The organism is Martinezella lusitana (assembly GCF_010668395.1).
Lineage (GTDB): Bacteria > Pseudomonadota > Alphaproteobacteria > Rhizobiales > Rhizobiaceae > Rhizobium > Rhizobium lusitanum_A.
The window spans coordinates 1-57671 of the sequence record NZ_WUEY01000027.1 but is presented as its reverse complement, the minus strand read 5'-3'; the positions used below and the strand labels follow the sequence as shown (position 1 = coordinate 57671).

Below are 57671 nucleotides of genomic sequence, written 5' to 3'. Positions count from 1 at the left end.
CTGAAGGGCCTTGATGCCGTGCGCAAGCGCCCCGGCATGTATATCGGTGATACGGATGACGGCTCGGGCCTGCATCACATGGTCTATGAAGTCGTCGACAACGCCATTGACGAAGCCTTGGCCGGCCATGCCGACATCGTGACGGTGACGCTCAATCCCGACGGTTCCGTCACGGTCACGGACAATGGTCGCGGCATTCCGACGGACATTCACAGCGGCGAGGGCATTTCGGCGGCCGAGGTTATCATGACCCAGCTGCATGCCGGTGGTAAGTTCGACCAGAATTCCTACAAGGTTTCGGGCGGATTGCACGGCGTCGGCGTCTCGGTGGTCAATGCGCTCTCCGTTTGGCTGCGCCTGAAGATCCGCCGCCAGGGCAAGATCCATGAGATGAGCTTCACCCATGGCGTGGCCGATGCGCCGTTGAAGCAAACGGGTGACGCGGGCGATGCGACCGGCACCGAGGTCAGCTTCATGCCGAGCTCCGACACCTTCACCATGATTGAGTTCGATTACGGCACGCTGGAACATCGCCTGCGCGAACTCGCTTTCCTGAATTCCGGCGTTCGCATCCTCTTGACCGACAAGCGCCATTCCGACGTCAGGCAGGAAGAGCTGCTGTACGACGGCGGCTTGGAGGCCTTCGTTTCCTATCTCGATCGCGCCAAGAAGCCACTCGTCCAGAAGCCGGTGTCGATTCGCAGCGAGAAGGATGGAATTACGGTCGAAGTGGCGATGTGGTGGAACGACAGCTACCACGAGAACGTGCTCTGCTTCACCAACAACATCCCGCAGCGCGACGGCGGCACGCATATGGCCGGTTTCCGTGCGGCTCTGACGCGCCAGATCACCTCCTATGCCGATACCTCCGGGATCACCAAGAGGGAAAAGGTGACGCTGACCGGCGACGACTGCCGCGAAGGCCTGACGGCCGTGCTGTCGGTCAAGGTGCCCGATCCGAAATTCTCGTCGCAGACCAAGGACAAGCTGGTTTCCTCCGAAGTTCGCCCGGTCGTTGAAAGCCTTGTCAACGAGGCGCTCGGTACATGGCTCGAAGAGCATCCGTCCGATGCCAAGGTGCTGGTCGGCAAGGTGGTCGAGGCCGCCGCTGCCCGCGAGGCTGCCCGCAAGGCGCGCGAACTGACCCGCCGCAAGGGCGCGCTCGACATCGCATCGCTACCCGGCAAGCTCGCCGATTGCTCCGAACGCGATCCCGCCAAGTCGGAAGTCTTCCTCGTCGAGGGTGACTCGGCAGGCGGTTCGGCCAAGCAGGGGCGTTCGCGCGAAAACCAGGCCATCCTGCCGCTGCGCGGCAAGATCCTGAACGTCGAGCGTGCGCGCTTCGACAAGATGCTGTCGAGCCAGGAAATCGGCACGCTGATCACCGCGCTCGGCACCGGTATCGGCAAGGACGAGTTCAACGCCGAAAAGCTGCGGTATCACAAGATCATCATCATGACGGACGCAGACGTCGACGGCGCGCATATTCGCACGCTGCTTCTGACCTTCTTCTTCCGGCAGATGCCTGATCTCATCGAGCGCGGTCATCTCTATATCGCCCAGCCGCCGCTCTATAAGGTGACGCGCGGCAAGTCGGTGCAATACGTCAAGGACGAGAAGGCACTGGAGGAATATCTGATCGGCCAGGGCACCGACGATGCAAGCCTGCGTCTCGGCAACGGCGAAGTGCGCGTCGGCCAGGATCTGCGCGAGGCGATCTACGACGCGCTCCGCCTGCGCACGCTGATCGACAATCTGCATTCCCGCTACAATCGCTCCGTCGTCGAGCAGGCGGCCATCGCCGGTGCTCTCAACGCCGAAATGGTCAGCGATCCCGCACGCGCGGAAACGCTGGTGAACGATGTCGCCAAGCGGCTCGATATCATCGCCGAGGAAACCGAACGCGGTTGGACCGGTGCCGTGACCGGCGAGGGCGGCCTGCGCTTCGAGCGCACGGTGCGCGGCGTCAAGGAAGTCGTCTTCCTCGACATGGCGCTCATCGGCTCGCAGGATGCCCGCCTCATCGACCAGCTTGGCGCACGGCTGAAGGAAGTTTACGTCACGCCGCCGAAGCTTACCCGCCGCGATGGCGAGACGGAAATTTCCGGTCCTCGCCAGTTGCTGGACACGATCTTTGCCGGCGGCCGCAAGGGCCTGACGCTGCAGCGCTATAAAGGTCTTGGCGAGATGAATGCCGAGCAGCTCTGGGAAACGACGCTCGATCCGAACGTCCGCACCCTGCTGCAGGTGAGGGTGACGGACGCGACCGATGCCGACGGCCTGTTTGCCCGGCTCATGGGCGACGAAGTCGAGCCGCGGCGCGAGTTCATTCAGGACAACGCATTGAACGTCGCCAATCTCGATATCTGAGGCTGGTTCGATAAGCAAAAAGGCCCGCGGAGAATATCCGGCGGGCCTTATACATTGCGAGGCCGGAGCATTTGTTATGATGCTCCGGCCTTTTCTTTTTTATCGATTACTTGGCGATGAAGGTGCCGTTGAAGGCGAGTTCCGAAAGCGCCACACGCTGGCTCGGGACTTCACGCTCGCGCAGCTTTTCCGGAAGCTGGCTCTTGTCGCCTACTTTGCCGATCGCGACGGCGGCCTCGACGCGGAAGCCGTCGGGAATGCCGAGAACTTCATAGGATTTTTCGACATGGAACCCGGTCATGCCGTGCGCTTCATAGCCGGCTAGATGTGCCTGGACCGCCAGGAAGCCCCAGGCCGCGCCCGCGTCGAAGGAATGGCTGTAGCTGGGCTTCTGTTCGGCCGAGCCAAGCTCGCCATTATGGGTGCGCGAGATGACGAAGAGCAGCGCGGAGGCGGATTTCACCCAGCCCTGGTTGAATTCCACCAGAACGCTCAGGAACTTTTCCCAGTGTTCCGAGCCGCGGAGGGCATAGAGGAACCGCCACGGCTGCAGGTTGGAGGCCGAGGGTGCCCAGTGCGCTGCTTCCAGAATGGTCAGCAGGTCCGCTTCCGGAATGCTCTCGTTGGAATAGGCGCGCGGCGACCAGCGGTCGAGAAAGAGCTTGTCGATCGGATATTGGGATTCGCGGCTGTTGCTTGATGTCATTGCGGCTTCTTTCGTTGGAGGGACCAGCCGTGGATCGCAGGAAAATAGACCGTTGGCTGGCTATGAACACAGGATGGGAGCTTACGCTTTGCTTGCGTGGGCGCTCCAGGATACGTCGAGTTCTTCGCGGAAAGCGAAGCGCTTGAGGTGATCGGCGACCACATTCTGCATGCGCTCGAGATCTTCGGGATTTCCGACAGTCAGGGTCATGACCAGGCCGCCGGGCTCGGCCGCGAGATCGAGAGAGTTTTCCGGGCTGAAGGGCACCTTGCCGGCGGCCGGGTCGAACTCCACGCTGAATCGATGGCTCCAGTGCTTGCAGAGCTGCTGGAGATAGCGGCTGGCGTGGTCGGTTTTGACGGTGGAAACGGATGTCGCCATGAGATGCTCCAATAAACCTGAGCGCAAAACGCTTTTTTCCATACATAGAAGTATCCGCATTCGCGAGGTAGACAGTCTGTTTCAAGTTTACGTTATTCCCGTGAAATTCTGTTCCGCTATGCTGGACTCTCGGAAAAACGCGCGCGAGTGGAGACATAGCCTTGCTGGTAGACGGGAAATGGACTGAAGATTGGCAGCCGGTCCAGGCCAAGGATGAAAAAGGCGGCTTCGTTCGCCAGACGTCGAGCTTCCGTAACTGGGTAACGCCGGATGGCCGCGCAGGACCGACAGGGAATGCCGGCTTCAAGGCGGATGCCGGCCGCTACCATCTTTACGTCGCACTGATCTGCCCCTGGGCATCGCGCACCCTGATCGGTCGCAAGCTGAAGGGCCTGGAAGACGTCATATCCGTTTCTGTCGTCGAACCGGTGCTGTCCAGGCAGGGCTGGCGGTTTGGTGACTATCCGGGCGCCACGAACGACCCGGTCAACGGCGCAATCTACATGCATGAGATCTATACGAAGGCCGATCCTCATATCACCGGCCGCGCCACCGTTCCGGTTCTATGGGATAAGCAGACCGGCACGATCGTCAACAACGAGTCGGCCGATATCCTGCGCATGCTGAATGATGGCTTTGGCGACTTCGCCCGCAACGATATCGACCTTTACCCTGCCGGCAAGCGGGAAGAGATCGACAGTTTCAATGCCCGGATCTATCCCGCTCTCAACAACGGCGTCTATCGCGCCGGCTTTGCCACGACGCAGATCGCCTATGAAGAAGCTTTCAACGATGTGTTCGATTGCCTCGATCGGGTCGAGACGGAGCTGGAGGGCAGGAACTTTCTCTTCGCCGATCATCCGACCGAAAGCGATATCAGGCTGTTCGTTACCCTCGTCCGCTTCGACGTCGCCTACCATGGCCTGTTCAAGTGCAATCTCCGCCGGCTGTCCGACTATGCCAATCTCCAGTCCTTCTGCCGTCGCATGCTCGATTGGCCAGGGATTGCGGAGACGGTCAACTTCGATCATATCAAGCGCGGCTACTACTCGATAGCGACGCTTAATCCGAACGGCATCGTGCCGCTTGGGCCGGCGCTGGACGAGCTGTTCTGATACTCGACCACATACCAAAACCGGTCTAAGGTCCGCCTCGTTCGATAGAGCAGGGAGGATCGTCATGAATTGGGAAGAGTTCCGGCAGTGGTCGGAGAAAGCGGCAAATTGGGGCGCGGACTATCGCGCGTCGCTTCGCGACAGGCCGGTACGGGCGAAGATGGCGCCGGGCGAGATATCGGCGCATATCGCTGATTCCCCGCCGGTAACAGGCGAAGCGATGGAGGATATCTTCAAGGATTTTGAGGATATCCTCGTGCCCGGCATGACGCATTGGCAACATCCACGCTTCTTCGCCTATTTTCCCGCCAATGCTGCTCCCGTCTCGGTGATTGCCGAATATCTGGTCAGCGCCATCGCCGCCCAATGCATGCTCTGGCAGACATCGCCGTCCGCGACCGAGCTTGAAACCAAGGTGGTCGATTGGCTGCGTCAGGCTCTCGGCTTGCCCGAAACCTTCACCGGCGTCATCCAGGATTCAGCCTCGACCGCAACTCTTGCAGCCGTCCTGGTGATGCGCGAGAGAGCGCTGGAGTGGCAGGGCAACAGCCGAGGGCTGGCAGCCAACAAGGCGGTGCGCATCTATTCCACCGACCAGGTTCACACCTCCATCGACCGCGCCATCTGGATTGCCGGTGTCGGCGATGAAAATCTGGTGCGCATTCCCTCGGGCGGTCCCAGCAAGGCCATGGACCCGAAAACGCTCGCCGCAGCCATCGAGCGTGACCGGGCGGCCGGATTGCTGCCGGCCGGCGTCATCGCTTGCGTCGGCGGCACCAGCGTCGGCGCCTGCGACGATATCGCCGCCGTTGTGGAGGTTGCCCACGCACACGGCCTCTATGTGCATGTCGATGCCGCCTGGGCGGGTTCGGCGATGATCTGCCCGGAATTCCGCCCGCTTTGGCAAGGCGTCGAGCAGGCCGATTCCATCGTCTTCAACCCGCATAAATGGCTTGGCGCGCAGTTCGATTGCTCCGTCCAGTTCGTTCGCGAGCCGGAGACCCTGGTGCGCACGCTGGCGATCCAGCCCGAATATCTGCGCACCCACGGCCATGACGGCATCATCAACTATTCGGAATGGTCCGTGCCGCTCGGCCGCCGCTTCCGTGCGCTGAAGCTCTGGTTCCTGTTGCGTTATCACGGCTTGGAAGGGTTGCGGACGATGATCCGCAACCATGTGTCCTGGTCGCAGAATCTGGCTAAGCGGCTTGCCGCCGAGCCTGATTTCGAAATCGTCACCGAGCCGTTCCTGTCGCTGTTCTCCTTCGATCACAAGGCGCCCGCCGGCATTGACCAGGAAGGCCATACCCAGCGCCTGCTGACCGCCATCAACAATGACGGCCGCATCTACCTGACGCAGACCCGCGTCGGCGGGCGGCTGGTCATTCGCTTCCAGGCCGGCCAGTTCGAGTCGACCGCGGAGGATATCGATACGGCTTTCGACGTCATTGTCGAAATCGCCAGATCGTTGCCCGCGAGCTGAACGGGCTGTTTTTTCGGCGTGCGCAGCCAAGCCATGCTAGGCTCCGCGAAATCGATTGATGACACTGGTGAATAATTCGTTCATATATGGTGTCATCAATCTTGTCGTATAGGCAATCTCGTCTTTGAAAATGCAGGGAAGGAAAATCCATGAAACTGTTGCGCGTTGGCGAAGTCGGCAAGGAAAAGCCGGCACTTCTGGATAGCGACGGCAAGATCCGCGATCTCTCCGCTCACGTCGCCGACATCGGCGGCGAGGCCATCTCGCCGGCAGGTCTTGCAAAGATCGCCGCCCTCGATCCCAAAAGTCTGCCCGAACTGGCGGAAGGCCGTCTCGGCGCCTGCGTTGCCGGTACGGGCAAGTTCATCTGCATCGGTCTCAACTTCTCCGACCACGCCGCCGAAACCGGCGCCACCGTGCCGCCCGAGCCGATCATCTTCATGAAGGCCAGCTCCGCGATCGTCGGCCCGAACGACAACGTGCTGATCCCGCGCGGCTCTGAAAAGACCGACTGGGAAGTCGAGCTCGGCGTCGTCATCGGCAAAACGGCCAAGTATGTCAGCGAAGCCGATGCGCTGGATTACGTTGCCGGTTACTGCGTCTCGCACGACGTCTCCGAACGCGCCTTTCAGACGGAGCGCTCGGGACAGTGGACCAAGGGCAAGTCCTGCGACACCTTCGGCCCGATCGGCCCCTGGCTCGTCACCAGGGATGAGATCGCCGATCCGCAGAATCTCGGCATGTGGCTCAAGGTCAACGGCAAGATGATGCAGAATGGCTCGACCAAGACCATGGTCTACGGCGTTGCCTTCCTCGTCTCCTATCTCAGCCAGTTCATGTCGCTGCACCCGGGCGACGTCATCTCCACCGGCACGCCTCCCGGCGTCGGCATGGGCATGAAGCCGCCGCAGTACCTGAAGCCGGGCGATGTCGTCGAGCTTGGCATGGAAGGCCTCGGCACGCAGCGCCAGACCTTCCTGGCGGACGCCTGAGACGCTTCAGCTCAGGAACTTTAACTTTTTGAGATCATTGTTGATGCCGGAGAAGCGATTCTCCGGCGTTTTTTATAGAAAGAGCCGTTGTACTTATGTTGCTCTGCAGCAAAAGCTGCTAGCTTCGATAGTAAGAGCTTAAAGGATGAGGATCGCGCCCGCGGAGCCGTGATCATCCTGCTGCACAGCGCGACCGGAGGAGCGCCGCAGTGAAAGCAGCGACACGCAAGGCGCGTGCGTTTCCATGATCCAGGTGATGTGCGGGTTTGCAACCCGCGTCACGAAAGGCAAAGCCCCCATGTTTTATCAGTTTTACGAACTCAACCACGCCGCTCTCGCTCCCTTCCGCGCAGCGGCCGACATGATGCGCCTGGCCTATGCCAACCCGCTCAATCCGCTGTCCCATACGGTGTTCGGCCGCACGTTGACGGCCAGCCTCGAGGTCTTCGAGCGCACGACCAGACGCTACGGCAAGCCGGAATTCGGGTTGCACGAGACGCAGATCGAAGGCAAGCCGGTCTCTGTTCATGAAAAGATCGTCTGGAAGAAGCCCTTCTGCAATCTTATCCATTTCGAGCGTAGCCTGCCCGCAGGCCACGGCACCGATCCGCGCATCCTCATCGTCGCGCCGATGTCGGGCCACTATGCGACGCTGTTGCGTGGCACCGTCGAAGCCCTGCTGCCGGGCGCCGACGTCTATATCACCGACTGGATCGATGCCCGCATGGTGCCGATGACCGAAGGCACCTTCGATCTGGAGGACTATATCGATTACGTCATCGAGATGCTGCACCACCTCGGGCCGGACACCCATGTCGTCGCAGTCTGTCAGCCGTCGGTGCCGGTTCTCGCCGCCGCCGCGGTGATGGAAGCGGCCGGCGATCGCCTGGCGCCCTCGTCGATGACGCTGATGGGCGGCCCGATCGACACCCGCATCAATCCGACGGCGGTCAACCAGCTCGCCAAGGAAAAGCCGCTGGAATGGTTTGCCGACAACGTCGTCATGAACGTGCCCTGGCCGCAGCCGGGCTTCATGCGGCCTGTCTATCCCGGTTTCCTGCAGCTTTCCGGCTTCATGTCGATGAACCTCGACCGCCATATGATCGCCCACAAGGATTTCTTCGTCCATCTCGTCAAGAATGACGGCGAGCCTGCCGAAAAGCACCGTGATTTCTATGACGAATATCTTGCCGTCATGGATCTGACGGCGGAATTCTACCTGCAGACCGTCGATCAGGTGTTCATCAAGCATGCGCTTCCCAAGGGCGAGCTCATGCATCGCGGCCAGCGCGTCGATCCCTCGGCCATCCGCAACGTCGCGCTGCTGACCGTCGAAGGCGAGAACGACGATATTTCAGGCGTCGGCCAGACGCATGCGGCGCAGACCATCTGCACCAGCATTCCCGAGCACATGCGGATGCACTATCTGCAGCCGGATGTCGGCCACTACGGCGTCTTCAACGGCTCGCGCTTCCGCCGCGAGATTGCACCGCGCATTCTGGCCTTCACGCGCCAGCACGCGCGCGCCGGCCGATCGGTCGTCAAGCGGGTCATCAAGGGCGGCAAATCCGCCTGAGCGCGTGTTTGCACCCAAAATCACCGCTCCTTTTTGGGAGCACGCAAAATAAAACGGCGAGGCGCGCCGATGTTCGAAGAATATCGTCGCGCTCCGCCGGTGCAAAATATTAGCTTTTGTTGAATTATAGGCGCGAATTCAAGCACTTGTCCGATTCCGTCCGGCGATACTATTGAAGGCTCACGAAGAGGTTACCATCTCGATTCCAGCGGTACCGCAGATGATCGGGCCGTTTGCCGCGCCGCGCGTCCTTGGAACGCGCTGAGATGCAGTAGAGCTTTAAAAACCGCGCAGAAGCCTTACCATTGATCAATATCGGTCGAGGGGCGATGCGCCGTGCGAGGATACCTCACGATGAACCAATCTGCATTGCTTCGCCCGGATTGGACTCCGGCTACTATTGCCCTGATGGTACTTGGCTTCGTGGTCTTTTGGCCGCTGGGCTTTGCCATGCTTGCCTACATTCTCTTCGGGGAACGTTTGCGGGATTTCAAACGGGATGTGAATGAAAGGGCCGATGGCGTGTTTGCCGGCTGTGGCCGTCATCGCGGTCGTCACCGTCACTCCTTCTCCACCGGCAACGTCGCTTTTGACGACTGGCGCAAGGCTGAGCTTGAGCGTCTCGAGCAGGAGCGCCGCAAGCTGGACGAGATGCGTGCCGAATTCGACAGCTACGTCCGCGAGCTGCGTCGCGCCAAGGACCAGGACGAGTTCGACCGCTTCATGCGCGAGCGCAACAACGTCAAGCGCAGCGACAACAATGGCGGCCCGGTGACGGAGTTCCAGACGCCGTGATCGCGGTCACGCCGCACAATCGAAACCGGCATCCTGTGATGCCGGTTTTTCTTTGCCAGATATCAGCCCGAATCGTATAAAACTGCCTCTATGTTTCCGCTTCTGTCCAGATCCCGAAGATCTCCCCCCAAGCCGCCTGCGCCGGAAACGCGCACCCTCGATGTCGCCGGCCGGCTGATGCCGCTGACGATCCGCCAGCACGAGCGGGCGACCCGCATCACGCTCCGGATCGAGCCCGGCGGACGGGCGCTGAAGATGACCATACCGCGCGGCCTGGCCGCCCGCGAGGTCAATGCCTTTCTCGACCGGCATCAGGGCTGGCTGCTGACGAAGCTCGCGAAATTCTCGGTCGACACCAGCCTGCGCAGCGGCAGCGAAATCCTCCTGCGCGGCGTGCGTCATCGGATCGAGCACACCGGCAGCCTGCGCGGCCTCACCGAGGCCATTACCGTGGACGGCCTGCCGGTGCTGCGCGTCAGCGGCCTGCCGGAACATGCCGGCCGCCGCATCGCCACCTTCCTGAAGAAGGAAGCCCGCGCCGATCTGGAAAGGCTTGTCGCAGTGCACGCGGGCGCCATCCGCGCCACGGTCACCTCCATCACCATGAAGGATACCCGCAGCCGCTGGGGCTCCTGCTCCTCGCAGGGGAACCTCAGCTTCTCCTGGCGCATCGTCATGGCGCCGCCGCTGGTCATCGATTACCTCGCGGCCCACGAGGTCGCGCATCTGAAGGAAATGAACCACGGCCCGCGCTTCTGGGCGCTCTGCCGCAAGCTTTGCCCCGACATGGACGAGGCCAAGGCCTGGCTGAAGCGCCACGGCAGCCAGCTGCACGCGATCGATTTTGATTGATCGCATATGCCGATGGAGGAAGTGGAAAGATGTGTTCGGGGCAATTGCATATGGATAGGCGAACCCCTCATCCGTCCTCTCACAGTTTCGCTTCGCTCAACTGTTCGCGTCCACCTTCTCCCCGCACGCGGGGCGAAGGAGTTTGGCGCTGTCGCTCCCTCTCCCCGTCGAAACGGGGAGAGGGCTGGGGTGAGGGGCACTTTTATTTCATGCGCGATGGTCCTGGAACCACGCAAAAATCCCGCCAACGTCGCCTTTAGGCTCGACTCTTTTGAAATTTCGTGTCACTCCGCTGCCATGAGCCCCGATATCAAAATTTGTGGTCTGAAGACGCCGGAAGCGGTGGATCGTGCGCTTGAGCGCGGCGCTACCCACATCGGTTTCATCTTCTTTGAAAAGAGCCCGCGCTATATCGAGCCGGATCTCGCCGGCCAGCTGGCGGAGCGCGCGCGCGGCAAGGCGAAGATCGTTGCTGTCACGGTCAATCCCAGCAACGACGATCTCGATGAGATCATGGCGCTGGTGAAGCCGGATATGCTGCAGCTCCATGGCAACGAAAGCCCGGAGCGCGTGCTGACCATCAAAGCCGTCCATAATGTGCCCGTCATGAAGGCCATGTCGGTGCGCGAGGCCGACGATCTGAAGCGGGTGGAATCCTATATCGGCATTGCCGACCGCTTCCTGTTCGATGCCAAGCCGCCTGTCGGCTCGGAGCTGCCGGGCGGAAACGGCATATCCTTCGATTGGAGCCTGATGAGCTGGGTCGACGATCGCGTGGACTACATGCTGTCGGGCGGCGTCAACAAGGACAATGTCGCCGAGGCGCTGGCTTCCACCAAGGCCACCGGCATCGATCTTTCCTCGGCGCTGGAAAGTGCGCCGGGCGTGAAGGATCTAGGCAAGATCGACCAGTTTTTCGACGCTTTTGCAGAAGCATGTCTGCCGGAACCGGCAGCAGGGAGTAGAGAGTGAACCAGACGCCCAAACCCAATTCCTTCCGCGCCGGTCCTGATGAGGACGGTCGTTTCGGCATTTACGGCGGTCGTTTCGTAGCCGAAACACTGATGCCGCTGATCCTGGATCTGCAGGAGGAATGGAACAAGGCAAAGGACGATCCGGCCTTCCAGGCGGAACTGAAGTCTCTCGGCACGCACTATATCGGCCGCCCGAGCCCGCTTTATTTCGCCGAGCGCCTGACGGCCGAGCTTGGCGGCGCGAAGATCTATTTCAAGCGCGAGGAGCTGAACCACACCGGCTCGCACAAGATCAACAATTGCATCGGCCAGATCCTGCTCGCCAAGCGCATGGGCAAGACCCGCATCATCGCCGAAACCGGCGCCGGCCAGCATGGCGTGGCATCGGCGACGGTTGCCGCCCGCTTCGGCCTGCCCTGCGTCGTCTACATGGGCGCGACCGATGTCGAGCGCCAGGCGCCGAACGTCTTCCGCATGAAGCTGCTGGGCGCCGAGGTCATTCCGGTGACGGCCGGCAGCGGCACGCTGAAGGACGCCATGAACGAGGCCCTTCGCGACTGGGTCACCAATGTCGACGATACCTATTATCTGATCGGTACGGCAGCCGGCCCGCATCCCTATCCGGAAATGGTCCGCGATTTCCAGGCCGTGATCGGCACTGAAGCCCGTGCGCAGATCCTGGAGGCCGAAGGCCGCCTGCCGGATCTCGTCATCGCTGCCGTCGGCGGTGGTTCGAACGCCATCGGCATCTTCCATCCCTTCCTCGATGACGAAGGCGTCAAGATCGTCGGCGTCGAAGCCGGCGGCAAGGGGCTGCAGGGCGACGAGCATTGCGCCTCGATCACCGCCGGTTCGCCCGGCGTGCTGCACGGCAACCGTACCTACCTGCTGCAGGATGGCGACGGCCAGATCAAGGAAGGCCATTCGATCTCGGCCGGCCTCGACTATCCCGGCATCGGTCCGGAACATTCCTGGCTGAACGATATGGGCCGCGCCGAATACGTGCCGATCATGGATCATGAGGCGCTGGAAGCCTTCCAGACGCTGACGCGCCTCGAAGGCATCATTCCGGCGCTGGAGCCGAGTCATGCGCTGGCCGAAGTCATCAAGCGCGCCCCGAAGATGGGCAAGGACGAGATCATCCTGATGAACCTCTCCGGCCGCGGCGACAAGGACATCTTCACCGTCGGCAAGATTCTGGGAATGTGAGTTAGACGCCATGACCGCACGTATGGACAAACGCTTCGCCGCTCTGAAGGCTGAAGGCCGCCCGGCACTCGTCACCTATTTCATGGGCGGCGATCCCGATTACGAGACCTCGCTCGGCATCATGAAGGCGCTGCCGGAAGCCGGTGCCGACGTCATCGAACTCGGCATGCCCTTTTCCGATCCCATGGCCGATGGCCCGGCGATCCAGCTTGCCGGCCAGCGCGCCTTGAAGGCCGGCCAGACGCTGAAGAAGACGCTGCAGCTCGCAGCCGATTTCCGTAAAGTCGATGCCGACACGCCGATCGTGATGATGGGCTACTACAATCCGATCTATATCTACGGCGTCGAAAAGTTCCTCGATGACGCGCTTGCCGCCGGCATCGACGGCCTGATCGTCGTCGATCTGCCGCCGGAAATGGATGACGAGCTTTGCATTCCCGCCATCCGCAAGGGCATCAACTTCATCCGCCTGGCAACGCCGACCACCGATGACAAGCGCTTGCCGACGGTTCTGCAAAACACGTCGGGCTTCGTCTATTACGTCTCGATGAACGGCATCACCGGTTCGGCGCTGCCGGATCCGTCGCTGGTCTCTGGCGCCGTCAAGCGCATCAAGCAGCATACGGAACTGCCGGTTTGCGTCGGCTTCGGCGTCAAGACGGCCGAGCACGCCAAGCTGATCGGCGCGTCTGCCGATGGCGTCGTCGTCGGCACGGCGATCGTCAACCAGATCGCCACCAGCCTCACCAAGGATGGTAAGGCGACGGCCGACACCATCCAGGCTGTTGCGACCCTGGTGCGCGGTCTGTCGACAGGCACCCGTTCCGCCCGCCTTGTTGCCGCCGAATAGTTTCCCCATATAGGCCTCTCATCAATCCCCTGCGGATTGAGGAAAAGGCCTATGGGCATTTGGTGACGACTGGGATATCGATTAATTCGGTCGATTAGGAGTTTCGAATTGAACTGGATCACGAACTACGTCCGCCCGCGGATCAATTCCATGCTGGGCCGTCGCGAGGTTCCGGAGAATCTCTGGATCAAGTGCCCGGAAACGGGCGAAATGGTCTTTCACAAGGATCTGGAAGAGAACAAGTGGGTCATCCCCGCTTCCGGTTTCCACATGAAGATGCCGGCCAAGGCCCGCCTTGCCGATCTCTTCGACAACGGCGAATACGAAGCCCTGCCGCAGCCCAAGGTCGCGCAGGACCCGTTGAAGTTCCGCGACTCGAAGAAATATACCGATCGCCTGAAGGACAGCCGCATCAAGACCGAGCAGGAAGATACGATCCTCGCCGGCGTCGGTAAGGTCCGTGGCCTGAAGCTGGTGGCCGTCGTGCATGAATTCAACTTCATCGGCGGTTCGCTCGGCATGGCTGCCGGCGAAGCCATCGTGAAGGCTTTCGAGCGCGCCATTGCCGAAAAATGCCCGCTGGTCATGTTCCCGGCTTCGGGCGGCGCACGCATGCAGGAAGGTATCCTGTCGCTGATGCAGCTGCCGCGCACGACCGTTGCCGTCGACATGCTGAAGGAAGCGGGCCAGCCCTACGTCGTGGTTCTGACCAACCCGACGACCGGCGGCGTTACGGCTTCCTACGCCATGCTGGGCGATATCCATCTTGCCGAACCCGGCGCCGAAATCGGCTTTGCCGGCAAGCGTGTGATCGAGCAGACGCTGCGCGAAAAGCTTCCCGAAGGCTTCCAGACGTCGGAATACCTGCTGGAGCATGGCATGGTGGACATGGTCGTCAAGCGTCACGACATTCCGGACACCCTGGCGACTCTCCTGAAGATCCTGACCAAGGCGCCCGCAAACGACGTGTCGGCCAAGAGCAAGAACGGCGCTGCTCTGCCGGTAGCAGCGAGCGCCTGACATCATCGATTGCCGACAGGCGGAGGTGCGGGATGACGGCGATGGATCAATCCGCAATGAGCGAGGCAGCACGGGAGATCGAGAAGCTCATGGGGTTGCACCCCAAGGGCTTCGATCTTTCTCTTGAGCGAATAACCCGGCTGCTCGACGCCCTCGGCAACCCCCACAGGAAATTGCCGCCCGTGATCCATGTCGCCGGCACCAACGGCAAGGGATCGGTGACGGCGTTCTGCCGCGCCCTGCTTGAGGCCGGCGGCTACAGCGTTCACGTCCATACCTCGCCGCATCTCGTCAACTGGCACGAGCGCTATCGCATCGGCGTCAAGGGAGATCACGGCAAGCTCGTCGACGATGCCGTGTTCGCCGATGCGCTCCGCCGCATCGCCAAGGCCAATGACGGACAGAAGATCACCGTCTTCGAAATTCTGACGGCCACGACGTTCCTCCTTTTCGCGGAGCATCCGGCCGATGTTGCGGTCATCGAGGTCGGCCTTGGCGGCCGCTTCGATGCCACCAATGTCATTTCCGATCCGGCCGTTTCCGTCATCATGCCGATTTCGCTCGATCATCAGCCCTATCTCGGCGATCAGGTCGAGCTGATTGCGGCCGAGAAGGCCGGTATCATGAAATCGGGCCATCCGGTCGTCATCGGTCATCAGGAATACGATGCCGCGCTCGACGTGCTGATCTCGACGGCCGAGCGGCTTCGTTGCCCGACCGCCGTTTTCGGCCAGGATTTTTCCGCCCACGAGGAATACGGCAAGCTGGTTTATCAGGACGAGTTCGGCCTGGCCGACCTGCCTCTGCCCCGCCTGCCGGGCCGCCACCAATATGGCAATGCCGCCGCCGCCATACGCGCCGTCAAGGCCGCCGGCTTCGCCGTCACCGAGGCGATGATGGAAAAGGCGATGACGTCGGTCGAATGGCCGGGCCGCCTGCAGCGGCTGACGGAAGGCAACCTGATGCCGCACGCGCCGGCACATGCGGAGATCTGGGTCGACGGCGGCCACAATCCCGGCGCCGGCGAAGTCATCGCCGAGGCCATGGCGAATTTCGAGGAGCGCCGGCCGCGACCGTTGTTTCTGATCATCGGCATGATCAACACCAAGGATCCGGTCGGCTATTTCAAGGCCTTTGCCGGTCTGGCCGAGAAGGTCTACTGCGTGCCGATCCGCGGCAGCGACGCGATGATCGACCCGGTCATCCTGGCGAACGCCGCCTATGATGCCGGGCTCATCGCCGAGCCCATGTCGAGCGTCATCGAGGCGTTGGACGCGATCACGGCCGTCGAGGCGACGGATTTGGCCGCCCCGCGCATTCTGATCGGCGGCTCGCTCTATCTGGTCGGCGATGTCCTTGCCGAAAACGGCACGCCGCCGCGGTAAATCCGGCGGAGTTGTTATTCACCACCCGCCCTCGTGGTTCGAGACGGCCCGCGTTCTCCGACCAACAAAAAAGCCCCGCCGAAGCGGGGCTTTTCAGTTCATGCGATCGATACCGATCAGGATGCGCTGGAGATCCAGTTCTGCAGGGCCGTCTTGGGAGCGGCGCCGACCTTGATGTCAGCGACTTCGCCGGCCTTGAACATGGCAAGCGTCGGGATCGAGCGAACGCCGAACTGGGCGGCCAGTTCCGGGTTTTCGTCGATGTTGAGCTTGGCAACCTTGACCTTGCCTTCGAACTGTACGGCGAGCTCTTCGAGAGCCGGAGCGATCATCTTGCACGGACCGCACCATTCGGCCCAGAAATCAACGACGACAGGCTCTGCGGACTGCAGCACTTCGGTGGCGAAGTTGGAGGTATCGACTTTAACGGTAGCCATAGGCTGCTCCTTACCAGGATTTGCGGTTGCTAGATATGTGATGGTGCGGTGCCCAGATTTCAATATTTGGTATTTCACTTTGTCTTGAGCTCCGCAAGCGCCAATGCAAGTGCCTTGTCGGACAGCGTGTAGATCGCGGCGTTTTCGGTGTAGACCAGCATGCAGTCGATGCGTTTTCCCGGGTAGAGCGGCGCAAGGATTTCGCGGTAGATCGCGAGCTGGGCCCTGTGCGCGAAGGGAATGGTGCTTTCCTCGCCGGGGGGCACGCGGTTCGTCTTGTAGTCGAGAATGACGACACGATCGTCGAGCACGGCCAGGCGGTCGATACGGCCCGACACGGCGTAGGACCGGTTGTCGAGCGCCAGCGTGCCCATGATCGAGACTTCCGCCTGCGCATGGGCGCTGAGGGTGCCCTGCAGATCTGGATGCGCCAGCAGCGCCATGACGGAATTGACCAGCGCGTCCCGCTCGGCCTGCGGCCAGAAGCGCGCGGCCCGTTCGGCATAGCGCCGGGCGGCATCGGCGCGGTCGTCAGGCGCGATTTCAGGCAATATCTGCAGCATGCGGTGAATGAAGCGGCCCTTCTGCAGGGCGCGGTCGGACTTGGTCTTTTCGCCGAAGAGCGCCGAGGTCACGAGCAGGTCGTCGGCTTCCTCGTCGATGACGATGCCGATACCGGAGGGGCTCAGCGGCCGCGGCAGGCTTCTTTGTGGTGGCAATGGCCGGCTGAGACCCGCCGGCAACTCCAGCCGTTCCGCATGCCTTTCGTGCTCTCTGGCGGTCTCGAAATCGAGCTGGACCTGGGCGACCCGCCAGCTCAAGCCTTCCCAGTCGCCATCGGGTCCGGAAAATGTCTTCTGCGTGCAGTGCTTCTCGTCCTGCCGCAACGCTGCGGAAATCATGGCGTGCCAGGTATCGGCATTTTCCCGGATGCCGCGATAGCCGCAGATGATCAGCCGGTCGGCGGCGCGCGTCATGCCGACATAGAGCAGGCGGCGATACTCCTCCTCGGCCAATGCCTGCAGCCGCGCGGTATCGGCCAGCGTCAGCGAATTGGCGAGCGCCGAGACCGGAACCCAGACCGGCAGCGGAATCTCGTCCCTGCCGGTTTCGATCAGCCGCATTTTCGGCAGATGGGTATGGGTAAAGGCCTTGCCGCCACCATCGACGAGGAACACGATCGGCGCTTCCAGCCCCTTCGAGGCGTGCACCGTCATGATCCGCACCTCGTTGCGGCCCTTGTCCTGCTCGCGCTTGACGGTCGGCGCTTCCAGCTCCAGCGTCGAGATGAAGGATTGCAGGCCGGGCAGGCCGCTCGTCTCGTGGTCGAGCGTGAAGGTCAGGAATTCGTCGAGAATGTCGCTGACCTCGGTGCCGAGGCGCGCCAGGAACTTCCGCCGGCCGCCGAAGCTGCCGAGCACGCGCGCATAGAAATCATGCACGGCCAGGCTTTTCGACAGGGCAAGGAAGGTTCTCAAGTGTTCGACCGCTTGCACGAAGCGCTCGTGGCCGTCGCCGGCAAATCTCTGCAAGTGGCTCCAGACGCTCTCCTCGTCATCGCGATAGGCCGCGATTGCGAAGACATCCTCTTCGCTGAGGTCGAACAGCGGGCTCTTGAGCAGGGCGCAAAGCGAGAGATCGTCTTCCGGCAGCAGCAGGAAGCGGCCGAGTGCGAGGAGATCCTGAATGGCGATATGGCTTGTCAGCACCAGCCGGTCGGCACCCGCGACGGGGATATTGCCGCGTCGTTTCAGGGCGCGGGTCAGCGCGTTGACGAAGCTGTCGCGCTTGCGCACCAGCACGAGAATGTCGCCGGCCTCGATAAAGCGGGCCTTGCCCTTCTCGATGATCTTTTCCCGACCGACAAGATTGCCGATCGCCTGCGCCATCCGCCGGGCCAGGATGGCGGCAGGCGCGCTTTCGGGAGTCGAATCGAAAGGCGCCGTCCAGTCTTCTTCCTTGGCGGCCGGTTCGGGTGCGATGATTTCCCAGAGATCGACCGCGCCGGGATGGCCGATGCGGCTGGAACGATGCACCACGGGCTCGTTGACGGCGCTCAGTCCCCGGGCATTGTCCGGGCTGGTGAAGACGTGGTCGACGGCGCCGAGCACGTCCGCCGTCGAGCGGAAGGAGAGGGGCAGGCGGATCGATGAAAATTTCCGGCCGCTGACATCCACCCGCCGCCGGGTGCGGTCGCTCTCCTCGGAAAAGCGTTCCGGCCGGGCGCCCTGGAACGAGTAGATGGATTGCTTCTCGTCACCGACGGCGAAGATCGTCCGCAGCGTCGGGCGGGCGCTGTCGCCGGAGAAGAAATCCTCCGCCAGCGACTGGATGACGCTCCACTGGATCGGGCTGGTATCCTGCGCCTCGTCCACCAGAATGTGATCGATGCCCTGATCCAGCTTGTAGTGGATCCAGGGCCCGACATCCTTCTTGGTCAGAAGATCGGCCGTGCGGGTAATGAGGTCTTCGAAATCGAGCTGGCTCCGCCGCTTCTTCAGCTCCTCGTAGTCGCGGTTCAGCCGGTCGGCGAGAACGAGGGCGGCGCTGGTGGCCCGATACATCCGCATCAGCTTCAGCCGGTCACGGCAGGCAACGACATGGGCGCGTGCTTCAGCCACCGCCTCGGCCAGCGCCGGAGCGTCGGCCAGCATGGCCTTGACGAAGAACTGGCTGTCCGACTTCGGCTCGCCCTTGGCGGTGAGCACGGCCTTTTCGAGGATATCGGCGCGGGCGAGCGGGTCTGCCTCGCGCTTGGCGAGGCGCAGCGCATAAGCGGCCTCCTGCGCCTTGGCGCCGCCCTTCTGGTCGGCGAGCGTGAGATAAAGCTCCAGCGTCGCGCCCGAGAGGCCGGGGAGCGGCCAATATTGCTCCGCAATGCTCGTTTCCGTCTCGCCGGGCGAAAGGCCGAGCCGGGCAAGCAGAGCATTGTCGAGACCGCCCCGGCGTTCGGCCGCCTCGGTGAAGCGGCGGATGGCATTGCGATTGGCGACGATATCGCCGAGCAGCGTCTCGAGCCCCGATTCGTCGCCGAGATCGAGCACATAGTCGAAGGCCCGCGCCAGTCCGGCATCGCCCTGCGGCGTCGTCGAGGTCAGCAGCGCACGGCGCGCGTCTTCAAGCAGCGTCTCTGCCGCCCGGTCGTCAAGAACGGAGAAATGCCCGGCGACGTTTGCCTCGAGCGGGAATTGATGCAGCAGGGCTTCGCAAAAGGCATGGATGGTCTGGATCTTCAGGCCGCCCGGCGTTTCGAGCGCCTTGGCAAATAGCCGGCGCGCCTCGGCAAGCTTGAAGAGATCGGGCTCCCTGCCTTCGATATCGGCGATGCGTGTCTTCAACTCTTCGTCGGGCATCGTCGCCCAGGCCGCCAGCCGGTCGAAGACGCGGTTCGACATTTCGGATGCTGCCGCCTTCGTATAGGTCAGGCAGAGAATGGCCGAGGGGCGGGCGCCGGCCAGAAGCAGGCGAATGACACGCTGCGTCAGCACATGCGTCTTGCCGGAGCCGGCATTGGCCGAGACCCAGGCCGAGCGTTCGGGATCGGAGGCGATGGATTGCTGGATCGTCGTCCAGCTGATCCAGACGCCGGGATCGTCGCTTTCCGGCAGGGAGGCGATATCGTCGGCGGGAAACTCACTCATCGCCGCCGCCTTCCTGCTCGGTCTCGGCCGTAGACCATTCCGACACGCGGGCGAGGTGGTCGTAATCGCCGCCATATTCGAACTGCTGGGCCGGAATCAGCCGCGAGGAAAAGCCCTTTTCGCCAGATTGCAGCAGCGAGACGAATCTGACGAGCTGGTCCATCGACTCCTGCGCCAGATCCATAGCCGACTTCGTTTCCGTCTTGCCGCCGCGGGTGGAGTGCTCGTTGTTGACCTGATCGACCTTGAAGCGATCGCCGGGCCGGAGACGAACGTAAAGCAGATTCTCGGGGACCAGCGTGCCGATATTGCGGAACGCGCCTTCCTTGAGCGCATAGGCTTCCAACGCCAGCTGCGGATCGAGCAGCGCGCGGGCCTGCGATGGCGACGGGTTGGAGCCGGTCTTGTAGTCGATGAGGTCGGCTCCCCTGTCGCTCTTGATGTCGATGCGGTCCGCGACCCCCGTCAGCCGGATGCCGATCGGCTCGATCTTGACGCCGGCGGGCACTTCCGTCGCCGTTTCGCGAAGCTGAGGCCGCCGTTCCGCTTCCCAGTCAAGGAAAGCCCGCGCCACTTCGCGAAAGCGCGGCCGCCAGACGCTGTCGATGTGAACGGGCAGCCGTTCGGCATCGAAGAGGTCTGCGATGATGCGATCCATGGCCAGCGTCGCGTCCGGCGTGCCGGCAACATGTCCTTCGCGCACGAAGCGGTCGATGATCTTGTGGTAGAGCGTGCCGCGCTCGGCCGGGCCGGGATCGCGGTTGAACGGATCGACCGGATCGAGCCGCAGCACGCGCCGGGCATAGATGGAGTAGGGGTCGCGGCGCAGCCGCCCGACTTCGCTGAAGGAATAGCTTTTCGGCTGCAGCTCCACGGGTGGCTTCGGTGCCGGTCGCAGCGCCGGGGCCTGGTTTTCGCCCTCGTCGATCATGGCCGCCCAGTGGCGATACTGGTCGCCTCGGGCCTTCATGTCTTCTTCCAGCTCCTTGCCGCCGAGCGCGATCAGCCGCTGCAGCCAGCGCGATGCGACCGTCGGCGTCGAGCCTTGACGCAGCGCGCGGGAGTAGATCAGGTCGCGGGTGCCGTTCGCCATTTCGAAATCGTGCGCGAGCTGGCCGATGCGGCGCTCCGGCGGCTCAAGGCCGATCTCCGTCTTCATGCTGCGGGAGATGAAGGGATTGTTTGCCGTTTGCCCCGGCCAGGAACCCTCGTTCAACCCGCCGAGGATCAGCGTATCGACGCTCTGCAAACGCGCTTCCAGCGTACCGAAAATGAAGAGGCGCGGATGGCTGAGCGCGCGCGGCTTCACCGCCTGTCCGACGCAGAGCGCTGCCATGATATCGATCCATTGCACCCCGTCGGCCTTGAGCTGACCATCGGTCTCGATGACATCTCTGAGCAGGCTTGCAAGCGTGTCTCCGGCTTCGCCGGACCAGAGGCCGGCCAGGCTGCCGCGCTCGTCCACTGCCGCGGCTTCCAAAGCCCGGCCGGTGCGCTCGGCCCAATCCGAAAGGGTCGGAAGCCCCTCGGAAGAGGGGAGGGCAAGCGCCGATACCAGCGGTTCACATGCCGCAGTCACCCGTCGAGCCAGTCCGCGCGCCTGCTCTATGGCTTCGGGCGGCAGCGATTTGCGCCATTGCGGCGCGTGACGGTCGTTGGCCTGTTCCGCCACCCGCTCGTCGAGCAAGGCTTCCAGCCCGCCGATGTCGACATTGGCGACACCACCGCGAAGCGCCAGGATTTCCAGCGCGTCGACGCCCGGCTGACGTATCTCCGCGGGCAGACCGAACAGGGCGAGGGGATGCTTCAGCAACGCGACGACGGCGACGGGATCGCCGGGACGAAGCGCCGCCTCCAGCAGCAATTGCAGCAGCGTGCCTTGCGGCGTGGCGTTCAGCGGGGTGCCGGCCGAGTCGTCGGCGACGATGCCGAAGCGGGCAAGTTCGGCGGTCACCCGCCGGGCCAGATTGCGGTCGGGCGTAATCAGCGCCGCCTGGCTCTCGCCGCCGTCACGCCCCGGCTTGTCCAGGGCCAGCCGCAGCGCAATGGCGATTGCCGTTGCTTCCTCGCGCTCGTTGGCGGCCTCGATGAGAGCCACGTCGGCAAATGCGCGGGCAATTGCGTCGGCAGCGAGTGTCTTGCGCCAAGTTCCCCAGCCACTCGTCGCCTTGGCCGGCGCCAGCGCACGGGAGAGGACCTGCGCGCGCATCTGCAGGGTTTCCGCCGCATCCGCAATGGTTTCGACATCGTGACGGGTGACCTGCAGTCGCTTCAGCAGCAGCGAGAGGCCATATTGCGGGTGGCTGCGTGTGGTCGGATCGGCTCTCTCGCCGATGGACGTTTCCGGCGCTACGAGCTGCCAGTCCTCTTCCGGCATCGCAAGATCGAGGCCGGGAAGCACGATCACGCCTTGCGGCAGGGAGGCCACGGCTGCGATCAGCTCCGCCGTTGCCGGCACTGAGCCGGTCGAACCCGCAATGATGACAGGCCCAGGGTGCCGCATGGTGGACATCCGCTGCACCTCGGCGCGCAGAATGGCGTTGCGGTTGCGGGCTGGCGAAGACTTGCCGAGCTCCTCCAGGCGTGCTGGCCAGAAGGCGCTGGCGATGCGCAGGAACTCGGCCGTCAGCTGCCACCAGAGCGCATGGTCTTCGGCGCTGAGATTGGCAAGCTCGCTCCACTCGCGATCCTCGGTTTCCAGCGAATCGATGAGTTCGGCCAGATTGCGTGCGAGCCATATGGCGTCGGCCGGGCTCGCGGGCGCCACCAGCGGCGAGTCGGAGTGAATGTCGCGCACGATCTGCGGCAGCTTGTTGCGCCAGGCAAGGATCAGCCGCGCCAGTTCCAGCAGCCGCGCCGTATTGGCAAGCGGCTGCGCCAGATCGGCCGTTTCAGGCAGCGCTTCCTCGAAATAGCCGCTGTCGTCGTCGGTTTCGCCAAGCGGGCGAATGACGGGCAGGATGGCGGAGCGGCCGCCAAGGAGATCGACGAATTCCGAGCGCAGCACGCGCGCCGCACGTCGCGTCGGCAGGAAGATGCTGACCTTGGCAAGCGACAGCGGGTCGTTCGGATCATGGCGGAAATGCTCCGTCAGCCGGCCATCGCAAAGTGCCGCTGCAAGCGTCTTCAGGAAGGGCAGTCCCGCCGGGATCGTCAGGATGCGTTGCCGGTGTCCGCCCGTCATAGGCTCACGCGAACGCCCGGTAGGTCCGGATCGTTTCCTCCGCCTCGCCGATTGCCTCCGGCGTTCCCACAGTCAGCCAGTGGCCGTCGAGCATGGTGCCATAGAGCCGGCCGCGCGCGATGGCCTTGTCGAAGTAGATGTTGAGGTTGAAGGCGTCATTCGGCGCGTCGTCGAAGAAGGACGGGCTCATCGCGATCGCGCCGGCATAGACGACGCCATTGTGCCCGACATCGCGATAGCGGGCGAGGCTTCCGCCGTCAGCCATGCTGAAGTCGTTCTTGCCGTTATGGCCGGTGGTTTGCTCCAGATCGACGCAGAGCATCGCCATATCCATGCGCCGCTCGTCGTAGAATCCGGCTAAACGTTCGAGATTCGTCGGATGGCCGGGCTTTTCGCCGACCCAGAACAGATCGGCGTTCATGACGAAAACCGGATCGCGGCCGAGCAGCTTCAGGCCTTTGACGAGCCCGCCGCCATTGTTCATCAGCGCGTCCCGTTCGTCGGAGATCAGGATGTCGAGGCCGCGATAGCCGCGCAAATGCGCCTCCATCTGGTCGGCGTGGTGGTGGACGTTCACCACGGCTCGCTCGACGCCCGCCTGCGCCAGCGCATCCAGCGCATAATCGATCATTGGCTTGCCGCCGATCTTCACCAGCGGCTTCGGGATGGTGTCGGTGATCGGCCGCATGCGGGTTCCGAGCCCCGCGGCCAATACCATGGCTTGCTTGATGGTCATCTCGTCTCGAACTCGTGATTCGCTATCTGCTTTCCTTTAGCACAAGGCCGGAAAGCCGTCGCCGGGTCTTGGATTTATACCTGGCCAATACCAGCCTTCTCGCACCATTCGCGCAGCGGTGCGAGCGCTTCATGCTCGAAGGCGATGGCGAGATAGGCGAGCGTGCGCGGCATGTGCTTCAGATATCCGGGCTTGCCGTCGCGCTGCAGCAGCCGCACCCAGAGGCCGGCAAGCTTGCAGTTGCGCTGCGCCGACATGATCGCCCAGCTCTTCAGGAATTTAGCCCCGTCGAACCCGCCCTGGGCATGCCGGAGCGCGAGATAGTCGGCCATCAGCCGGTCATGCAGATCGCGCTCGATCGTCACGCGCGCATCCTGCACCAGCGAGGCGACATCATAGGAGGTCGGCCCGATCATTGCATCCTGGAAATCGATGAGGCCGATGCGCTGGATGCCCTTTTCCCTCGCCCGCCAGATGATATTCGGCGAATGCATGTCGCGCAGCAGCAGGTTCTTTTCCGTATCTTCGAGCTGATCGATCAGCCCGTCCCAGATCGCCAGATAGTCGGCTCGCTCCTCGTCGCTGGCCGGCGTTCCGCGCTTCCAGGGCAGGTGCCAGTCGAGAAGCAGCCGCGCTTCCATCTTCATCGCGGTCCGGTCGAAGTCGGGAATGTGATGGGTGTGGTCAGGCGTAACCGGAATGTCGCGGGGAATGGAGAGGCCGTGCAGATGCGCCAGGCACGCGACGCTGGCGCGATAGCGCTCGGCAATCGGCTTTCCGTGTTCGTCCAGCACGCCATCCGTGCCAAGATCCTCGATCAGCAGGATGCCCCGGTCGTAGTCGGCGGCGAAGATTTCCGGAGCGGCAAAGCCGTTCTCTCTGAGGACATTGGCGATTGCCACGAAGGGATAGGCATCCCAGGCAAGATGGGCGACCTTCGGATAGGGCTTGCCGTCGAGCACGGCCGGCCCTTCCGGCAGACGCGGCCAGTCCATCAGGATCACGCGGCTGCCGCCATCCTTCGGATAGATCGATTCATAGGCGCGCAGCGAGGCATCGCCCGTCAGGAAGCGCCGATGCGCGCCGCCATAGCCGCGCGAATCGAGAAAGGCGCGAATATCAAGCACGCGCTCGATGCGAGCCGCCTGCCTGGCCGGCGCCGTGATCGTGACCCGCCGTCCCTCGCCCTCATGGGTAAGCTGGAGATCGACGCGCTCTTTCGGCAGCTCGCCTTCGGCCATTTCAGGCCATTCGACAAGGCAGATGCCGGCCTGCAGGGCTTCATCGAAGCCGAGCTCCGTCAATTCGCTCGGATCGCCGAGGCGGTAGAGATCGAAATGCGAGACTGGAATACGCAGCTCGTAGGATTGCACGAGCGTAAAGGTTGGGCTCGGCACATCCAGTTCGGCATCGTCGGCCATGGCGCGCAACAGCGCGCGGGCGAGCGAAGATTTGCCCGCGCCGAGATCGCCTGAGAGCGCCAGACAGTCACCGGTCTTCAATGCCAGCGCCAGATCCTCGCCGAGCTGGGCCGTGGCCGTGTCGTCCGCGAGGAAAAGGGAGAGGCTGCTGTCGGAAGCTGTCATTCTGCAGCGACGGAGTGAGGCAATTCAGCGGAGGGAATCCGGCAGGTCACTATCGTTCCCTTGCCTGGCTGGCTTTCGATCGAGACTTCGCCGTCATGCAGGCTGACGAAGCTTTCGACGATGGAAAGGCCGAGGCCCGCGCCGCTGCGCTTGCTGCCCTTGCCGCCGGAGGCGAAGCGGTTGAAGACGCTCTGGATCAGGTCTTCCGGTATGCCAGGACCCTTGTCGGAGACCGAGAAGACAAAATCCGACCCTTCGCGCCCGCACTTGAGCGAGATCGTCGATCCCTCGGGCGCGAAATTGGCGGCATTGGTCAGAAGCTTCAGCAGGATCTGCTTCAGGCGCTGCTGATCGGCGACCATGGAGCCGAGTTGCGCCGGCACGGTGATTTCGAGCGTCACGCCGCTTTCCTGCAGCCGGTCGGCGATCTGCATCGACACTTCGTCGAGCAGGTCGTTGAGCACGATCTCGGAATAGTTCAGCCGCATGATGCCGGCATCGACCGTCGCCAGGTCGAGAATATCGTTGACCAGCGTCAGAAGCACCGAGGAGGAGGTGGAGATATGGTCGATATACTCGGCCTGCCGTTCGTTCAGCGAGCCGATGCCCGGCGTCTTCAGGAGGTCCGTGAAGCCGATGATGTTGGTCAGCGGCGAGCGCAGCTCGTAGGACACATGCTGGACGAAATCGTTCTTCAGCTCGTCCGCCTTCAGCAGCGCTTCGTTCTTCTCCGTCAGTGCCCGTTCGGCGCGCACGCTGTCGGTCTTGTTGACGAAGGTCAGCATGGTCTGTGCGTTCGGCAGCGGAATGACGGCGTAGTCGAGCACCAGATTGGAATAGAGCTCCAGCGTGCCTTGGGATGACGGGCGCTCGTCGTCGAAGCTGGTGATCTGCTCGGCAAACCGCTTCCAGCCGTCCGGCCGGTCGTAAGAGGGAGCGCAGGCCTCCGCCAAGGCCTGGATATGCGTGTCGGGCTTCGCCTGCGCCTCGGTGATGTTCCAGAGGATACGGAAGGCCGGGTTGGAAAGGCGGATGCGGCCATCAGGCCCGAAAACGGCAACGCCCTCGGAGAGATGGTCGATGGTCTCGCCCTGAACCTTGACCAGCGTATTGTAGCGCGTTTCGAGATCGACCTGCTCGGTCAGGTTCTCGAATACCCAGGTGGCGCCCCCCTGCGGATGGGCGGTGGCGAAAACCCGAAGGATCTGGCCATTGGGCAAGTGCCAGAGATCGGTCTGCGTGTCGAGGGCGCGATAGACCGAAAGGACGCCGTCCTTCCACGTCTTCCAGTTCAGCTGCTCCGGCAGCTTCTTGGCGCCGCGCAGCCGGTCCAGAAGCTCGCTATTGTCGGGTCGCTTCTCGAGGAAGGCGATGTCGAGCTCCCAGAGCTGGACGAAGGCCTGGTTGTAGAACTGCAGCCGCCTGTCGCCATCGAAGATCGCGACCGGGGTTGCGAGATGGTCGAGCGTTTCGGCGTGGCTCTTCAGCGTGCGCGCCAGCTCGGCCCGGACGGCCTCCGCTTCGGACACGTCGATGGCGATGCCGGCGGAACCGTTCGGAGCCTTCACGTCGACGACGTCGAAGAAGGTGCGGTTGCCGTGCACGACGGTCGAAATCTTGTCGTGGAAGGGCGATTCCGGCGTGGTCGCGGCGCGAATGCGCTCACGGGTCACGGTCGTCAGGAATTCGCGTCCTTCGCGCACGGCCTCATCGGTAGACACCGCTTCCACGGCTTCGCCATAGGCCTGGTTGACCCAGGTCAGCGCGCCTTCCGCATCGCGTTGCCAGACCGGCAGGTCGATGGCGTCGAGCAGGTTCTGGAAGGTGGAGATCGACGTCATCAGCCGTTCGCGCTCGATCTTCAGCTCGGCCAGTTCCGCGCGCAGATTGTTGAGCGCGATGAAGCGAACGAAGGCCCGTCCGCCGGAAATGCGCCCTTGCGCTTCCAGGATTTCGTCACGGTTGGTTTCGACCACCATGTCGAAGCTCTGGCCGTTGCCGCGCAGCTTGTCGATTGCCTTGTCGAGCTCGCCGGCCGACCATGATTTCAGCCAGCGCCCGAAGGCGAGGAATTCGTTGTCCTGGGGGGCGCCGGTCTCGACCGGAAGCTGGCCGAGCAGTTCCGGGCGCGCATTCTGGCCGTCCCAGATGACGATCCGGCGGTTCTTGTCGGCGATCAGCGCCTGATATTGCGAAATGCGCTGGTTGGCATCGGAGAGAGCCGTACGGATCTCGCGGCTTTCGCTTTCCATATTGCCGCGCTGCCGGACCATCCACATGGTCGACAGAAGCGCTGCCGAGATGACACCGATGATGACGGAGCAGACAGCCATTTCCGAGGAGGTGAAGAGGCGCATGCCTGTCTGCGTCACAGCGTTGCTCTGCGCGAGAACGGGTCCTGCCAGGCCGGTCGCGAGACCGCCAAAGACGCTGAGCCGCAGCAGGCGGGTCAGCGAGGCCAGCCGGCCACCGTCATTTCCGCGCTTCGCCCGCTCTGGAAGCCGATATGCGCTGCCCTGCCGCAACCGCACTGCCGCTCGGCGTAGCGCTGGCTGATGCAGGTTGTCTTCCCCTTCAGACATAAGAGGCCTGTCTCCGTCCTTCAGAGCATGATGCCGAAAAGTGCAAGCGGTTTTCGGACGACATCATGTTCTACTTATTTGATTGCAGAGCCGATTCAGATTTCAGGCCGGATCGACCTGGAATCATCCGGCTCTACTGTGCCGCATCCTGACAAGACATCCCATTTTCATGGCTCCGGGCATGCCCGGTTCGTCACGAATCAAGTGTAAAAACAATACTGCCTAAGGGAATCTGCGGGAAGGGAGCTGGCTAAAAAATAAGCCCCGGCATTTGTCAATGCCAGGGCCACAAGATGTTGTGGATAGTGATTTGCTAATCAGTATCTGTAGTGGTCGGACTTGAAAGGACCTTTCGGCGTTACGCCGATATACGAAGCCTGCTCTTCCGAAAGCTCCGTCAGCTTTACGCCGAGCTTGGCCAGATGCAGGCGGGCGACCTTCTCGTCGAGGTGCTTCGGCAGAACGTAGACCTCGTTCTTGTAGTGGCCGGGCTTGGTGAACAGCTCGATCTGCGCCAACGTCTGGTTGGTGAAGGAAGCCGACATCACGAAGGACGGGTGGCCGGTGGCGTTGCCCAGGTTCAGCAGGCGGCCTTCGGACAGAAGGATGATGCGGTTGCCCTTGGAGAACTCGACCAGGTCGACCTGCGGCTTGATATTCGTCCACTTCTGGTTCCGCAGCGCGGCAACCTGGATTTCGTTGTCGAAGTGGCCGATGTTGCCGACGATCGCCATGTCCTTCATCGCGCGCATGTGGTCGATGCGGATGACATCCTTGTTGCCGGTCGTGGTGATGAAGATGTCGGCGCTCGAAACGACGTCTTCGAGCTGAACGACTTCGTAGCCGTCCATGGCAGCCTGAAGGGCGCAGATCGGATCGACTTCGGTGACCTTGACGCGGGCGCCGGCGCCGGAAAGCGAAGCGGCGGAACCCTTGCCGACGTCGCCGTAGCCGCAGACGACGGCGACCTTGCCGGCCATCATCACGTCGGTGGCGCGGCGGATGCCGTCGACCAGCGATTCCTTGCAGCCGTACTTGTTGTCGAACTTCGACTTGGTGACGCTATCGTTGACGTTGATGGCCGGGAAGGGCAGCAGGCCCTTCTGGCTGAGCTGGTAGAGGCGGTTGACGCCGGTCGTGGTTTCTTCGGTCACGCCCTTGATGGCGTCGCGCTGCTTGGTGAACCAGCCCGGCGAAGCCTGAAGGCGCTTCTTGATCTGCGCGAAGAGGATTTCCTCTTCTTCCGAATGCGGATGGGAGAGCACGTCCTCGCCGGCTTCGGCGCGGGCGCCGAGCAGGATGTACATCGTGGCGTCGCCGCCATCGTCGAGGATCATGTTGGAGAGGCCGCCATCGGTCCACTGGAAGATCTTGTCGGTGTAGATCCAGTAGTCTTCGAGGCTTTCGCCCTTGATCGCGAAGACCGGAACGCCGGAGGCGGCGATCGCTGCGGCGGCATGGTCCTGCGTGGAGAAGATGTTGCAGGAGGCCCAGCGGACCTGAGCGCCGAGCGCGACCAGTGTCTCGATGAGAACGGCGGTCTGGATCGTCATGTGCAGGGAGCCGGTGATGCGTGCGCCCTTCAGCGGCTGCGCTTCGCCGAATTCGGCGCGGCAGGCCATCAGGCCCGGCATTTCGGTTTCGGCGATCGAGATTTCCTTGCGGCCGAAGTCGGCAAGGCCGATATCAGCGACGACGTAGTCCTTTTCAGTGCTCATCAGTGGGTCTCCAGCCTGAACGATGCAGTCGCGCCGCGGGCAAACGCCTCAGCCGAATGCAACAAAAATTGCACGCTATAGCGTGTAGGATGATGCCGTGTAGCAGGCTTCAGGGTGGAAATCAATAATGATATAAAGAAGTCTTTATGTCTTTATATCCCGGCAATGGCCGGAGGAAACCTTACATTTCCTCGCCGAACTTGTTGGCCACCAGCTGATCGAGCGCCTCGAGCGCTTCGGCCGCCTGATTGCCGCTTGCCGTCACCAGCACGCTGCAGCCGGGACTGGCGGCCAGCATCATCAGGCCCATGATCGAATTGCCGCCGACCGTGGTGCCGTCCTTCGAAACGGTGATCGCGGCATCGTATGCTTCGACGGTTTGTACGAATTTTGCGGAGGCTCGGGCGTGCAGGCCCCGTTTGTTGATGATGAGGAGTTCCCGGGAAAGCTCGGTCATGGTCATGGGGGCTGTGCTTGCCTCGTTATTTGCCGCTAAGCACGCGGCTGGCCACGTTGATATATTTGCGACCTGCCTCCGAAGCTTCCACCAGAGCCCTTTCCATGTTGTTGTCGCCGCGCACGCCGGCAAGCTTGATCAGCATCGGCAGATTGACGCCGGCGATGACCTCGGTATGGCCGCTATTCATGACGGAGATTGCGAGATTGGAAGGAGTGCCGCCGAACATGTCGGTGAGGATGATGACGCCGTGCCCGTCGTCGGCGCCCGCGACGGCCTGCAGAATGTCCTGCCGGCGCTTGTCCATATCGTCCTCGGGACCAATGCATACCGTTTCTATGAACTTCTGCGGACCAACGACATGCTCGACAGCATGCCGAAACTCTTCAGCCAGCTTGCCATGAGTGACAAGCACAAGTCCAATCATGATATTACTGCTCCCATTGCATATGCAAACAGGTGGCCCATATCGCAATGCAGCAATGCCGTCCACCGTGGGGGGACATCTTGGCGATGAAAAGACGAAGTGCAAGCTTAAAATATAGGATTTGAACGCCTGTAGGGGCCTAAATGGCCTATTAACCCAAACTTGCGCCGATTTTCGCCATGATTACAGCCAGCGGATTCGCGGAGGTTGCAGACAGACGGATCAAGGGCAACCGAGCGGATACGGTAATATCGATCCATTCGTCCTCAGGTGGCATCCTCTCAGCCGTCGCCGGATCGACGGGGCGGACGGCGAAATGCATTTCGGCCCGCGAAACGTAAGGCATCCGAACAATCCCGGTATAGCGGATTTCCATCAACCCGGCGATCGACGGCGGACATTCCGCGATCAGGGAGCCGTCCTGCTCGGAGATCAGCACGCGATCGTCGGCGATCAGGCTTGCGGCAAGCCCGAGCGGCTTGGCGGCCGCCAGGCACGAGAAGGCGAGGCTGGATTTGCCGCTGCCAGAGGGGCCTAGAAACAGGAGCCCGGTCTTGCCGACGAGGATGGCCGTGGCGTGAATATTGGTCGTTTCGCCGGTCATGCCGCCGCTCAAGCCGGCGTCCGGGCGGGCAGCGAGAGAATGAAGCGGGCTCCGTGCAGCGTCACGCCGTCGCTGTCGACGATATTCTCGGCGCGCAGCGATCCGCCATGCGCCTCGGCGATCTGCCGGCTGATGGAAAGACCGAGACCGGAATTCTGCCCGAACCCTTCGGCCTCGGGCCGATCAGTGTAGAAGCGTTCGAAGATACGGTCGATGTTTTCGGCCTGGATGCCAGGGCCGTTATCCTCGATATAGACGACGCAGCGCGTCCGCGTGCGTGTCAGCCGGACGGTGATCTTGCCGGTGGCGGTCGGAACGAAGGACCGGGCGTTTTCGATGAGGTTGGTGACGATCTGGCCGATACGAAGATCGTGGCCGTCGATCAGGAACTTGGACTTGTTGGCCGGCTTGCGATCGACCGCATATTCGATCTCGACGGCCTTCTTGCTGTGCCCGACCTGCCTCGAGATCTCGATCATGTCGCGCAGCAGCACTTCCAGGTCGATCGATTTGGCATCCGAGCGGGCAAGTTCGGCATCGAGCCGCGATGCATCGGAGATATCGCTGATCAGGCGGTCGAGGCGGCGGACATCGTGCTGGATCACATCCATGAGCCGCTTCTTGGAATCGTCGCTCTTGGCAAGCGGCAGCGTTTCGACGGCGCTGCGCAGCGATGTCAGCGGGTTTTTCAGCTCGTGGCTGACATCGGCCGCGAAGCTTTCGATGGCGTCGATGCGATCGTAGAGCGCCGAGGTCATGTCGCGCAGCGCGATCGACAGGTTGCCGATCTCGTCCTGGCGGGCCGAGAAATCGGGAATTTCCTCGCGCTCCTTCGCCCCGCCGCGGCGCACGCGGATGGCGGCGGCCGAAAGCCGGCGCAGCGGATTGGCGATGGTGGACGACAGCAGCAGCGACAGCACGACGTTGACCAGCGTCGCGACGCCGAAGACGCGCATGATCGCCAGGCGTTCGGCATGAACGATCTTGTCGATATCGCCGGCCTGCGTCGACAGCAGCAGGACGCCGAGCACGGCGCGGAAACGCTGGATCGGCACGGCGACCGAAACGATCAGCTCGCCCTTCTCCGTGGTGCGCACGACAGCGCCGCGCACGCCCGTCAGCGCGTTCATGACCTCCGGATAGATCGAGCCGTCACCGCCGGGCGCTTCCTTGTAGACAGGCAGATTGCCCGGCTGCAGCATCTTGTTGAGCAGGCCGCTGAACCAGTCCGACCAGCTCTGCGCCGCATCGTCGACCGGCGGCAGGTCGTAGCGCAGCACCTGGCCGCGCGAATAGAGATGGCGGCTGTCGAGCAGCAGGTTGGCATCGGCATCGAAGATGCGGGCGCGGGTGCGTGTCGGCGAGATCAGCCGGGTCAGCACCGGCGCCACTTTTTCCGGATCGATCGGGAATTCCAGATCCTCGTCGTTCGGAACGGGGGTGATGCTTTGGCCGGCCTGCAGCTCCAGGAGCTTCTGCGGATCGATGGTGATGGAGTTGGTATCGACCGATGCCGATGCGGAAACGGCGCCGGCGATGATTTCGCCCTGGGTCAGCAGGCTTTCGACGCGCGCATCGATCAGCCCCTCGCGAAACTGGTTGAGGTAGAGAATGCCGCCGACAAGAACGACCAGTGCCGCAAGGTTGAAGAACAGGATGCGGCGCGTCAGGCTGGAAAAGACGGCGTTGCCGAAGATGCGGCGGATCAGCACGAACGGATGGGTCCAGCGCCGGCGTGCGATCCGAGCGCCGCTCGGGCCTTCCGAGTCGTCTATATCCCTGTCCTGCACCAGCTGTGCCAAGCCAACGGCCCTTTCGAAGAACGGGATCAGGGATCCCGTCCGCATGCTCTTATTCCATTCTCAGCCGTATGGTCCAGCTAACTGTTCGAGCATGATGCCGGAAAGTATATGCGGTTTTCGGACGGCATCATGCTCACTTTCTAGTTCTGGAGCGGATTCGGATTTCAGGTCGATTGGACCTGAAATCATCCGGCTCTAGGCAGCTTCGCGGAAACGATAGCCCACGCCATACAGCGTCTCGATCATATCAAAATCGAGATCGACCATCTTGAATTTCTTGCGCAGCCTCTTGATGTGGCTGTCGATGGTGCGGTCGTCGACATAGACCTGCTCGTCATAGGCGGCATCCATCAGCGCATCGCGGCTCTTGACCACGCCGGGGCGCTGCGCCAGCGAATGCAGGATGAGGAATTCGGTGACGGTCAGCGTCACGGGCTCGCCCTTCCAGGTGCATGTATGGCGTTCCTGGTCCATGACCAGCTGGCCGCGTTCGAGCGAGCGGGCCTGCTGGGCGGCGCCGGGCTTGGCGGTGGCAGTGCCGCCGGCTGCGTTCGCGGCTTCGCGGGCGGAGGCGCGGCGGAGAACCGCCTTGACGCGCTCGACCAGGAGGCGCTGCGAGAACGGCTTGGTGATGAAGTCGTCGGCGCCCATCTTCAGGCCGAAGAGTTCGTCGATTTCCTCGTCCTTGGAGGTGAGAAAGATGACAGGGATGTCGGACTTCTGACGCAGGCGGCGCAGCAGCTCCATGCCGTCCATGCGCGGCATCTTGATATCGAAGATCGCCAGTTGCGGCGGCCGGGCAAGCAGGCCGTCCAGCGCCGAGGCCCCGTCCGTATAGGTCTCTACCTTATATCCCTCTGCTTCCAAGGCAATCGATACGGAAGTCAGGATATTGCGGTCGTCGTCAACGAGCGCGATTGTCAACATGGTGTTCGTCTCCGTCATCAGTGCGCATCTCCCGGATTTGGAATCCAGCCCAGGCGGTCTGCCAGCTCGGTCGGCGGTAACCTGGCGCGCTTATGGGGATAAAGGTGGAACAAATTGTGGCAAAGATAAAGGGGAAGATTGCCGAGCCGAAATGCCCGTGATCGGAGGTTGTGCGACGAAACGTCTCGCCCGCCCTCATTCAAACGATTTAAAATTGCCGAGATTTATTTAAATCGATTAAATATATGATATCATTACAGATTTTTTGTTTTGCGCTCTTGTGCTTTTAAAAAGACACCTCTACGCTTTAGACAATTCTAACGGCCAAGCCCCTTGTAGAGGAAAAAATCATGGAGCAATTCGGCGTCCGCAATCCCGCGACTGAACTGGGATCGATCGGCCTGGGAGCCGCCGCCAGTGTGCGCTATAACCTCATGGAAGCTCACCTTTATGAGGAGGCGATTCGCCGCCGCGAAGCCGATCTGACCGCCGATGGCGCGCTCAGGGCTTTGACCGGCCAGCACACCGGCCGCTCCCCGAAGGACAAGTTCGTCGTGCGCGACGCCACCACCGAAGACCAGATCTGGTGGGACAACAACAAGCCGATGTCGCCGGAACATTTCGCGCTGCTGCATGAGGACATGCTGGCGCATGCCCGCGGCAGGGACCTGTTCGTGCAGGATCTCATCGGCGGCGCCGATGCCGAATATGCCCTGCCGACCCGCGTCGTCACCGAGTTCGCCTGGCACTCGCTGTTCATCCGCAATCTGCTGATCCGCCCGGAGCGCTCGGCGCTCGAAAGCTTCGTGCCGAAGCTGACGATCATCGACCTGCCGAGCTTTCGCGCCGATCCCGAGCGCTACGGCTGCCGTACGGAGACGGTGATCGCCTGCGATTTCGTCAACGGCATCGTCCTGATCGGCGGCACGTCCTATGCCGGCGAAATGAAGAAATCGGTGTTCACGGCGCTGAACTACATGCTGCCGGAGCGTGGCGTCATGCCGATGCACTGCTCGGCCAACGTCGGCCCCGAGGGCGACGCCGCGATCTTCTTCGGCCTCTCCGGCACCGGCAAGACGACGCTGTCGGCCGATCCGACGCGCACGCTTATCGGCGACGACGAGCATGGCTGGGGTGAAAACGGCATCTTCAATTTCGAAGGCGGCTGCTACGCCAAGACCATCCGCCTTTCGGCCGAGGCCGAGCCGGAAATCTACGAGACGACGCGCCGCTTCGGCACCGTGCTGGAAAACGTCGTGCTCGACGAGCATGGCAGGCCGGACCTCGACGACGGCTCGCTGACGGAAAACACCCGGAGCGCCTATCCGCTGCATTTCATTCCGAATGCTTCGGAATCCGGCATGACAGGTCATCCCGAGACGATCATCATGCTGACGGCCGATGCCTTCGGCGTCATGCCGCCGATCGCCAAGCTGACGCCGGATCAGGCGATGTACCACTTCCTGTCGGGCTACACCGCCAAGGTCGCCGGCACGGAGAAGGGCGTCGTCGAGCCGGAAGCCACGTTCTCGACCTGCTTCGGCGCTCCCTTCATGCCGCGCCATCCCGCCGAATACGGCAATTTGCTCAAGGAGCTGATCGCCCGCCACGGCGCCCGTTGCTGGCTCGTCAACACCGGCTGGACCGGCGGCGCCTACGGCAAGGGAAGCCGCATGCCGATCAAGGCGACGCGTGCGCTGCTGGCCTCGGCCCTGAAGGGCGATCTCGACAACGTCGAATTCCGCATCGACCAGAATTTCGGCTTTGCGGTTCCGGTTGCGGTCGAAGGCGTCGACAGCGGCATCCTCGACCCGCGCTCCACCTGGGCGGATGGCGATGCCTATGACGCGCAGGCCGCCAAGCTGGTGCAGATGTTCGTGTCGAACTTCGCCAAGTTCGAGGACCATGTCGACGGCAACGTCCGCGACGCGGCCCCGGGTTTGCCGGTCGCAGCGGAATAAATAGCTCACGAGAGCGATGACTCACGTGAAACTCACGACCCGCCCTCGTGGTTCGAGACGGCCCTCTGGGCCTGCTCACCGCGAGGGCGGGTTTTCTGCCTTGGCTGTAGTCGCCCCGCCCTCATCCTGAGGTGCATTTCGGCGCAACGCGTGGAAATGCCTCGAAGGACGAGGCGGCCCCGAACTTGCGATAACCATATTTTCAACCGCGCCTCGATGTGGGATAGACAGGCGCGGAGAAAATCATGGCCAGCGAAGCGCTTTACATCAACGACCGGATCACTGTTGCCGGTTGGGAACTGACGGAACAATTCGTTCTGGCGGGTGGCCCCGGCGGCCAGAACGTCAACAAGGTCGCGACCGCCGTCCAGCTCTTCTTCGGTATCGTGAATTCGCCGTCGCTCAACGATCGCGTCAAGGCCAATGCCATCAGGCTCGCCGGCCGCCGCGTCTCCAAGGACGGCGTGCTGATGATCGAGGCCAGCCGCTTTCGCAGCCAGGATCGCAATCGCGAGGACGCGCGCGAGCGGCTTAAGGAGCTGATCCTCGAAGCCGCCGCCCCGCCGCCGCCGCCCCGCAGGAAGACCAAGCCGACCAAGGGCTCCGTCGAGCGCCGGCTGAAGGAGAAATCCGGCCGCTCCGAGGTCAAGAAGATGCGCGGCAAGGTCGGCGGCGACTAGGCTCGCTTTTCGGGCTGCGGTTTCGATTTGATTCGGTCAAGATGATGATAGTCAGGCGAGTTCGATTTCGCAGATGCTATCTGCTCGGCCCCTCACCCTAGCCTTCTCCCCCGCAGGCGGGGAGAAGGGACGACAGCGCGAACCAGCGGCCTTGGTTTCTCCCGGCGGCAGCTGACTTGAGGCACGAAAACTCCCTCGCCCCGCTATGCGGGGAGAGGGTTGGGGTGAGGGGCCATGCAAAAAGGCGCGGCAATGATAGGCTCACCCGACCAGCCCACCACAGGAAATATCGATGCTGCTCCCCAACGGAATTCGCCATCTGCCCGGATATCTCGACCGCCCTGCCCAGGAAGCGCTGGTCGAGGCGATCCGTGCCGTCGTGGCGGAGGCGCCGCTGTTCACACCGGTCATGCCGGGTACCGGCAAGGAGATGTCGGTGCGCATGACCAATTGCGGCTCGCTCGGCTGGGTGACGGACAAGCAGCACGGCTACCGCTATCAGCCGACCCATCCGGTGACAGGTCGTCCATGGCCGGCGATGCCGGCGCAACTGCTCGATCTCTGGCGCGATATAGCAGGCTATGAAACGCCGCCCGAAGCCTGCCTCGTCAATTTCTATAGCGACGATGCGCGCATGGGCCTGCATCAGGATCGCGACGAGCAGGATCTCAAGGCGCCCGTGCTGTCGATCTCGCTCGGCAACACCTGCCTGTTTCGGGTCGGCGGCCTCAACCGCAACGATCGCACGCTATCTTTCAAGCTTTCGAGCGGCGATATCGTCATCCTCGGCGGCGAAGGAAGGCTGTGCTTCCACGGCGTCGAGCGCATCTATCCGGCAACCTCGACGCTGTTGAAGAACGGCGGGCGGATAAACCTCACCCTCCGCCGCGTTCAGCCCTGATTTTCAGAGCTTCCTCAGCGCAACCTGCTCGATCAGATGGTTCTTGCCCTTCTGCAGAATGAGGTCGGCGCGTGGGCGCGTCGGCAGAATGTTCTGGCGCAGGTTCTTCAGGTTGATGTTCTTCCAGAGCCCCTCGGCGATCGCCAGCGCTTCCTGCTCGCTGATCGAGGCGTAGCGGTGGAAGAAGGAGTTGGGGTCGCGGAAAGCGGTCTCGCGCAGCCGCATGAAGCGGGCGACATACCAGTTGTGGATGAGCGGCTCGTCGGCATCGATATAGATCGAGAAGTCGAAGAAATCCGAAACCATCGGCACGATCTTGCCGTCCGCCGGCAGATGCCGCGACTGCAGCACGTTGATGCCTTCGAAGATCAGGATATCCGGCCGGTCGACCGTCTTGAATTCGTTCGGCAGCACGTCATAGACGAGGTGCGAATAGGATGGCGCCTGCACGTTCGGCTGCCCGGCCTTGATCGCCGAGAGGAAACGCAGCAGCGCCGCGGTGTCGTAGCTTTCCGGAAAGCCCTTGCGCTGCATCAGGTTGCGGCGCTGCAGCTCGGCGTTCGGGTAGAGAAAGCCGTCGGTGGTGACGAGATCGACCTTCGGGCTCGACGGCCAGCGGCGCAGCAACTCCTTCAGGATGCGGGCCGTGGTGGATTTGCCGACCGCGACCGAGCCGGCAATGCCGATGACGAAAGGCGTCTTGGCGACATTGGAGAGGCTGAGGAAGCGGTTGCGCTGCTCGAAGAGGATCTGCGAGGATTCCACATGCGAGGACAGCAGCCGCGACAAGGAGAGATAGATGCGCCGGACCTCGTCGAGATCGATGGGGTCGCCCATCGAGCGCAGCCGCGTCACTTCGTCGGCGGTCAGTGTCAGGGGAGTGTCGGCACGGAATTTCGCCCATTCTTCCGAGGAGAAGAAATAATAGGGCGAATAGGCTTTCGCCTCAAAAATATCGAGCGTCTCGGGTGCGGGCGGGGTCTTGGTCGCTATCGTCATCGCGTTTTACCGGCTGGCCTTCTCTTGGAGGCCGGATTGGACGGTGCGCCTTTCGAGCTCACCCATGACATTCTGCAACGGAATGCCGGCAATCTTCAATACGACCAAAAGATGATATAGCAGATCGGCGGCCTCATAGGTGAGGTTGTCGCGATCGTTTGCAACTGCGGCCATGACGGCCTCGATTGCCTCTTCGCCCAGTTTCTTTGCCGCTTTCGGCTGGCCGGCGGCAAAAAGCTTGGCGGTCCAGGATTCCTCCGGCGAAGCCTTGGAGCGTTCCTCGACGATTCGTTCGAGGTCGGAAAGGGTAAATCCGCTCATCGGTACGCTGCCTCCTAATCCAGCCGCATCGGAATGCCGCGCTCTGCCATGTAGCGCTTTGCTTCGCCCACCGAATAGGTGCCGAAGTGGAAGATCGAGGCGGCAAGCACCGCCGTCGCATGGCCTTCCTTGATGCCGGCGACGAGATCGTCGAGATCGCCGACGCCGCCCGAGGCGATGACGGGAACGCGCACCGCATCGGCGATCGCCCGCGTCAGCTCCAGGTCGTAGCCGACCTTGGTGCCGTCGCGGTCCATCGAGGTGACGAGCAGCTCGCCGGCGCCGCGTTCGACCATCTTGCGGGCGAAATCGACGGCATCGATGCCCGTCGCGTTGCGGCCGCCATGGGTATAGATTTCCCAGGCGCTCATATTGTCGCCGCCGAGCGCCTCGGTCCGCCGCCGCTTGGCGTCGATCGAGACGACGATGCACTGGTTGCCGAACTTGTCGGCCGCCTCGGCCACGAAATCCGGATTGTTCACCGCCGCCGAATTGATCGACACCTTGTCGGCGCCGCACAGCAGCAGCTTGCGAATGTCGGCGATGGCGCGCACGCCGCCGCCGACCGTGACGGGCATGAAGCATTGTTCGGCGGTGCGGGCCACCACGTCGAAAATGGTGTCGCGATTGTCGGAAGAGGCGGTGATGTCGAGGAAGCAGAGCTCGTCGGCGCCGGCGGCGTCATAGGCCTTGGCTGCCTCGACAGGGTCGCCGGCATCGACGAGATTGAGGAAGTTGACGCCCTTGACGACACGGCCGTCCTTGACGTCCAGGCAGGGGATGACGCGGGCTTTCAGGGTCATTGCGCTGCCTCCCTGGCCCGCTTGATCAGCGCCAGTGCTTCCTTGGGGTCGATGCGGCCATCATAGAGCGCGCGGCCGGAAATCGCACCCTCCAGTTTGCGGGCGTCCGGCTGGATCATGCGCTTGATATCGTCGAGCGAAGCCAGCCCGCCCGAGGCGATGACGGGAATGGAAACGGCCTCGGCCAGTTCCAGCGTCGAGGCCCAGTTGATGCCGGTGAGGATGCCGTCGCGGTCGATATCGGTGTAGATGATCGCGGCGACGCCGGCGCCTTCGAATTGTTTCGCGAGTTCGATGACGCCGAGTTCGGAGGCTTCTGCCCAGCCCTCGACCGCCACCTTGCCGCCCTTGGCGTCGATGCCGACGGCAATGTGCCCCGGATATCTCCGGCAGGCTTCGACGACCAGCGCCGGATCGCGCACCGCGACCGTGCCGAGGATGACGCGGGCAAGCCCGCGCGACAGCCAGTTTTCCATATGGTCGAGCGTGCGGATGCCGCCGCCGAGTTGTACGGGGTTCTTCGTCGCCTTGAGGATGGCGTCGACAGCAGCGCCGTTGACCGTCTCGCCGGCGAAGGCGCCGTTGAGATCGACGACATGCAGCCACTCGAAGCCCTGGTCTTCAAAGGCCTTCGCCTGGGCGCCGGGATCGGGATTGTAGACGGTCGCCTGCTCCATGTCGCCGAGCTTGAGGCGCACGCATTGGCCGTCTTTGAGGTCGATAGCGGGGAAGAGAATCATGATGTCTGTCCTTGGAGCGCGAGCCTTACGGCTTCCAGCGCAGGAAATTGGCAATCAGGGCGAGGCCGAGTTTCTGGCTCTTTTCCGGATGGAATTGCGCACCGGCGATGTTGTCGCGCCCCACGAAGGCGGTCATCGGGCCGCCATAGCTTGTGGTGGCGATCACATCGTCGCTGTGTTCGGCGGCGAGATGGTAGGAATGGACGAAATAGGCATGAAGCCCGTCCGGCCCTGTGGGTATGCCGTCGAACAGCGCGTGCGGATGGCGGATATCCAGCGTGTTCCAGCCGATCTGCGGGATCTTCAAGCTTGGATCGCTCGGCGTCATCTCCTTGACATCGCCCTTGATCCAGCCAAACCCTTGAGTGATCGTCTTTTCCAGCCCGCGCGAGGACATCAGCTGCATGCCGACGCAGATGCCGAGGAAGGGGCGGCCCTTGTGCTCCACGACATCGATCACCGCTTCGGCCATGCCGGCAACGGCATCGAGCCCGCGGCGGCAATCGGCGTAGGCGCCGACGCCGGGAAGCACGATGCGATCCGCCGTGGCGACCCGCTCGGCATCGTCAGTCAGGTCGATCTCAGCGGCGATGCCTGCCTCGCGGGCAGCCCGCTCGAAAGCCTTAGTGGCCGAGCGCAGATTGCCGGAACCATAGTCGATAATCGCGACGCGCATCGTCAGCGTCCTCCATCATAGCCGGGCAGGCCGAAGCTCTGGCCTGGGCGGCTGGTATTCGTATTGGTGGCCGTGATATCCCAATTTTGCGAATGGATATTCTGTTGCGGCTCTTGTTCGACTTCGGAGAAGTGGATTTGCTCCGCCGTCGCCAGATCATGCGCCGAGACGAGATTTTCCATTGTCCAGCCACGGTCGATCAGCCGCTGGCTGAGCGCATGCCGTCCCTCGAGCGCCGCAAGAACATGGACAGCGAGCAGGATGGCGGCGCCGGCCGCGAAAAAGCCCGGTTGACGTATCAGTTCCACAGCCAGGCCCTGCAACAGGATGGCAGCCGCCGCGTGGAGCCAGAGGCGGTGGTAAAGCATCCACAGGGCCGGAAACACAAAGGCTTTCCAGGAAAAGCCGTCGCGGATGAAGCGGGTTTCGTCGCGATACCGATCCGATACTGCGGATCGGCTCGGCGCTCCGGGCGGAGTCAAAATCAGATAGCTTGCCATTTCCTCAATTCCCCAGTTCGGGGCTCAGGCGAGCGTGCCTTTCGTCGAGGGCACCCGGCCTGCCTGCCGCGGATCGATCTCGGTTGCGGTGCGCAATGCGCGCGCAACGGCCTTGAAGCATGTCTCGGCTATATGGTGATTGTTGGCGCCATAATGGTTGAGGATATGCAGCGTGATGCCGGCATTCTGCGCGAGCGCCTGGAAGAATTCGCGCACCAGTTCGGTATCGAATGTGCCGATCTTCGGCGCGCTGAAGGAAACGTTCCAGACAAGGAACGGACGGCCGGAAAGATCGACGGCCGCCTTGGTCATCGTCTCGTCCATGGCAAGGTCGATAGAGGCATAGCGGGTGATGCCGCGCCGGTCGCCGAGCGCCTTGGCAATGGCCTGGCCGATGGCAATGCCGGTATCCTCGACCGCATGATGGTCGTCGACATGCAGGTCGCCCTTGGTGTCGATCTCCATGTCGATCAGCGAATGTCGCGACAGCTGTTCCAGCATATGGTCGAAGAAGCCGACGCCGGTCGAAATCGTCGACTTGCCGCTGCCGTCGATGTTGACGGAAACGGAGACGGAAGTCTCGTTGGTCTTGCGGGAAACGCTTGCCGTGCGGCTCGCTGTAGTCTCTGCCATGGGCTGCTCCATCGGAATACGGGGGTTCCTTATCAGGCGTATCGGGAAATATCCAGAAGTTACGCGCAACCGCCCGCCTTTAGCCGGCTGCTCCGCATCGATCCGCCGTAGCTGGCATTTGCAATCGTCAAAAGCCCTCTTACATAGGTGCTGACGGGGCCGAAACGCGGCCCGGCAGAAAGCCCGCCGAAACGGGGGCAAACAGGTGTTAAATGACGACAATCGTGACTATTCGCAAGAACGGCAAGGTCGTGATGGCCGGTGATGGCCAGGTCAGCCTTGGCCAGACCGTAATGAAGGGCAATGCCCGCAAGGTTCGCCGCATCGGCAAGGGCGATGTCATCGCCGGTTTCGCCGGCGCGACCGCCGATGCCTTCACGTTGCTCGAGCGCCTTGAAAAGAAGCTCGAACAATATCCCGGCCAGCTGATGCGCGCAGCCGTCGAGCTCGCCAAGGACTGGCGCACGGACAAATATCTGCGCAACCTCGAAGCCATGATGCTGGTTGCCGATAAGAACGTGACGCTCGCCATCACCGGCAACGGCGATGTGCTCGAGCCCGAACATGGCGCCATGGCGATCGGCTCCGGCGGCAATTTCGCGCTCGCCGCAGCACGCGCGCTGATGGACAGCGACAAATCCGCCGAGGAAGTCGCCCACCGCGCCCTCGATATCGCCGCCGACATCTGCGTCTACACCAATCACAATGTGATTGTGGAAACGCTCGATGCCGAAGCCTGAGACGTTCCTCTCTTGATAGTTTCTAGCCCTGACAGGGAACATGCGAAATGACCACTTTTTCCCCCCGCGAGATCGTTTCCGAGCTCGATCGTTATATTGTCGGCCAGCATGAGGCCAAGCGCGCGGTGGCGATCGCCCTGCGCAATCGCTGGCGCCGGCAGCAGCTCGAACCCGAGCTGCGTGATGAAGTCATGCCCAAGAACATCCTGATGATCGGCCCGACCGGCGTCGGCAAGACGGAAATCTCCCGCCGTCTCGCCAAGCTGGCCGGCGCGCCCTTCATAAAGGTCGAAGCCACCAAGTTCACTGAAGTCGGCTATGTCGGCCGCGACGTCGAGCAGATTGTCCGTGACCTCGTCGAGGTCGGCATCGGCCTGGTGCGCGAAAAGAAGCGCGCCGAAGTGCAGGCAAAGGCGCATATGAGCGCCGAGGAGCGCGTGCTCGATGCGCTGGTCGGCGCGACAGCATCGCCGGCAACGCGCGACAGCTTCCGCAAGAAGCTGCGCGACGGCCAGCTCGACGACAAGGAAATCGATATCGAAGTGGCCGATACCGGTTCCGGCATGCCCGGCGGCTTCGAGATCCCCGGCATGCCCGGTGCCAATATCGGCGTGCTCAACCTCTCCGAAATGTTCGGCAAGGCCATGGGCGGCCGCACGAAGAAGGTGCGCACGACGGTCAAGGAGTCCTACAAGGAGCTGATCCGCGATGAATCCGACAAGCTGATCGACAATGAGGCGATCCAGCGCGAAGCCGTGCGCTCGGCTGAAAACGACGGCATCGTCTTCCTCGACGAGATCGACAAGATCGCCGCCCGCGACGGCGGTGTCGGCGCCGGCGTCTCCCGCGAGGGCGTGCAGCGCGACCTGCTGCCGCTGGTCGAAGGCACCACGGTTTCGACAAAGTACGGCCCGGTCAAGACGGACCACATCCTCTTCATCGCCTCCGGTGCCTTCCATGTCGCCAAGCCCTCGGATCTTCTGCCGGAACTGCAGGGCCGCCTGCCGATCCGCGTCGAGCTCCGCCCGCTGACCAAGGAGGACTTCCGCCGCATCCTGACGGAGCCGGAAGCAAGCCTTATCCGCCAGTACAGGGCGCTCATGGAAACGGAAGACCTGAAGCTCGACTTCACCGACGATGCCATCGACGCTCTCGCCGATGTCGCCGTGCACCTGAACTCCACCGTCGAGAATATCGGCGCCCGTCGCCTGCAGACGGTCATGGAGCGCGTGCTTGACGACATTTCCTACAACGCGTCGGATCGCGCCGGCGCATCGGTGACCATCGATGCCGCCTATGTCCGCGAACATGTCGGCGACCTCGCCAGCAACACCGACCTGTCCCGCTTCATTCTGTAGCAGGCGGTCTCAGGCGATTTAAAACAGTAAACACTCGACAGCGGGCCGTTAACTTTTTAGTTAGGGGCCCGTTTCTTTGTGTCGGATGGCTTTATTCGGCCAAGATTATCCGTCAGGCAGCCGCACGGAAACATCGGTTGAAACTTCGACAGGACAGCCATCTTGCGACGTATACTGATCATTGCTCTTCTGGCGGTCGCCAGCTTCTCCTGGATCCCCGCTCATGCGGACGCGGCAACCGCGGTGCCTCCGGGCAACCGCAATGCCGAGCAGCCGCCGGTTCCCGGCGCCTCCGTCCGGCGCACGCGCGGCACGAATTCGACCTTCGATCGCAAGTACCAGAAGGTCCGCGAGCTGCTGGCAACGGACACGCGACTGATGTCGAAGATCAAATCGACGGCACGCGCCTACGGTATCGATCCGATCCACATCATCGGCGCGCTCGTCGGCGAGCATACCTACAATGTCGATGCCTATGACGGCCTGCAATCCTACTACGTCAAGGCCGCGTCCTATGCCGGCCAGAGCTTCCGCTTTGCCTATGACGGCGAAAACGTCGACGATTTCGTCGCGCGGCCGCAATTCGACGCCTGCAAGGGCAAGGGCGATTCCTACGCCCTGTGGACCTGCCGCGAAGATGTCTGGGAAGACGATTTCCGCGGCAAGACGGTCGGCGGCAAATCCTATCCCGACAATCGCTTCAGCGCGGTTTTCTTCCAGCCCTTCTATGCCGGCCAGACCTTCGGTCTCGGTCAGGTCAATCCGCTGACGGCGCTGGAGCTTTCCGATCTGGTCAGCCGCACCTCGGGCATTGCGAAGTTGGACGAAAAGGATGCCGGCGGCGTCTACAAGGCGATCATGGATCCCGATCTGTCGCTGGCCTTCGTCGCGGCATCGATCCGCAAGTCGATCGACGACTATCGCTCGATCGCCGGCATGGATATTTCCGGCAACCCCGGCATCACCGCGACGCTCTACAATCTCGGCAATTCCCGCAAGCGCGCCGCCGCCCTTGCCGCCAGGAACAGGGGCGCCTCGCAGCCGGTCTGGCCGGAGGAAAATTACTACGGCTGGCTCATCAACGACAAGCTGAGTGACCTGAAGTCGCTGCTTTAGGCATCTGACGCGACGTTTTATCGTCTGGATTTCGCGCGCGGCGTTCCCCATATCGGATGGGTGCGCCGTTCCGGTCGTGTCGATCGGGCAACGGCCCGGTCTTCGAGGAGAGTTGATCGCATGGACATGATTCCGGAAGCCTTCTCTCCGCCGGCGCCGATTCCGCGCACCATCCCCCCGTCGCGCTGGACGATCATCAAAACCATCCTGCGCAATCCGCTCGAACTCTGGGGCGAGCCTTCCTATACGCTGCCGTGGATCAAGGCGAAGTTCTTCAGCGAGCAGACGCTGATCGTCAACGATCCCGGCCTGATCAAGCATGTTCTGGTCGACAACGCCGCCAACTACCGCATGGCCGATATCCGCCAGCTCGTGCTCCGGCCCATCCTGCGCGACGGCCTGCTGACGGCGGAAGGCCCCGTCTGGAAGCGCTCGCGCAAGGCGGTCGCACCGGTGTTCACGCCGCGTCATGCCCAGGGCTTTGCCGGCCAGATGCTGAGCCAGAGCCTGGAATATCTCCATAAATACGAGCAGGCCGGCAGCGAAGGCGCGGTGTTCGATATCGCCGCTGACATGACCGAGATGACCTTCGCCATCCTGGCGGAGACCCTGTTTTCCGGCGAGATCGTCACCGAAGGCGAGCATTTCGCCGATGACGTCAACGAGCTGCTGCACCGCATGGGCCGGGTCGATCCCATGGATCTCCTGCGCGCGCCCGGCTGGGTGCCGCGCCTTACCCGCATCGGCGGCCAGCGCATGCTCGACAAATTCCGCGGCATCGTGCGCAACACCATGGACCTGCGCCTGGAAAAGATGCGCAAGGACCGCGCGAGTGCCCCGGACGATTTCCTGACGCTGCTTCTGGAAAAGGCCGGCCCAGATGGGCTGACCATGGAGGAGATCGAGGACAATATCCTCACCTTCATCGGCGCCGGCCATGAGACGACCGCCCGCGCGCTGGCCTGGACGCTTTATTGCGTCGCCAACAGCCCGCATATTCGCCAAGCCATGGAAGAGGAAATCGACCGGGTGCTGGCAAGCGATGCGGAGCCGGTCGCCTGGCTCGACCTGATGCCGCACGTCCGCGCCGCCTTCGAGGAGGCGATGCGCCTTTATCCGCCGGCGCCGTCGATCAATCGCGCCGCGATTGCCGATGACGAATGGACGAGCGCCAAGGGCGAGCGTGTGACGATCCCCAAGGGGATCACCGTCCTCATCATGCCGTGGACGCTGCACCGCCACGAACTCTATTGGGACAAGCCGCGCGCCTTCATGCCGGAGCGCTTTCTTCCGGAGAACCGGGGCAAGATCAACCGCTTCCAGTATCTGCCCTTTGGCGCGGGCCCGCGCGTCTGCATCGGCGCCACTTTCGCGCTTCAGGAAGCCGTCATCGCCCTTGCCGTGATGATGCGCCGCTTCCGTTTCGACCTGACAGACGAGACCGATCCCTGGCCGGTCCAGAAGCTGACGACACAGCCGCGCGGCGGATTGCCGATGCGGGTGACACGGCGGTAAGACTGTTTTTGCCGCTTGCCAGCTAGCGGCTCAGGCCGCAAGGGTGCAATAACGGCATCACATTCCGTTCAAGAGCTGGATATTTTCGTGACCTCTCATTTCCTGCTCGGCATCGATACGGGTGGAACCTATACCGATGCCGTTCTCTTCCATGAAACCGATGGCGTGATCGCCAAGGCGAAATCGCTGACCACGCGGCACGACCTGGCCGTCGGCATCGCCGGTGCCGTCGATGCCGTCATTGCCAAAACTCAAATTCCCGTCTCGGCGATCGGCCTCGTATCGCTGTCGACCACGCTCGCCACGAACGCGCTGGTGGAAGGGCAGGGCGGCCGCGCCGGCTTGATCATGATCGGCTTCGGGCCGGACGATCTCAAGCGTGACGGTCTTGCGGAAGCGCTCGGCTCCGATCCCGTGCTGTTCCTTCCCGGCGGCCACAATGTCCACGGCAACGAAAATCCGCTCGATCTCACGGCGTTGCGCGAGGCGTTGCCGGAACTGGCGAAGACGGTCTCCTCCTTCGCCGTCGCCGGCTATTTTGCCGTGCGGAATCCGGCTCATGAAATCAGGGTGCGCGATTATATCCGCGAACTCTCGCACCTGCCCGTCACCTGCAGCCACGAGCTTTCCTCCAAGCTGGGCGGGCCGCGCCGCGCCTTGACGACGCTGCTCAATGCCCGCCTCGTCTCGATGATCGACCGCCTCGTCGGCGCCTGCGAAGGGTTTCTGGCGGCGCGCGGCATCTCCGCGCCGATGATGGTGGTTCGCGGCGATGGTGCCCTGATTTCCGCCGCAGAGGCCAAGCTCCGGCCGATCGAGACCATTCTGTCGGGCCCGGCCGCAAGTCTTGTCGGCGCGCGCTATCTTACCGGTCTCGACGATGCCGTGGTTTCCGACATTGGCGGCACCACGACCGACGTTGCCGTCATGGAGGACGGCCGGCCGCGGCTGGATGCCGACGGCGCCGTGGTCGGAGGCTATCGAACCATGGTCGAGGCCGTCGCCATGCGCACCTATGGCCTCGGCGGCGATTCCGAGGTGAAGATCAATGATCGCGGCCTTGTCGCCGCTTTCGAGCTCGGGCCTCGCCGCCTGTTGCCGCTCAGCCTCGCTGCCCATATGCATGGCGAGGCGGTGCTCGAGGTGCTGGAGCAGCAGCTGCGGGCGTCGCATCTGGCCCGCAATGCGGGCCGTTTCGCCCTGCGCACCGGCGTACCGGACCATCTGGCGAGCGGTCTTACGGCGCCCGAACAGGCACTGTTCGACAGGATCGGCGCGGTTCCCGTGGCGCTCGACAAGCTTCTGACGATGACATCGCAGAAGGCGACGCTGGATCGGCTGGTGGCGCGCGGCCTCGTGCATCTGAGCGGCCTGACGCCCTCCGATGCCATGCATGTGCTTGACAGGCAGAGCCAGTGGAACGAACCGGCGGCCCGCCTCGGGCTGGCCCTGGCCATGCGGCTGAAGGATGGCTCCGGACGAGCCATCGCCTCATCGGTCGAGGAACTCGCGCAGAAGATCGTCGATCGCCTCACCCGCCAGTCCGCCGATGTCATTCTGGCCGCCTGCCTTGCCGAGGATGGCGTTGCCGATCTGGATCCCGCCCGCTCGACCTCTATCGACCGTGCTCTTCGCCGCGCCCCGGGGATCGCCCGTTTCGCCATTTCGCTCGACCGCCCGCTTGTCGGGCTCGGCGCTTCCGCCCCGGTCTATTATCCCGCGATCGCGGAAATGCTGGCGACCGAAAGCGCCATTCCCGCCGATTCGGATGTCGCCAATGCCGTGGGTGCGGTGGTCGGCCAGGTGCGGGCCAGCGCCATCGTTTTCGTCACCATGCCGGAGGACGGCATCTATATCCTGAACGGCGCCGGTGAGAGCCTGCGCTTTACCGACGAGGACCGAAGCTTTGCCGACGCCCGTTCGCGCGCCGTCGAAGCCGCGATGGCGCAGGCGCGGTTGAACGGCGCGGTCGATCTCGTCGTGGCGGTGGACGAGCAGGTGGATGCGCCGGAGGTTGAGGGCAGTCGCAAGCTGATCGAAGCACGGTTCATAGCGACCGCCAGCGGTCGTCCGCGAATTGCTGCGGATTGATTATTTCCAGAAAGGCATAAATCTTTCGAATTATTTCCAAATTGACGGAAAGCGAAACCGTCAGCAAAGTGGCAGCATATGAAAATTGAGCCGTAACACGGCCTTGAGGAGTATTTGGCATGAGCCGCATTGAGAAAAACGGGCTTCAGATCGAACCGGTACTGTACGATTTCCTCGTCAAGGAAGCCCTTCCGGGTTCGGGTGTCGATCCTGATACCTTCTTTGCCGGTTTTTCCAAGATTGTCCACGACCTTGCACCCAGGAATCGCGAGCTGCTGGCCAAGCGCGACAAGATGCAGGTAGCGCTCGACGACTGGTATCGCAAGAACGGCGCCCCCGTCGATCTCGCCGCCTACGAGGCTTTCCTCCGCGACATCGGCTATATCGTGCCCGAAGGCCCGGCCTTTACGATTTCGACGGCGAATGTCGATCCCGAAATATCGGAGATTGCCGGCCCGCAGCTCGTCGTTCCCGTCATGAACGCCCGCTATGCCCTGAACGCGGCCAATGCCCGCTGGGGATCGCTCTACGACGCCCTCTACGGCACCGATGCCATTCCCGAGACCGATGGCGCCGAGAAGGGCAAGGGATATAATCCCAAGCGCGGCGAAAAGGTCATTGCCTGGGTCCGCGACTTTCTCGATTCCACCGTGCCGCTCGATGGCGCCAGCTGGAAGGATGTCACCGGCCTTGCCGTGAAGGATGGTGCGCTGGCGATTGCCGCCGGGAGCGGTGCCGCCAAGTTGGCGGACGGCAGCCATTTTGCCGGTTATCTGGGCGATGCAGCCGCTCCGACGCACATCCTGCTGAAGCAGAACGGCATCCATATCGAAGTCGTCATCGACGCGAGCACCGCCATCGGCAAGACCGACCCGGCCGGCATTTCCGACGTCCGCCTGGAATCGGCGATCACGACGATCATGGATTGCGAGGATTCCATCGCCGCCGTCGATGCCGAGGACAAGGCCGAGGTCTACCGCAACTGGCTCGGCCTGATGAAGGGCGACCTGACCGAGGAAGTCGCCAAGGGCGGCAAGACCTTCACGCGCCGGCTCAACCCCGATGTCACCTATACCGCGCCGGATGGCGGCACCTTCGATCTGCATTGCCGCTCCCTGATGCTGGTGCGCAATGTCGGTCACCTGATGACCAATCCGGCCATTCTTGATCGGGACGGCAACGAGGTGCCGGAAGGCATCATGGATGCCGCAATCACCGGCCTGATCGCGCTCTACGATATCGGCCCGAACGGCCGCCGGAAAAACTCGCGCACCGGCTCCATGTATGTGGTCAAGCCGAAGATGCACGGCCCCGAAGAGGTCGCCTTCGCGGTCGATATCTTCTCGCGCGTCGAAGACCTGCTCGCCATGCCGCGCAACACCATCAAGATGGGCATCATGGACGAGGAGCGCCGCACGACGGTCAACCTCAAGGAAGCCATCCGCGCCGCCCGCGAGCGCGTCGTCTTCATCAACACCGGCTTCCTCGACCGCACCGGCGACGAGATCCATACCTCGATGGAAGCCGGCCCGATGATCCGTAAGGGCGACATGAAGCAGGCGGCCTGGATCGGGGCTTACGAAAACTGGAATGTCGATATCGGCCTGGAATGCGGCCTGTCCGGCCATGCCCAGATCGGCAAGGGCATGTGGGCCATGCCAGACCTGATGGCGGCCATGCTCGAGCAGAAGATCGCTCACCCCAAGGCCGGCGCCAACACCGCCTGGGTGCCGTCTCCGACGGCGGCGACGCTGCACGCCACGCACTATCACCGCGTCAACGTCGCCGACGTGCAAAAGAGCCTGAAGAGCCGTGGCCGCGCCAGGCTCTCCGATATTCTGTCCGTGCCGGTCGCCTCGCGACCCAACTGGACGCCGGAGGAAATCCAGCGCGAGATCGACAACAACAGCCAGGGCATTCTCGGCTACGTCGTGCGCTGGGTCGATCAGGGCGTCGGCTGCTCCAAGGTGCCCGACATCAACAATGTCGGCCTCATGGAAGATCGCGCCACCTTGCGCATCTCGGCGCAGCACATGGCGAACTGGCTGCACCACAAGGTCATCACCGAAGCGCAGATTATCGAGACCATGAAGCGCATGGCCGCGGTGGTCGATCAGCAGAACGCGGATGATCCCCACTATATCGCCATGTCAGGCGATTTCGACGGCTCGATCGCCTTCCAGGCAGCGCTCGATCTCGTGCTCAAGGGGCGCGAGCAGCCGAACGGCTATACCGAACCGGTCCTCCATCGCCGCCGCATCGAACTGAAGGCAAGGCAGGCGGGCTGAGTCGTCTTCTCCATCAAAGGCCACCTCGATCCTTCGAGGCCTTGTCGTCCGCGCTGACGCTTCGACGGCAAGGCTCCTCAGGATGAGGTGGAGAGTGTCTTGCGGCCAGGGGAAAGATCAGCCCTAATCCTGAGGCGCGCCGCCAAAGGCGGAGCCTCGAAGGACGACGGCGGGTGGGACAGCACAGGATCGATCCGCAATTCTTCAAAAACAAAAAGGCCGCCGGATCGATATCCGGCGGCCTTTTCGTTCAATTCAAGTAGCCAGCGATTACTGGATCACGATGACCTTGGTGCTGCGGCCCGGAAGAACGCGGCTGTAGAGATCGATCACGTCCTGATTGATCAGGCGGATGCAGCCCGAGGAGGCGGCGGTGCCGATCGAAGCCCATTCCGGCGTGCCGTGCAGGCGGAACAGCGTGTCCTGGCCCTTTTCGTTGTAGAGATACATGGCGCGCGCGCCGAGCGGGTTGGAAAGGCCCGGGTTCATGCCGCCATCGACATACTTGGCGATTTCCGGACGGCGGACAGCCATTTCCTTCGGCGGATGCCAATTCGGCCATTCCTGCTTCCAGGCGACATAGGCGGTGCCGGACCAGGAGAAGCCCTGCTTGCCGACGCCGATGCCGTAGCGCATCGCTTCGCCATTGCCGAGGATGTAATAGAGATGACGCTCGCGCGTGTTGACGATGATCGTGCCTTCGGCCTCATCCGTCTTGTATTCGACGATCTGACGGCGGAACTGCGGCTTCACCTTCTGGATCGGGATCGCCGGCAGCTGAAAGCCGTTGTCGCTGGTTACACCGTAGTCGCCATCGAACGTCTTGATGGTCTCGGTGGCCGAATTTGCGGTTGCGGCCGGCGCTGCTGCGGCGGTGGTGGCATAGCCAGCCGATGCGAGCATTGCGACAAGGCCGAGTGCGGTCATAGCATTACGGATGCGCATGGAAGTCTCTTGAATTTTCGTGGCGGGGAACGGATGGCTATCAACCATCTTTGTCTAAAGTTTATTTTCCATTAAACTTGGCTTTGCAAGCTGCTCTGGCCCTACAAAAATAGCGCCGGCGCGCAAATTAGAAGGACATGGTTTTTTTGCAACAACGCTGGGCCTGTCCCCGAGACAATTCATGACGATTTTGAACGTTTACAATAACAATCCGTTAATAGATGGCAGGCAGTCGGAGCGAGCCATGCTTGTGCGCAAGGGCGTGCAGTTGTTACTGCATGAAATGCGTCACGCCGTGCTGCCGGAACTGCCGCTTGCCAGCGGCCGTCGCGCCGACCTCATCACGCTGTCGGAAAAGGGAGAAATCTGGATCATCGAGATCAAGACCTCGATCGAGGATTTCCGCGTCGACCGCAAATGGCCGGAATACCGCCAGCATTGCGACCGGCTGTTCTTCGCGACCCACAAGGATGTGCCGCTCGATATCTTTCCGGAGGAGTGCGGGCTGTTTTTGTCCGACGGCTATGGCGCTCACATGATCCGCGAGGCGCCGGAGCATCGCCTGCCGCCCGCGACGCGCAAATCGGTGACGCTGAATTTCTCGCGCGCCGCCGCCCAGCGCCTGCTTTTGGCCGAGTGGGCGACGGGCAAGTCCTTCGCTTCCGAATAGGTCAGTGAGTCTCCGGCGCAATTCCGGACGGAAAACCGCTATCCACTTTTCCTGGAATCGCTCTATTTCGGCGCGCGCTTGGCGAGGATGCGCTGCAGCGTGCGGCGGTGCATGTTGAGCCGGCGGGCCGTCTCGGAAACGTTGCGCTCGCACATCTCGTAAACACGCTGGATGTGCTCCCAGCGCACGCGATCGGCCGACATCGGGTTTTCCGGCACTTCCGCCTTTTCGCCGGGGCGCTGCGTCAGCGCGGCATAGACGTCGTCGGCGTCGGCGGGCTTCGCGAGATAGTCGAGCGCGCCGAGCTTGACGGCCGTCACCGCCGTCGCGATGTTTCCGTAACCCGTCAGCACCACGATATGCGTGTCGTCGCGCCGCTGGCGGATCGCCTCGATCACATCCAATCCGTTGCCGTCGCCCAGGCGAAGGTCGACCACGGCATATTTCGGTGGGGTCGCCTTGGATTTGGCAACGCCTTCCGCCACCGATTCCGCCGTCTCGACGTCAAAGCCGCGCGTTTCCATGGCGCGCGCCAGCCGGCGCAGAAAAGGGCCGTCGTCATCGACGATCAGCAATGTGGCATCCGGGCCGATATGGGCCGCGTCGTCCTTGGCCCCGGTCTGCGGGGCAATGCTGTCTTTATCCGTCATTTTATCTTCTATCCCGGCGACCATCCGCCTGCATATTCTACCGATTTTTGACGATCGCTGTTTTAAGCCGTGAAAATCATTTTGTCGAATTACTGTCGATCAATACGCGCGGCCATTCGACGCGGACGCGCGCTCCCGGCGTCTCCGGATCGCGATTGCCGAAGGAAAGCGCCGCGCCGGATCGTTCGAGCAGCGTCTTGGCAATGAAGAGGCCGAGCCCGAGGCCGCCTGCCGTGTCGTCACGCTGGCGCGAGGTGACATAGGGCTCGCCGATCCGCGCCAGGATTTCCGGCGAATAGCCGCTCCCATCGTCCTCGATGACAATGGTGAGCGTGTCGGCAGTGTACTCCACGGTGATGGTCACCGTCTTGCGGGCATAGTCCACCGCGTTTTCGATGAGGTTGCCAAGGCCGTACATGATGCCGGCATTGCGGTTCAACACCGGCTCGCCGGCGCGGGGGCTTTTTTCGATCAGCTCCAGCGTGATCCCGAACTCGCGATGCGGCGCGATGATCTCTTCCATCATGGAAGACAGCGTCAGCCGCCGCATATGGGCCTCGTCCTCCGAGGAGAGCGTCGTCAGCCGCCTGAGGATGTCGCGGCAGCGCTCGCTCTGGCTGCGCAGCAGCGCCACGTCCTCGCGGAAACGGTCGTCCTCGCGAAGTTCCCGTTCCATTTCCTTGGCAACTACGCTGATGGTGGCAAGCGGCGTGCCGAGTTCGTGCGCGGCCGCCGCCGCCAGCCCGTCCAGCTGCGACAGGTGCTTTTCCCGCTGCAGCACCAGTTCCGTCGCAGACAGGGCGTCCGCAAGCTGCGAAGCCTCCATGGAGACGCGATAGGCGTAGAAGGCGGCAAAGGCCATGGTGGAGGCGATGGAGCACCAGACGCCGAGCTGCATGACGCTATGCACGTTCACGGCGACACCTTCGTACCAGGGCAGGGGGAATGGCGAGAAGGCCAACCCGGTGATGCAGATCATCGCCAGCAGGATCAGCGGCATGCTGTAGCGGATCGGCTGCGAGGCAAAGGAGATGATGACAGGCACGCAGACCAGCGCCGAAAACGGATTGGCGAGGCCGCCTGTAATCAGCAGCAGCCCGCAGAGCTGCAGCAGGTCCAGGCCGAGCAGGGCAAAGGCCGCCGGAGGCTCCAGCCGATGGGTCGGCGGATAACGCAGCGTCAGGAAGAAGTTGATCCAGGCAAGGCAGGCGATCAGCACGCAGCAGGGCAGCAGCGGCATGGGGAATTTCAGCCAGAAGGCGACGATCATGACCGTCACCGTCTGGCCGCCGACCGCAAGCCAGCGCAGGCGCACCAATGTCTGCAGCCGCAGCCGCCGGCTGGTATGGTGGTCGTCCTGCGCCTTCATTTCGGCCTCGGACAGTTTTTCCAGTCCTCGGAAGAAGCGTGCCATCGTCAGGTCCCCTTTGGCTTGGCGCGTGTCGTCGGCAGTGCATCGGCCGGGTCTTCCGGCCAGGGATGCCTCGGGTAGCGCCCGCGCATGTCGGCGCGCACATCCTTCCACGATCCTGCCCAGAAGCCGGGCAGGTCGCGCGTCGTCTGGATCGGACGGTGGGCCGGCGATGTCAGCTCCAGCACCAGCGGCAAGCGGCCGCCGCCGACGGCCGGATGCTGCTTCAGCCCGAAGAGCTCCTGCACGCGAATGGTCAGCAGGGGTTCCTCGCCGTCATATTGAATGGGATGGCGCTGGCCGGTGGGCGCTTCGAAATGCGTCGGCGCCATCCGCGCGAGATCGCGCTGCAGCTCATGCGGCACCATGGACATCAGCCCGTTGGAAAGCCCGCCGGCGGAAATGTCGGAAAGGCCGCGCGCGTCGGTCTGAAACGGCGTGAACCAGTCGTCGAGCCGGGCAAGCAGGGCCTCGTCGCCCATGTCGGGCCAGGGCTCGCCGATCGTCCTGTATAGGAAGCCGATCCTGTCGCGCAGCTGTGCCGCCTCCTTCGAAAAAGGCAGCACCTCGATCCCGAGTTCGCGGATGCCGTCGACCAGCGCCTGTGTCGCTTGCGCGCCGGAGGGGCGTGGCAGGGGTGTTTCCTCGAAGATGATGGCACCGAGCCGCGTCGCCCGCCTTGCGCGCACCTGACCGCTCGCCCTGTCGAAAAAGCTCTGGTCTTCGGTGCGGATCTCGCCCGGCAAATGCTCCTCGACATCGGCGCGGGAAATCTCCGCCGCGGCCAGGATGCGCGCCTGCGCCGCCCGGCCGGTCAGGTCGGCAATGACAAGCATCTGCGAGCCGGCAAGCCGCTCGGTTTCGGCTAGTTCCGCGCCGCGCCCGTTGGCCATGACGAAGCGTCCGCGTCCGCCGCGCTGCAAGGCGATCCGGTCGGGAAAGGCGTGCAGCAGCAAAGAGCCGGCCAGAGAAGACGGCGCGGCGGCGGCACTTGCTTTACCGCCAGCCGCCGAGGCGAGCCTCCCGGCCAGCCGGCGCGCCGCTTCCGCCCGTTCACCCTTCTCCGTCTTGAAGCGTCGCAGCCGCTCTTCGAGATCGATGCTCTGGCCGCCGAGCCCCTGTTCCGTCAAAAGCACGGCCAGCAAGGCGGCCTCGCGGGCCTGGCCGAATTCGGCCGCTGAAATCACCATCGCCGCCAGTCGTGGCGGCAAGGCAAGCTCGCGCATCAGCCGGCCACGCGTCGTCAGTCCGTTTTCCGCGTCGAGCGCTCCCAGCTGACGCAGCAGGGCGCGCGCCTCGGCAAGCGTCGTCGCCGGCGGCTGGTCGACGAAGGCAAGCGTCGCCGGATCCTGCACCCCCCAATGGGCGAGATCGAGCGCGAGGCCCGAAAGGTCGCTGGAAAGGATCTGCGGCGGCGTAAAGGCAGGGAGCGCCGCCGTCTGACCCGGATGCCACAGGCGGACGGCGATGCCCGGTTCGGTTCGCCCGGCGCGGCCGGCGCGCTGGTCCGCCGAGGCGCGAGACACGCGCACCGTCTCGAGCCGCGTGATGCCGGTCGAGGCCTCGAACACCGGCAGGCGCTGCAGGCCGCTGTCGATGACGATCCGCACACCGTCTATGGTGATGGAGGTTTCGGCGATCGAGGTGGCAAGCACGATCTTGCGGGTGCCCTGCGGCGCGGGCCGGATCGCCGCGTCCTGCTCCTTCTGGCCGAGATTGCCGTAAAGCGGCGTGATCATCGTCTTCGGCCCGAACCGGCCGTCCAGCCGTTCCGCTGTCCGGGTGATTTCCGCCTGTCCCGGCAGGAAGGCGAGGATCGAGCCTTCTTCTTTCGCATGTGCATCGAGGATCGCCCGCGTCACCGTATCCTCGATGCGTTCGCCCGCCGGCCGATCCTGATGGCGGATATCGATCGGAAAGCTGCGGCCCATGCTTTCGATGACGGGCGGATGGCCGAGCAGGGCCGCGACCCGTTCTACGTCCAGCGTCGCCGACATGACGAGGATGCACAGATCCTCCCGCAGCGCCGACTGCACGTCCAGCGCCAGCGCCAGACCGAAATCCGCATCCAGCGAGCGCTCGTGGAATTCGTCGAAGATGACGGTGGAAATGCCGGAGAGTTCCGGGTCGTCGAGGATCATCCGCGCGAACACGCCTTCCGTCACCACCTCGATGCGGGTTTTGGAGGAGATACGGTTGTCGAGGCGCATGCGGTAGCCGACAGTGTCACCCACCTGTTCGCCGAGCAGCGAGGCCATGCGGGCGGCAGCCGCCCTTGCCGCCAGCCGTCGCGGCTCCAGAAGAATGATCCGGCCGTCGCCGCGCCATTCCTGCCCCAGGAGATAAAGCGGCACCAGCGTCGTCTTGCCGGCGCCGGGCGGCGCGGACAGCACCGCACGCCCGTGGCCGGAAAGTGCAGTGCCGATATCGCCAAGCACATGCGAGACCGGAAGCTCCGGCAATGGAGGCACTTTATATGTCACGCCTGCTGGCTCCGTATCGCTTTATATAGAGGGGTGTCGGGCTCGTATGGCAAACCCGTTTGCGCCCGCTCCCTATGAAGAAGCAACATGCTTCGCTTCCCCTGTTCGTTTGATCTCTATTAGGTCCTGGGCGTTTTGCTGGCAATGAGAGGCCGGGCAGCCGCGCGGGCGACGCGATCTGCGCTGGTTTGAGGGGGCAATCAGGACGATTCCTGCGAAAGGCGTAAAGTGAATCCGGAAAACACATCCAATCCGGTACATTTTCCTCTCTTTCCCCTGGTCATTACAAATATCCTATTAAAACCAGTGCGTTACAAAAATGTCAGAATTTTTACAGAGGCGGTGTTGACTATATCGGGTTGGGGGGTCTATAAGCCCGAT

47 protein-coding genes (1 of these 47 running past the window's edge) are annotated in these 57671 nt (G+C 62.7%); 22 read left to right on the top strand and 25 right to left on the bottom strand.

All coding sequences use genetic code 11. The annotated features are described in order from the left end of the window. On the top strand, positions 1-2370 hold the 3' portion of the coding sequence (gyrB, locus tag GR212_RS32275; RefSeq protein ID WP_163993299.1) for a DNA topoisomerase (ATP-hydrolyzing) subunit B. Its footprint begins 66 nt before the window's first position; 2370 of the gene's 2436 nt are visible here — the last part of the coding sequence; its start codon lies beyond the left edge, outside the window; its stop codon occupies positions 2368-2370. Positions 2371-2476: 106 nt separating this feature from the next. Here the strand turns inward: gyrB and GR212_RS32270 are convergent, their stop codons facing one another. Next, positions 2477-3076, bottom strand: coding sequence for a nitroreductase family protein (locus tag GR212_RS32270; RefSeq protein ID WP_163993296.1), 600 nt, complete (start codon positions 3074-3076; stop codon positions 2477-2479). A gap of 81 nt (positions 3077-3157) precedes the next feature. Beyond that, complete coding sequence (locus GR212_RS32265) at positions 3158-3457, bottom strand: DUF2218 domain-containing protein (RefSeq protein WP_163993294.1); 300 nt, start codon at positions 3455-3457, stop codon at positions 3158-3160. Positions 3458-3618: 161 nt separating this feature from the next. On the opposite strand from GR212_RS32265, the gene GR212_RS32260 reads away from it, so the two are divergent. From GR212_RS32260 to GR212_RS32210, 11 genes are all read left to right on the top strand, one after another. Then, on the top strand, positions 3619-4572 hold the full coding sequence (locus GR212_RS32260) for a glutathione S-transferase family protein (protein WP_163993292.1): 954 nt from the start codon (positions 3619-3621) through the stop codon (positions 4570-4572). Between the two features lie 64 nt (positions 4573-4636). Beyond that, entirely contained in the window at positions 4637-6055 is a 1419-nt protein-coding gene (locus tag GR212_RS32255; protein ID WP_163993290.1) for a pyridoxal phosphate-dependent decarboxylase family protein, read from the top strand. Positions 6056-6204: 149 nt separating this feature from the next. Continuing rightward, complete coding sequence (locus GR212_RS32250) at positions 6205-7047, top strand: fumarylacetoacetate hydrolase family protein (protein ID WP_163993288.1); 843 nt, start codon at positions 6205-6207, stop codon at positions 7045-7047. 298 nt (positions 7048-7345) lie between these two features. Continuing rightward, positions 7346-8623, top strand: coding sequence for a polyhydroxyalkanoate depolymerase (locus GR212_RS32245; RefSeq protein WP_163993286.1), 1278 nt, complete (start codon positions 7346-7348; stop codon positions 8621-8623). Positions 8624-8977: 354 nt separating this feature from the next. Beyond that, positions 8978-9418 (top strand): DUF2852 domain-containing protein, encoded by a 441-nt coding sequence (locus GR212_RS32240; RefSeq protein WP_163993284.1) that lies wholly within the window; start codon positions 8978-8980, stop codon positions 9416-9418. Between the two features lie 90 nt (positions 9419-9508). Beyond that, positions 9509-10270, top strand: a complete 762-nt coding sequence (locus tag GR212_RS32235) for a M48 family metallopeptidase (RefSeq protein ID WP_163993282.1) — start codon at positions 9509-9511, stop codon at positions 10268-10270. A 297-nt stretch (positions 10271-10567) separates the two neighbouring features. After that, positions 10568-11242, top strand: coding sequence for a phosphoribosylanthranilate isomerase (locus GR212_RS32230; protein WP_163993281.1), 675 nt, complete (start codon positions 10568-10570; stop codon positions 11240-11242). After that, positions 11239-12453 (top strand): tryptophan synthase subunit beta, encoded by a 1215-nt coding sequence (gene trpB, locus GR212_RS32225; protein ID WP_163993279.1) that lies wholly within the window; start codon positions 11239-11241, stop codon positions 12451-12453. The genes GR212_RS32230 and trpB overlap by 4 nt, the downstream gene beginning before the upstream one ends. 10 nt (positions 12454-12463) lie before the next feature. Beyond that, the gene (gene trpA / locus GR212_RS32220; RefSeq protein WP_163993277.1) at positions 12464-13303 is read left to right on the top strand and encodes a tryptophan synthase subunit alpha; all 840 of its coding nucleotides are present in this window, start codon (positions 12464-12466) and stop codon (positions 13301-13303) included. 108 nt (positions 13304-13411) lie between these two features. Continuing rightward, positions 13412-14323, top strand: a complete 912-nt coding sequence (gene accD / locus GR212_RS32215) for an acetyl-CoA carboxylase, carboxyltransferase subunit beta (RefSeq protein WP_163993275.1) — start codon at positions 13412-13414, stop codon at positions 14321-14323. A 56-nt stretch (positions 14324-14379) separates the two neighbouring features. Next, the gene (locus tag GR212_RS32210) at positions 14380-15708 is read left to right on the top strand and encodes a bifunctional folylpolyglutamate synthase/dihydrofolate synthase (RefSeq protein WP_204326856.1); all 1329 of its coding nucleotides are present in this window, start codon (positions 14380-14382) and stop codon (positions 15706-15708) included. A gap of 116 nt (positions 15709-15824) precedes the next feature. Here the strand turns inward: GR212_RS32210 and trxA are convergent, their stop codons facing one another. The 12 genes from trxA to GR212_RS32150 all read right to left on the bottom strand — a co-directional run bounded on the left by trxA (position 15825) and on the right by GR212_RS32150 (position 33809). Further along, on the bottom strand, positions 15825-16145 hold the full coding sequence (gene trxA / locus GR212_RS32205; protein WP_004127513.1) for a thioredoxin: 321 nt from the start codon (positions 16143-16145) through the stop codon (positions 15825-15827). A 74-nt stretch (positions 16146-16219) separates the two neighbouring features. Beyond that, entirely contained in the window at positions 16220-19786 is a 3567-nt protein-coding gene (gene addA / locus GR212_RS32200; protein ID WP_163993273.1) for a double-strand break repair helicase AddA, read from the bottom strand. Next, complete coding sequence (addB, locus tag GR212_RS32195; RefSeq protein WP_163993272.1) at positions 19779-22970, bottom strand: double-strand break repair protein AddB; 3192 nt, start codon at positions 22968-22970, stop codon at positions 19779-19781. Before addB ends, addA begins: the two co-directional genes overlap by 8 nt. A gap of 4 nt (positions 22971-22974) precedes the next feature. After that, complete coding sequence (locus tag GR212_RS32190; RefSeq protein WP_163993270.1) at positions 22975-23706, bottom strand: nucleotidyltransferase family protein; 732 nt, start codon at positions 23704-23706, stop codon at positions 22975-22977. A 74-nt stretch (positions 23707-23780) separates the two neighbouring features. Then, complete coding sequence (gene tsaE, locus GR212_RS32185; RefSeq protein ID WP_163993268.1) at positions 23781-25292, bottom strand: tRNA (adenosine(37)-N6)-threonylcarbamoyltransferase complex ATPase subunit type 1 TsaE; 1512 nt, start codon at positions 25290-25292, stop codon at positions 23781-23783. Further along, the gene (locus tag GR212_RS32180) at positions 25289-27874 is read right to left on the bottom strand and encodes a PAS domain-containing sensor histidine kinase (protein ID WP_163993266.1); all 2586 of its coding nucleotides are present in this window, start codon (positions 27872-27874) and stop codon (positions 25289-25291) included. The genes tsaE and GR212_RS32180 overlap by 4 nt, the downstream gene beginning before the upstream one ends. Before the next feature lie 317 nt (positions 27875-28191). Then, positions 28192-29592 carry an adenosylhomocysteinase gene (gene ahcY, locus GR212_RS32175; RefSeq protein ID WP_163993264.1) on the bottom strand — a complete coding sequence of 467 codons (1401 nt, stop codon included), beginning with the start codon at positions 29590-29592 and terminating at the stop codon, positions 28192-28194. A 181-nt stretch (positions 29593-29773) separates the two neighbouring features. Further along, entirely contained in the window at positions 29774-30049 is a 276-nt protein-coding gene (locus tag GR212_RS32170; protein WP_112795712.1) for an HPr family phosphocarrier protein, read from the bottom strand. A 25-nt stretch (positions 30050-30074) separates the two neighbouring features. After that, positions 30075-30476 (bottom strand): PTS sugar transporter subunit IIA, encoded by a 402-nt coding sequence (locus GR212_RS32165; protein WP_015338202.1) that lies wholly within the window; start codon positions 30474-30476, stop codon positions 30075-30077. 151 nt (positions 30477-30627) lie between these two features. After that, positions 30628-31080 carry an HPr kinase/phosphorylase gene (locus GR212_RS32160; protein ID WP_163993262.1) on the bottom strand — a complete coding sequence of 151 codons (453 nt, stop codon included), beginning with the start codon at positions 31078-31080 and terminating at the stop codon, positions 30628-30630. A gap of 8 nt (positions 31081-31088) precedes the next feature. Then, positions 31089-32882: a sensor histidine kinase gene (locus GR212_RS32155; protein WP_204326855.1), complete on the bottom strand. Its 1794-nt coding sequence runs from the start codon at positions 32880-32882 to the stop codon at positions 31089-31091. Between the two features lie 195 nt (positions 32883-33077). Next, positions 33078-33809 carry a response regulator transcription factor gene (locus GR212_RS32150; RefSeq protein WP_204326854.1) on the bottom strand — a complete coding sequence of 244 codons (732 nt, stop codon included), beginning with the start codon at positions 33807-33809 and terminating at the stop codon, positions 33078-33080. A gap of 350 nt (positions 33810-34159) precedes the next feature. Here GR212_RS32150 and GR212_RS32145 point away from each other — a divergent pair, with 350 nt between their 5' ends. The 3 genes from GR212_RS32145 (at position 34160) to GR212_RS32135 (ending at position 37351) form a co-directional block, all read left to right on the top strand. Beyond that, a complete protein-coding gene (locus GR212_RS32145; protein ID WP_163993256.1) occupies positions 34160-35770 on the top strand; it encodes a phosphoenolpyruvate carboxykinase in 1611 nt (536 codons plus the stop codon). 245 nt (positions 35771-36015) lie between these two features. After that, on the top strand, positions 36016-36450 hold the full coding sequence (gene arfB, locus GR212_RS32140) for an alternative ribosome rescue aminoacyl-tRNA hydrolase ArfB (protein WP_163993255.1): 435 nt from the start codon (positions 36016-36018) through the stop codon (positions 36448-36450). Between the two features lie 292 nt (positions 36451-36742). Then, entirely contained in the window at positions 36743-37351 is a 609-nt protein-coding gene (locus GR212_RS32135) for an alpha-ketoglutarate-dependent dioxygenase AlkB family protein (protein WP_163993253.1), read from the top strand. A gap of 3 nt (positions 37352-37354) precedes the next feature. Here the strand turns inward: GR212_RS32135 and coaA are convergent, their stop codons facing one another. The 7 genes from coaA to hisB are packed head-to-tail and all read right to left on the bottom strand — an operon-like array spanning position 37355 to position 42023. Next, positions 37355-38350: a type I pantothenate kinase gene (coaA, locus tag GR212_RS32130; RefSeq protein WP_163993251.1), complete on the bottom strand. Its 996-nt coding sequence runs from the start codon at positions 38348-38350 to the stop codon at positions 37355-37357. Positions 38351-38356: 6 nt separating this feature from the next. Further along, positions 38357-38671, bottom strand: a complete 315-nt coding sequence (locus GR212_RS32125; protein ID WP_113372150.1) for a phosphoribosyl-ATP diphosphatase — start codon at positions 38669-38671, stop codon at positions 38357-38359. 14 nt (positions 38672-38685) lie between these two features. Continuing rightward, on the bottom strand, positions 38686-39474 hold the full coding sequence (gene hisF / locus GR212_RS32120; protein ID WP_163993249.1) for an imidazole glycerol phosphate synthase subunit HisF: 789 nt from the start codon (positions 39472-39474) through the stop codon (positions 38686-38688). Further along, a complete protein-coding gene (gene hisA / locus GR212_RS32115; RefSeq protein WP_163993247.1) occupies positions 39471-40214 on the bottom strand; it encodes a 1-(5-phosphoribosyl)-5-[(5-phosphoribosylamino)methylideneamino]imidazole-4-carboxamide isomerase in 744 nt (247 codons plus the stop codon). Before hisA ends, hisF begins: the two co-directional genes overlap by 4 nt. Before the next feature lie 25 nt (positions 40215-40239). Beyond that, the gene (gene hisH, locus GR212_RS32110) at positions 40240-40890 is read right to left on the bottom strand and encodes an imidazole glycerol phosphate synthase subunit HisH (RefSeq protein WP_163993245.1); all 651 of its coding nucleotides are present in this window, start codon (positions 40888-40890) and stop codon (positions 40240-40242) included. Between the two features lie 2 nt (positions 40891-40892). Next, entirely contained in the window at positions 40893-41390 is a 498-nt protein-coding gene (locus tag GR212_RS32105; RefSeq protein ID WP_163993242.1) for a DUF2628 domain-containing protein, read from the bottom strand. 24 nt (positions 41391-41414) lie between these two features. After that, positions 41415-42023 (bottom strand): imidazoleglycerol-phosphate dehydratase HisB, encoded by a 609-nt coding sequence (gene hisB, locus GR212_RS32100; RefSeq protein WP_113393055.1) that lies wholly within the window; start codon positions 42021-42023, stop codon positions 41415-41417. 212 nt (positions 42024-42235) lie between these two features. Here hisB and hslV point away from each other — a divergent pair, with 212 nt between their 5' ends. The 6 genes from hslV (at position 42236) to GR212_RS32070 (ending at position 51131) form a co-directional block, all read left to right on the top strand. After that, positions 42236-42763 (top strand): ATP-dependent protease subunit HslV, encoded by a 528-nt coding sequence (gene hslV, locus GR212_RS32095; protein ID WP_163993240.1) that lies wholly within the window; start codon positions 42236-42238, stop codon positions 42761-42763. Positions 42764-42810: 47 nt separating this feature from the next. Beyond that, positions 42811-44121: an ATP-dependent protease ATPase subunit HslU gene (gene hslU / locus GR212_RS32090; RefSeq protein ID WP_163993238.1), complete on the top strand. Its 1311-nt coding sequence runs from the start codon at positions 42811-42813 to the stop codon at positions 44119-44121. Positions 44122-44283: 162 nt separating this feature from the next. After that, positions 44284-45237 (top strand): DUF1402 family protein, encoded by a 954-nt coding sequence (locus GR212_RS32085; RefSeq protein ID WP_163993237.1) that lies wholly within the window; start codon positions 44284-44286, stop codon positions 45235-45237. Between the two features lie 120 nt (positions 45238-45357). After that, positions 45358-46752: a cytochrome P450 gene (locus GR212_RS32080; RefSeq protein WP_163993234.1), complete on the top strand. Its 1395-nt coding sequence runs from the start codon at positions 45358-45360 to the stop codon at positions 46750-46752. A gap of 87 nt (positions 46753-46839) precedes the next feature. Continuing rightward, the gene (locus GR212_RS32075) at positions 46840-48843 is read left to right on the top strand and encodes a hydantoinase/oxoprolinase N-terminal domain-containing protein (protein ID WP_163993232.1); all 2004 of its coding nucleotides are present in this window, start codon (positions 46840-46842) and stop codon (positions 48841-48843) included. A gap of 119 nt (positions 48844-48962) precedes the next feature. Further along, the gene (locus GR212_RS32070) at positions 48963-51131 is read left to right on the top strand and encodes a malate synthase G (protein WP_163993230.1); all 2169 of its coding nucleotides are present in this window, start codon (positions 48963-48965) and stop codon (positions 51129-51131) included. A 270-nt stretch (positions 51132-51401) separates the two neighbouring features. On the opposite strand, the gene GR212_RS32065 is transcribed toward GR212_RS32070, so the two are convergent. Continuing rightward, entirely contained in the window at positions 51402-52076 is a 675-nt protein-coding gene (locus GR212_RS32065) for a L,D-transpeptidase (RefSeq protein ID WP_112803917.1), read from the bottom strand. Between the two features lie 181 nt (positions 52077-52257). Between GR212_RS32065 and GR212_RS32060 the strand changes: the two genes are divergently transcribed. After that, positions 52258-52746, top strand: coding sequence for an MmcB family DNA repair protein (locus GR212_RS32060; protein WP_163993228.1), 489 nt, complete (start codon positions 52258-52260; stop codon positions 52744-52746). A gap of 62 nt (positions 52747-52808) precedes the next feature. On the opposite strand, the gene GR212_RS32055 is transcribed toward GR212_RS32060, so the two are convergent. The 3 genes from GR212_RS32055 to hrpB form a co-directional block, all read right to left on the bottom strand. Next, positions 52809-53396, bottom strand: coding sequence for an ActR/PrrA/RegA family redox response regulator transcription factor (locus GR212_RS32055; protein WP_163993226.1), 588 nt, complete (start codon positions 53394-53396; stop codon positions 52809-52811). Positions 53397-53472: 76 nt separating this feature from the next. Beyond that, entirely contained in the window at positions 53473-54765 is a 1293-nt protein-coding gene (locus GR212_RS32050) for an ActS/PrrB/RegB family redox-sensitive histidine kinase (protein WP_204326852.1), read from the bottom strand. Between the two features lie 47 nt (positions 54766-54812). After that, positions 54813-57278 (bottom strand): ATP-dependent helicase HrpB, encoded by a 2466-nt coding sequence (gene hrpB / locus GR212_RS32045; protein WP_163993344.1) that lies wholly within the window; start codon positions 57276-57278, stop codon positions 54813-54815. Positions 57279-57671 lie beyond the last annotated feature (393 nt).

Bases quoted from the DNA above. Each gene is read 5' to 3' on its own strand.
- ahcY (WP_163993264.1), bottom strand. From the start codon at position 29,592: ATGAGCACTGAAAAGGACTACGTCGTCGCTGATATCGGCCTTGCCGAC.
- GR212_RS32270 (WP_163993296.1), bottom strand. From the start codon at position 3,076: ATGACATCAAGCAACAGCCGCGAATCCCAATATCCGATCGACAAGCTC.
- GR212_RS32255 (WP_163993290.1), top strand. From the start codon at position 4,637: ATGAATTGGGAAGAGTTCCGGCAGTGGTCGGAGAAAGCGGCAAATTGG.
- hslU (WP_163993238.1), top strand. From the start codon at position 42,811: ATGACCACTTTTTCCCCCCGCGAGATCGTTTCCGAGCTCGATCGTTAT.
- GR212_RS32080 (WP_163993234.1), top strand. From the start codon at position 45,358: ATGGACATGATTCCGGAAGCCTTCTCTCCGCCGGCGCCGATTCCGCGC.
- GR212_RS32250 (WP_163993288.1), top strand. From the start codon at position 6,205: ATGAAACTGTTGCGCGTTGGCGAAGTCGGCAAGGAAAAGCCGGCACTT.
- GR212_RS32180 (WP_163993266.1), bottom strand. From the start codon at position 27,874: ATGTCTGAAGGGGAAGACAACCTGCATCAGCCAGCGCTACGCCGAGCG.
- GR212_RS32070 (WP_163993230.1), top strand. From the start codon at position 48,963: ATGAGCCGCATTGAGAAAAACGGGCTTCAGATCGAACCGGTACTGTAC.
- addB (WP_163993272.1), bottom strand. From the start codon at position 22,970: ATGACGGGCGGACACCGGCAACGCATCCTGACGATCCCGGCGGGACTG.
- GR212_RS32105 (WP_163993242.1), bottom strand. From the start codon at position 41,390: ATGGCAAGCTATCTGATTTTGACTCCGCCCGGAGCGCCGAGCCGATCC.
- hslV (WP_163993240.1), top strand. From the start codon at position 42,236: ATGACGACAATCGTGACTATTCGCAAGAACGGCAAGGTCGTGATGGCC.
- GR212_RS32230 (WP_163993281.1), top strand. From the start codon at position 10,568: ATGAGCCCCGATATCAAAATTTGTGGTCTGAAGACGCCGGAAGCGGTG.
- coaA (WP_163993251.1), bottom strand. From the start codon at position 38,350: ATGACGATAGCGACCAAGACCCCGCCCGCACCCGAGACGCTCGATATT.
- GR212_RS32160 (WP_163993262.1), bottom strand. From the start codon at position 31,080: ATGACCGGCGAAACGACCAATATTCACGCCACGGCCATCCTCGTCGGC.
- GR212_RS32050 (WP_204326852.1), bottom strand. From the start codon at position 54,765: ATGAAGGCGCAGGACGACCACCATACCAGCCGGCGGCTGCGGCTGCAG.
- addA (WP_163993273.1), bottom strand. From the start codon at position 19,786: ATGAGTGAGTTTCCCGCCGACGATATCGCCTCCCTGCCGGAAAGCGAC.
- GR212_RS32245 (WP_163993286.1), top strand. From the start codon at position 7,346: ATGTTTTATCAGTTTTACGAACTCAACCACGCCGCTCTCGCTCCCTTC.
- GR212_RS32125 (WP_113372150.1), bottom strand. From the start codon at position 38,671: ATGAGCGGATTTACCCTTTCCGACCTCGAACGAATCGTCGAGGAACGC.
- GR212_RS32055 (WP_163993226.1), bottom strand. From the start codon at position 53,396: ATGACGGATAAAGACAGCATTGCCCCGCAGACCGGGGCCAAGGACGAC.
- hisF (WP_163993249.1), bottom strand. From the start codon at position 39,474: ATGACCCTGAAAGCCCGCGTCATCCCCTGCCTGGACGTCAAGGACGGC.
- GR212_RS32190 (WP_163993270.1), bottom strand. From the start codon at position 23,706: ATGACCATCAAGCAAGCCATGGTATTGGCCGCGGGGCTCGGAACCCGC.
- arfB (WP_163993255.1), top strand. From the start codon at position 36,016: ATGGCCAGCGAAGCGCTTTACATCAACGACCGGATCACTGTTGCCGGT.
- hisH (WP_163993245.1), bottom strand. From the start codon at position 40,890: ATGCGCGTCGCGATTATCGACTATGGTTCCGGCAATCTGCGCTCGGCC.
- GR212_RS32060 (WP_163993228.1), top strand. From the start codon at position 52,258: ATGACGATTTTGAACGTTTACAATAACAATCCGTTAATAGATGGCAGG.
- trpA (WP_163993277.1), top strand. From the start codon at position 12,464: ATGACCGCACGTATGGACAAACGCTTCGCCGCTCTGAAGGCTGAAGGC.
- tsaE (WP_163993268.1), bottom strand. From the start codon at position 25,292: ATGACAGCTTCCGACAGCAGCCTCTCCCTTTTCCTCGCGGACGACACG.
- GR212_RS32210 (WP_204326856.1), top strand. From the start codon at position 14,380: ATGAGCGAGGCAGCACGGGAGATCGAGAAGCTCATGGGGTTGCACCCC.
- trxA (WP_004127513.1), bottom strand. From the start codon at position 16,145: ATGGCTACCGTTAAAGTCGATACCTCCAACTTCGCCACCGAAGTGCTG.
- hisA (WP_163993247.1), bottom strand. From the start codon at position 40,214: ATGATTCTCTTCCCCGCTATCGACCTCAAAGACGGCCAATGCGTGCGC.
- GR212_RS32170 (WP_112795712.1), bottom strand. From the start codon at position 30,049: ATGACCGAGCTTTCCCGGGAACTCCTCATCATCAACAAACGGGGCCTG.
- GR212_RS32165 (WP_015338202.1), bottom strand. From the start codon at position 30,476: ATGATTGGACTTGTGCTTGTCACTCATGGCAAGCTGGCTGAAGAGTTT.
- GR212_RS32150 (WP_204326854.1), bottom strand. From the start codon at position 33,809: ATGTTGACAATCGCGCTCGTTGACGACGACCGCAATATCCTGACTTCC.
- GR212_RS32135 (WP_163993253.1), top strand. From the start codon at position 36,743: ATGCTGCTCCCCAACGGAATTCGCCATCTGCCCGGATATCTCGACCGC.
- GR212_RS32240 (WP_163993284.1), top strand. From the start codon at position 8,978: ATGAACCAATCTGCATTGCTTCGCCCGGATTGGACTCCGGCTACTATT.
- GR212_RS32265 (WP_163993294.1), bottom strand. From the start codon at position 3,457: ATGGCGACATCCGTTTCCACCGTCAAAACCGACCACGCCAGCCGCTAT.
- GR212_RS32145 (WP_163993256.1), top strand. From the start codon at position 34,160: ATGGAGCAATTCGGCGTCCGCAATCCCGCGACTGAACTGGGATCGATC.
- GR212_RS32065 (WP_112803917.1), bottom strand. From the start codon at position 52,076: ATGCGCATCCGTAATGCTATGACCGCACTCGGCCTTGTCGCAATGCTC.
- hisB (WP_113393055.1), bottom strand. From the start codon at position 42,023: ATGGCAGAGACTACAGCGAGCCGCACGGCAAGCGTTTCCCGCAAGACC.
- GR212_RS32235 (WP_163993282.1), top strand. From the start codon at position 9,509: ATGTTTCCGCTTCTGTCCAGATCCCGAAGATCTCCCCCCAAGCCGCCT.